This window comes from Pseudomonas sp. PS01300 (assembly GCF_029960155.1).
GTDB classification, from domain to species: domain Bacteria; phylum Pseudomonadota; class Gammaproteobacteria; order Pseudomonadales; family Pseudomonadaceae; genus Aquipseudomonas; species Aquipseudomonas palmensis.
The window spans coordinates 1-56,655 of the sequence record NZ_JASCPN010000022.1; the positions used below are offsets into that span (position 1 = coordinate 1).

Here is a 56,655-nt window from a genome sequence, read left to right on the forward strand (position 1 = left end):
GGCCTTGCCGGCGAAACAGGCGCTGCGCAATACCGGGTACCGCAGCGCTTTGTTCGCCGGCAAGGCCGGCTCCTACGGGAAAAATGCTCAGGCAATGGTGCCCAACAGCTTTTCCCATTCCTTGTTTTCTTTCTTCGACACACCACCCAGCAGGTCCAGCGCCTGGCGCAGGCGGTAGCGGGTCAGGTCCGGCCCGAGGATCTCCATCGCATCGAGCACCGACACCGAGCTGGCCTGGCCGGAAATCGCGGCGAACATCAGCGGCATCGCGTCACGCAGCTTGAGCTCAAGCGCCTCGACCACCGCCTGGATGCAGCCGGTGATGCGATCCTTCTCCCACTGGCGCAGCCCCTCGAGCTTCCACAGGATCAGCTGGATCACCTGGCGTACCTGGTCGGCCGACAGTTTCTTGTGCTCGAACAGCTTGGCGTCGAGCTTGAGCGCACCTTCGAAGAAGAACCCACCCAGCGGCGCAATCTGGCTGAAGGTCTCTACCCTGCCCTGCACGTGCGGCGCGATCTTCATCATGTAGTCGCTGTTGAACGCCCATTTCTGCACGCGCGCGGCAAACTCTGCGACAGGCAGCTCACGCAGCCACTGGCCGTTGAGCCACGACAGCTTCTCGATGTCGAAGATCGGGCCGCCCAGCGACACACGCGACAGGTCGAAGTGCTCGACCATTTCGGCCAGCGAGAACTTCTCGCGCTCGTCCGGCATCGACCAGCCCATGCGGCCCAGGTAGTTGAGCATGGCTTCAGGCATGAAGCCCATGCGCTCGTAGAAGGTCACCGAGGTCGGGTTCTTGCGCTTGGACAGCTTGCTCTTGTCGGGGTTGCGCAGCAGCGGCATGTAGCACAGGGTTGGCTGCTCCCAGCCGAAGTACTCGTACAGCTTGATCAGCTTGGGCGCTGAAGGCAGCCACTCTTCGCCACGCAATACGTGGGTGATGCCCATCAGGTGGTCATCGACCACGTTGGCCAGGAAGTAGGTCGGCAGGCCATCGGTCTTCATCAGTACCTGCATGTCCATGCGGTCCCACGGAATCTCGACGTCGCCGCGCAGCATGTCCGGTACCACGCACACGCCTTCGGTCGGCACTTTCATGCGGATCACATGGGGCTCGCCGGCGGCCAGGCGACGCTGCACTTCTTCAGGCGAGAGCAGCAAGGCGCGCCCGTCATAGCGCGGGGTTTCGCCGCGGGCCATCTGCTCGGCACGCATCTGGTCCAGTTCTTCGGCAGTGCAGAAGCACGGGAAGGCATGGCCCAGATCGACCAGTTGCTGGGCGTACTGCTTGTAGATCTCGCCGCGTTCGCTCTGGCGGTACGGGCCGTGCGGGCCGCCGACATCCGGGCCTTCGCTCCATTCGATACCCAGCCAGCGCAGGGCATCGAAGATCTGCTGCTCGGACTCGCGGGTGGAGCGCAGCTGATCGGTATCTTCGATACGCAGGATGAATTCGCCACCGTGCTGCTTGGCGAAGCAGTAGTTGAACAGGGCGATGTAGGCGGTGCCGACATGGGGATCGCCAGTCGGCGAAGGCGCGATACGCGTGCGAACGGTGGTCATGAGAGTCTCGAACAAGAGGTGAAACAAAGGCTGGATGTTAACAGCACGGGGCCACCCGGCTCCAGCAATGGGCACGATCGGCGCTTGTGTTTGCCAAGGCAAACCTTGTTAAATTTGCTTACATTTTTGGAACGATCGTACCCATGCCTGCCCAACTCAAGCGTCGCCTGCTGATTTTCCTGACCCTGGTTCTGCTCATCGGCCTGGGCTTTCTGGCCCACTGGTACTTCAAGGGGCGCTTCTACGAGAGCACCGACAATGCCTACGTGCAGGGCGAGATCACCCGGGTTTCCAGCCAGTTGGGCGCGCGCATCGAGCAGGTGCTGGTCGAGGACAACCAGCATGTGGCCAAGGGCGACCTGCTGGTACGCCTGGAAGGCAACGACTTCCAGTTTGCCGTGGAGCGCGCCCGCGCCACCCTGGCCACCCGCGAGGCCGAGCGCATGCAAGCCGACAGCCGCCTGACGCAGCAGGCGAGCCTGATCGCCGCCGGCCAGGCACAGGTGTCGGCCAACCAGGCCACACTTGGGCGTACCCAGCTGGACCTCAACCGTGCACAGGCGCTGCGCAAGCCAGGCTTTGTCTCGGAAGAACGGGTGACCACCCTGTCGGCCGAAAGCAACGTGGCACGCTCCCAGGTGAGCAAGGCCCAGGCCGACCTGCAGGGTCAACGCCAGCAGGTCAACGCACTGGCTGCCGAACTCAAGCGCCTGGACGCCCAGATCGCCACCGCCCGCACCGACCTGGCCCAGGCCGAGCTGAACCTGAGCCGCAGTGAAATTCGCGCGCCGATCAGCGGCATGATCGGCCAGCGCGCGGCACGCAACGGCCAGTACGTGCAGGCCGGCGCCTACCTGCTGTCGATCGTGCCCGATCAGGACATCTGGGTGCAGGCCAACTTCAAGGAAACCCAGATCGGCAAGATGCAGCCCGGCCAGCGTGCCGAGCTGGTGTTCGACAGCTACCCCGACACGCCGATCGAAGGCCGCGTCGACAGCCTGTTCGCCGCTTCCGGCGCGCAGTTCAGCCTGCTGCCACCCGACAACGCCACCGGCAACTTCACCAAGGTCGTGCAGCGCATCCCGGTCAAGCTGACCTTCGCCGCCGACAACCCGTTGCACGGCAAGATCCGCCCGGGCATGTCGGTGACCGCCACCGTCGATATCCGTACCGATGGCCGGTGATCAACTGATCCGTCCCGCCGGCGAACCCAGCCGGCGCGACTGGATCGCGGTGATGAGCGTGATGCTCGGCGCGTTCATGGCAGTGCTCGACATCCAGATCACCAACTCGTCGCTCAAGGACATCCAGGGCGCCCTGTCGGCGACCCTGGAAGAAGGCTCGTGGATCTCCACCTCCTACCTGGTGGCCGAGATCATCATGATCCCGCTGACCGCCTGGCTGGTGCAGCTGCTGTCGGCGCGGCGCCTGGCAGTGTGGGTGTCGGCGGGTTTTCTGGTGTCGTCGCTGCTGTGCTCGATGGCCTGGAACCTGGAAAGCATGATCGTGTTCCGCGCCCTGCAGGGTTTTACCGGCGGCGCGCTGATCCCGCTGGCCTTCACCCTGACCCTGATCAAGCTGCCCGAGCATCACCGCGCCAAGGGCATGGCGATGTTCGCCATGACCGCCACCTTCGCCCCGTCCATCGGCCCTACTCTGGGCGGCTGGCTGACCGAGAACTGGGGCTGGGAATACATCTTCTACATCAACATCCCGCCCGGCCTGATCATGATCGGCGGCTTGCTGTACGGCCTGGAGAAGAAGGAAGCACACTGGGAGCTGCTCAAAAGCACCGATTACACCGGCATCCTGACGCTGGGCGTCGGGCTTGGCTGCCTGCAGGTGTTTCTTGAGGAGGGGCATCGCAAGGACTGGCTCGAGTCGGGGCTGATCGTCACCCTGGGCAGCATTGCCCTGGTCAGCCTCATTACCTTCGTGATCGTGCAGTTCTCGAAACCCAACCCGCTGATCAACCTGCGCATCCTGCAGAACCGCAATTTCGGGTTGTCGAGCATTGCCAGCCTGGGCATGGGCGTGGGGTTGTACGGTTCGATCTACCTGCTGCCGCTGTACCTGGCGCAGATCCAGAACTACAACGCCCTGCAGATCGGCGAAGTGATCATGTGGATGGGGGTGCCGCAGCTGTTCCTGATCCCGCTGGTGCCGCAACTGATGAAGGTGATTTCGCCGAAGATCCTCTGCACCATCGGCTTCGGGCTGTTCGGGCTGGCGAGTTTCAGCTCGGGGGTATTGAACCCGGACTTTGCCGGCACCCAGTTCAACCATATCCAGATCATCCGTGCGCTGGGGCAGCCGATGATCATGGTGACCATCTCGCTGATTGCCACGGCCTATATCCAGCCGCAGGACGCAGGCTCGGCGTCGAGCCTGTTCAACATCCTGCGCAACCTGGGCGGGGCCATCGGCATTGCGCTGCTGGCCACGCTGCTGGATGCGCGCACCAAGGTGTATTTCGACTACCTGCGCGAGGCGGTGGTACCGACCAACGCCGCAGTGGCCGAGCGGTTGACCTTGCTGACCGAGAAGCTGGGCAGCGAAGGGGCAGCACTGGCCAGGCTGAGCGAGATCACCCATCAGCAGGCGATGATCATGGCGTACAACGATGCCTTCCATTTTGTCGGCATCGGGCTGGCAATCAGCATGGTGGCGGTGCTGTTGACGAAGAAGCTGCCGCAGGGGTTGAAGGCGGGCGAGGCGCACTAGACCGCGTTGAAGTCTTCGCTGGCAAGCCCGCTCCCGCAGGTACTCCATTGCCCTTGGCGTCAATGTGATCCTGTGGGGGCAGGCTTGACCCGCGAAAGGCCCGTCAGACCGTGAGCAATCGCTCACGCAACTGCGCGATCTCGTCGCGCATCTGCGCTGCAGCCTCGAACTCCAGGTCCCGCGCCAGCTGGTACATCTTTTCTTCCAGCGCCTTGATGCGCTTGGCGATCTCGCCAGGCGAACGCAACTCGGCCTCGTAACGCTCGCGCTCCTCGGCGGCCTTGGCCATGCCCTTGCGCTTCTTGCTGCGCGAGCCGGGCACGTTGGCGCCTTCCATGATGTCGGTGATGTCCTTGACCACGCCCTTGGGCACGATGCCGTTGGCCTCGTTGAAGGCCATCTGCTTGTCGCGGCGACGCTCGGTTTCGCCGATCGCCCGCTCCATCGAACCAGTCATGTTGTCGGCGTACAGGATCGCGCGGCCGTTGAGGTTGCGCGCCGCGCGCCCGATGGTCTGGATCAGCGAGCGCTCCGAACGCAGGAAGCCCTCCTTGTCCGCATCCAGAATCGCCACCAGCGAGACCTCGGGCATGTCCAGGCCCTCGCGCAGCAGGTTGATACCCACCAGCACATCGAAGGTGCCCAGGCGCAGGTCGCGGATGATCTCGACTCGCTCAACGGTATCGATGTCCGAGTGCAGGTAGCGCACCCGCACATCGTGATCGGCCAGGTAGTCGCTGAGGTCTTCGGCCATGCGCTTGGTCAGGGTAGTGACCAGCACCCGCTCCTCCACCGCCACACGCTTGCGAATCTCCGACAGCAGGTCATCCACCTGGGTCGTGGCAGGACGCACCTCCACCTGGGGGTCGACCAGACCGGTCGGGCGCACCACCTGCTCCACCACACGGCCAGCATGCTCGGCCTCGTAGTTGCCCGGCGTGGCCGAGACGAAGATGGTCTGCGGGCTGACCGACTCCCATTCGTCAAAGCGCATGGGCCGGTTGTCCAACGCCGAAGGCAGGCGAAAGCCGTACTCCACCAGGGTTTCCTTGCGCGAGCGGTCCCCCTTGTACATGGCCCCCACCTGCGGAACGCTGACGTGGGATTCGTCGATCACCAGCAACGCATCCGGCGGCAGGTAGTCGTACAGGGTCGGCGGCGGCGCGCCGGCCGGACGCCCGGACAGGTAGCGCGAGTAGTTTTCGATGCCGTTGCAGTAGCCCAGCTCCAGGATCATCTCCAGGTCGAACCGGGTGCGCTGCTCCAGTCGCTGGGCCTCGACCAGCTTGTTGTGCTTGTGCAGGTACTCCAGGCGTTCCTTGAGCTCCGCCTTGATCCCGTCCATGGCCTCGAGCAGGGTTTCGCGCGGGGTCACGTAGTGGCTCTTGGGGTAGAACGTGAAGCGCGGCAGCTTGCGGATCACCTCGCCGGTCAGCGGGTCGAAGGCCGCGATGTTCTCCACCTCGTCATCGAACAGCTCGATGCGGATGGCCTCCAGGTCCGATTCGGCCGGGAAGATGTCGATCACGTCGCCGCGCACACGGAAGGTGGCGCGGGCAAAGTCCATGTCGTTGCGGGTGTACTGCAGGTCGGCCAGACGGCGCAGCAAGGCCCGCTGGTCGAGCTTGTCGCCACGGTCCACGTGCAGCACCATCTTCAAATAGGTTTCCGGGCTGCCCAGACCATAGATGCACGACACCGTGGTGACGATGATCGCGTCACGCCGCTCCAGCAGAGCCTTGGTCGCCGACAGGCGCATCTGCTCGATATGGTCGTTGATCGAGGCGTCCTTCTCGATGAAGGTGTCGGAGGACGGCACGTAGGCTTCGGGCTGGTAGTAGTCGTAGTAGGAAACGAAATACTCCACCGCGTTGTTCGGGAAGAATGACTTGAACTCGCCATACAACTGGGCGGCCAGGGTCTTGTTCGGCGCCAGTACCAGGGTCGGGCGCTGCACCTGGGCAATCACGTTGGCGATGCTGAAGGTCTTGCCCGAACCCGTCACCCCGAGCAGGGTCTGGTGCGCCAGCCCGGCCTCGATCCCCTCGACCATCAGGCGAATGGCTTCGGGCTGATCACCCGCCGGCTGGAAACGGGTGACGAGTTGAAACTCGGACATGGTGAACCCCTGGAAATGAACGGATACAGGCAACTGTATTTATAGACAGTACTTATACCCAATTGGTGGTGCCCGGCGCCAGTTTCAAGGCAAACCACGGCCTGTTTCACAGTATTGACCGGCGCAAGCGACTGACGGTCGAAAAATATTCGCGAAAACAGCAGTAAAAGCTGCGACAGACTGTCGCCGTGACCGATGGGTATCACTATACTGACTCCCCGTTTGTGCACCGCTTCAGTGCATTCGGCTGGAGCGTGCGACCTCTATCACTCTCCATTCAGAGCCAAGGTAAAAATGAGCCTGTTTTCCGCTGTCGAGCTGGCACCCCGCGACCCTATCCTGGGCCTCAACGAAGCGTTCAATGCCGATACCCGCACCCACAAGGTGAACCTGGGCGTTGGTGTTTACTGCAACGAAGAAGGGCGTATCCCACTGCTGCGTGCAGTCATCGAAGCCGAAACCCAACGCGCCGCCCAGCACGCCTCCCGCGGCTACCTGCCGATCGACGGCATCGTGGCCTACGACCAGGCCGTGCAGAAGCTGCTGTTCGGTGCCGATTCGCCCCTGTTGGCCGCCGGCCGTGTGGTCACCACCCAGTCCGTCGGTGGTACCGGCGCCTTGAAGATCGGCGCTGACTTCCTCAAGCAGCTGTCGCCCAATGCCACTGTCGCAATCAGCGACCCGAGCTGGGAAAACCACCGCGCCCTGTTCGAAACCGCCGGTTTCCCGGTCAAGAACTACCGCTACTACGACGCCGCCACCCATGACGTCAACCGTGCCGGCATGCTCGAGGACCTCAACGCGCTGCCGGCCGGCTCGATCGTGGTACTGCACGCCTGCTGCCACAACCCGACCGGCGTCGACCTGACCCCGGCCGACTGGAACAACGTGCTCGAGGTGGTCAAGGCCAAGGGTCACATCCCGTTCCTGGACATGGCCTACCAGGGCTTTGGCCAGGGCATCGCCGAAGACGCCGCTGCCGTGCGCCTGTTCGCCGAATCGGGCCTGGACTTCTTCGTCTCCAGCTCGTTCTCCAAGTCGTTCTCGCTGTACGGCGAGCGCGTCGGCGCCCTGTCGATCGTCACCGAGTCCAAGGAAGAGGCCACTCGCGTGCTGTCGCAGGTCAAGCGCGTGATCCGCACCAACTACTCCAACCCGCCGACCCACGGCGCCACCATTGTCGCCACCGTGCTCAACAGCCCCGAGCTGCGCGCAATGTGGGAAGCGGAACTGGCCGAGATGCGCCAGCGCATCCACGGCATGCGCAAGCAGATGGTCGAGCTGCTGGCCCAGTACGGCGCACAGCAGGACTTCAGCTTCGTCGGGCGCCAGTGCGGCATGTTCTCCTACTCGGGCCTGACCGTCGAGCAGGTGGCACGCCTGAAGGACGAGCATGCGATCTATGCTCTGGATACCGGTCGTATCTGCGTCGCCTCGTTGAACCAGAACAACATTCACGTGGTGACCAAGGCGATCGTCGAGGTCCTGTAACACCTGATTGCTCAGGGGGAGCTTGACTTCCCCTTAGCAATCAGTAAGATACGCCCCAGATTCCGCGATAGCTCAGTCGGTAGAGCAAATGACTGTTAATCATTGGGTCCCAGGTTCGAGTCCTGGTCGCGGAGCCAAACATCGTTTCAGAGCGTGCTTGCACAGCCTCTGAAATACTCGAAAAACCCGCCTTTTGGCGGGTTTTTTCGTTTTGGTCTTCAGCCCGGGCCAGGACTGCCGGGGCGATACAGGCTGCGACAGGCTATTGCTGCCCGATTGGAAAGAACTGCCCCGCACTCCATACGCCCAGCCATGGCTGCCCATCGATGTCGCGCGTTACAGCCAGCTCTACCAGCTGGTAAAACACGCTGCGATGGATCAGCGCCTCGAGGTTGTTGCGCATGTGCACGTAAGGCGAAGGCTCCTGTGTCAGCGGGTCGATCACGAAACGCAGCGGGTGCTCGGGCCCGGCCTCGACCACATCCTCCACATTACTGGTGAAGCGCAGCACCTGCTGCTCACCACTGCCCTGCACGTCCATGAGCACCGCCACGAACGGCGCATCATCGACCTGGATTCCGACCTTTTCCACAGGCGTGACCAGAAAGTAGTCATCCCCGTCGCGACGGATGATGGTGGAGAACAGACGCACCATCGGCTTGCGACCAATCGGGGTGCCCAGGTAGTACCAGGTACCGTCGCGGGCGATTCGCATGTCGATGTCGCCGCAGAAGTCCGGATTCCACAGGTGGACCGGCGCCGGGCCTTTGCCGACCTTCGGGAGTTGCGCCAACAGGTCATTGGCCTTGCCGGTATCCACCATCATCTGCTCCTCAGCGGCTCATGCCCAACAAACTGCGAGCGTAATCCTCAAGCGGTGCCGCAATCAAATCCTGCGGCTGATTGTCGTGGAACGTCAGCAAACCGCCACGGCTGCGGATGCTCACGGTATCGATCAGATAGCGGGTACTGGTTTCGATCAGCATCAGCTGAATTCTTCCGGTGTCGACACCCAGGCGGTCCACCGCCTGCTCATCGTACCACTCGTCACCATTGCCGATACGGTTGTCGGCCTTGGCAAAACGCGCATACAGCAGGTAATGCGCGCCCACGTCGCGCGCCTGGGACAAGGCATCCTCCAGCCCCAGCGGACCCTCGGCACGTCGCACCAGCGGGAAGTACTCGACAAAGGCCTTGAAGGCTTCCTCGGCCACCACGTTGGGCCGCGGATAGGCATTGCCCGGCGGCACGAACACGCCCTGACCGATGAAGACGAACGAGTCGGGCTGCAGGCGCACCGACAACGAACGGCGGGTTTCGCTATGGTCGAGCAGGCCGGCGTCGCTCATGTGGTAGCGCACACCTTCGCCCATATCGCTCACATTCATGCAGCCACCCAGCGCCATCAGCGCCAGCAGCAGAACCAGGCTACGCATCTTTCCTCCAGAAGCCGGTGACGGAAAACCGGCGAACAGCCACCAGATGCAGGTTTTGCGCCAGCTGGAGGGTATGGCTCAACCGCCGATGATCTTCATCACCGTGGCACCGCCTGAAAATGCCACGGCCTGCTTGTCCCCCAGGGCCTTCATCAACATGCCCTGCAAGGCCGGCAACGCCTGGTGGCGCGGCTTGTCGAGCAGGTCACCGATGAAATGCCGGTTGCTCGACGACAGGCAGCCATGCAGCCACCCGGTAGAAGACAGACGCAGGCGCGAGCAGGTTCGGCAGAACGGCACGCTTTCGTTGGCGATCACGCCGAAGTGGCCTTGCCCCGGCACCCGGTAGCGCAATGCAGTGGCGTCCACTGGCGCATCGGCCTGGGCGTACTCGTGATGCTCGCCGATCAGTTGCAGCAACTGCTCCAGGCTCACGAACTGCTGCAGGAAAGCGTTGTGGTCGCTGGCCAGGTGCCCCATGCGCATCAGTTCGATAAAGCGCAGTTCATAGCCACGGGCCAGGCAGTAGTCGAGCAGCGGCAGCACCTGATCGAGGTTGCGCCCGCGCAGTGGCACCATGTTCACCTTGATCTTCATGCCGGCGTCGCTGGCCTTGTGCATGCCATCGAGCACGCTGGCCAGATCCCCGCCACGGGAGATCCCGCGGAAGGCATCGGCGTCGAGGGTATCAAGGGAGACGTTCAGGCGCCGGATGCCGGCATCCAGCAGCAATGGCAGCTTGCGCGCGAGCAACTGGCCATTGGTGGTCAGGGCGATGTCATCGAGGCCGAGCACCGACACGCCAGCCAGGAAGGCTTCGAGCTTGGGACTGACCAGGGGTTCGCCACCGGTGATACGCAGGCGCTCGATACCGGCAGCTTCGATCAGCCAGGCCACCCCACGCACCATGGCCTGGGCCGAGAGCTCATCCTGCGCTGCGACCAGACGCTTGCCGTCCGGCACGCAATAGGTGCAGGCATAGTTGCACGCCGCGGTGAGGCTGACGCGCAGGTTGCGAAAACGTCTGCCTTGACGGTCGACGATCATGGAGCACTCCGGCAAGTGTGAATCGGGCCTGCAAAACCTGACTCAGAAATCAGTTTTTTGCAAGCCTCTTACCTGAGTATATGCCTGCACGGCGCCAGCGAGCATTCAGCTGCCAGATGGCTCCGGGTCGCGCTTGCGCTTGTTGCCCATGCGCACGCCAATGTCCATGAGGAACTGGAAGAAGCCTTCCTGGTCCTCCAGCACATTGCTCCAGAACGGCGAGTGATACAGTGCCACCGCGCCATGCACCAGGGCCCAGGCTGCGCAGTAGTGGAAATACGGCGGCACGTCCTCGAGCTTGCCCTCGGTGATGCGACCCTTGATCAGCAGGGTCAGGCGCTCGAAGTTGGAGGCACGGATCTTGTGCAGCTCCTCGACCATTTCCGGCACCTGGTTGCCTTTGACCACCTTCTCTTCGAGGCGGTCGAACAGGCGGTAGCGCTGCGGGTCGCGCATGCGGAATTCGAAGTAGGCACGCGACAGGGCCTCCTTGTCGCGATCCACATCGGCAGAGTGCAGCAGTTCGTTCAAATCGCGCTCGTAGTCGAGCATCAGGCGCAGGTAGATCTCCGCCTTGGACTTGAAGTGCTTGTAGATCGTGCCTTTGCCGATACCCACGGCGTCAGCGATCATCTCGACGGTGACACTGTCTTCACCCTGTTCGAGAAACAGCTTGAGCGCGGTATCGAGAATCTCTTGCTCTCGGCGACGAAACTCACGGACCTTACGAGGTTCTTTCTGCATAAGAAGGACTGGATCAAAATCGAAGCCCGTTATTATGCCTAACTTGCGCAAAAATGCACGGATCATCCGCGCATGCCTATGTTTCTTGATGAGTTTGAACAGGCCGGCGACCCGGTTGCCCGAAGCGGACCTCCCCTTCCCCCTGCCCCAGACGTGCAATCCAGGCGGTCAGGCGCACGGCAGAGCAATGCGTGCTCAGCAGGGCCGCACGTATTCCAAATCTGTTTAAAAAACGATCAACCCTTGGTGGAATCGCGGCGAACCTGACCAATACTTGAGGTGTTGGCGCGACGCATCCCCCCAAGTGACGCGCCGATAAGGGTGAACACGGACCGCTCGCCTTTGTTTTACTCCTAATGGTCTTAACCCGGATTCCCCCCCAGAACCCGGGTTTTTTTTGCCCGCGCGACCGCCACGGCGCCCGCGCAGCGGGGTCAGGCCACCCGCACCCGTGCCAGGGGGAACAGACGCCTGAAGTTCTCGGTGGTCTGTTGCGCCAGCTGCTCGTAACGCTCCCCCCGCACCAACGCGATGAACTCCGCCACGTCACGCACATACTCCGGCAAGTTCGGCTTGCCGCGGTGCGGAATCGGCGCCAGGTACGGTGAGTCGGTCTCTACCAGCAAACGATCTGCCGGCACCTGCCGCGCCACATCACGCAACGCGTCGGCATTGCGGAACGTGACAATCCCCGACAACGAAATGTAATACCCCAGGTCCAGCGCTGCCTTGGCCATCTCCCAGTCTTCGGTGAAGCAGTGCAGCACGCCTGCCTGCGGCAATGCCGCCTCGCGCAGCAGGGTCAGGGTATCGGCGCGCGCCGCACGGGTATGGATGACCACCGGCTTGCCGGTGAGCCTGGCCGCCTCCAGGTGCAGGCGAAACGACGCCTGTTGCAACTGTGCAGCCTCGGGCTCGTAGTGATAGTCCAGCCCGGTCTCACCAATGGCCACCACCTCGGGGTGGTTCAGTTCGCCGAGCAGCCAGTCCAGCGCCGGCGCTTCGCCTGGCGCCAGGTCCAGCGGGTGAATGCCGACCGAGCAGTCCACATCAGGGTAGCGCGCTGCCAGCGCCCTGACCTGGGCCGCATTGTCGGCACTTACGCCGATGCACAGGAAATGCCCGACGCCCCGTGCCCGCGCGGCATCCAGCGCGGCATCCAGGGAGCCACCATGGGCGGCGAGGTCGAGACGGTCGAGGTGGCAATGGGAATCTACAAGCATGGGCGTAATGACAACACTGAAAATGGAGGATCGAAAGGCCAGCTCAACGCTGGCCCGGCAACAGGGCCCAGGAGGCCAGCAACGCTTCGAGCAACAGCACGCGGTTGAGGTTGGCCTTGTTGAGCACCTTCTGGCGCTGCACAAGAATCCAGTCCTGGATATCCAGCACCTTGCCCTGCGGGCTCTTCTGGGCAAGGTACTGCACGACCTTGCGCATGTCGGCCAGCCCCAGGCCCTCTTCGTCCTGGGTCAGCTGATAGCGCAGGATCAGGTTGGACCAGTCGCAGAACCAGTCGAACAGCAACAACAGCGGGATGCTGTTCCAGCCTTCAGCCAACTGGGTCGCGGACTGCTGCTGCTTGAGCAGCTTCTTGACCCCCTCGACCACCTGCGCGCGCTGCTCGCGCACACCCTGGGCCTGCAGGCTGACAGCCAGCAGTGGCGAACCTGCTGCAAGGCTCAGCAGTTCGTGGCGCTCGGCCTCGTCACTGTCGGGTAACGCGGCTGCCAGCCACGCCTCGCTCTGCGCCTGACTTGGCAACGGGCAGGCCTGTTGCTGGCAACGGCTCCTGATGGTCGGCAGCAACCGGCTGGGCTGGTGACTGACCAGCAACAGCACGGTATCGCCCGAAGGCTCTTCGAGGCTCTTGAGCAAGGCGTTGGCAGCGTTGATGTTCATTGCCTCGACCGGCTCGATGAGAATCACCTTGCGTCCGCCCATCTGCGCGGTCTGCACCACGAAGCTGACCAGGTCACGCACCTGGTCGACCTTGATCGGCTTGTCGGCCTCTTCAGGTTCCAGGATGTAGTTGTCCGGGTGACTGCCCGCCTTCAGCAACTGGCACGACTTGCAGTGCCCGCACGCCTCAAGCCCCTCGGGCTGGCGGCACAGCAGAAACGCCATCAGGCGCTCGGCCAGCGCCCGCTTGCCGATGCCTTGCGGGCCGTGCAACAGGTACGCATGGGCATGCTGTGTGCGCCCGGCCAGTTGCTGCCAGAGCGTCGCCTGCCACGGGTAGGCCTCAGCCACGGCAACGCTCCAGGATCTGCGGCAGCAACGCATCCAGGGCGAGTTGAACCCGGGCCAGCGGTTGCGCGGCATCGACCAGGTGATAGCGCGCCGGGTCGGCGGCTGCGCGGGCCAGGTAGGCCTGGCGAACAGCCTGGAAAAACGCCTGGCCTTCCTGCTCGAAGCGATCCAGCCGCCCGCGCGCCGCTGCGCGCGAAAGGCCGACCTCCACCGGCAGGTCGAACACCAGGGTCAGGTCGGGGCGCAGGTCGCCCTGGACGAAGGTTTCAAGGGTGGCAATGCGCTCGACCGACAGCCCGCGGCCACCGCCCTGGTAGGCATAGGTGGCATCGGTGAAACGGTCGCACAGGACGATGGCGCCCCGCGCAAGCGCCGGGCGGATCACCTGGGCCAGGTGCTGGGCGCGCGCGGCGAACACCAGCAACAGCTCGGTGTCGGCATCCATCGTCTCATCGCTGGGGGCCAGCAACAGTTCGCGGATGCGCTCGGCCAGCGGGGTGCCGCCCGGCTCGCGGGTCAGCACCACATCCAGCCCGTGGGCGCGCAGGTGCTCGGCCAGGTACTCGCGATTGGTGCTCTTGCCCGCGCCTTCGGGACCTTCCAGGGTGATAAACAAGCCGCTCACAGGCAGTCCTTAATCAGGGTCATTGCGGGGTAGGTTCGCTGGCCGGGGGAACATCCGGCTGCACCGAGGGCTCGGCAGGCTGCGGTGCAGCCTGGGGCGCCTCGGGCGCAGGAACCTCGTTCGGGGTGTCGCCGGCGCTTGGCGCCGGGCTTGAACGGTAGTCGGCACGCCGCTTGATCTGGTACTCGCGCACGGCAGAATTGTGCGCCCCCAGGTCGTCGGAGAACACATGGCTGCCATCGCCCCGGGCGACGAAGTACAGGCTGCTGCCCGGCTCCGGGTTCAAGGCCGCGTGAATGGCTTCACGCCCGACCATGGCAATCGGCGTCGGCGGCAGGCCGGCGATCACGTAGGTGTTGTAGGGCGTGGGCTCACGCAGGTCGGCGCGGGTGATCTTGCCGTTGTAGCGTTCGCCCATGCCATAGATCACGGTAGGGTCGGTCTGCAGCAGCATGCCGATCTGCAGGCGACGCACGAAGACGCCGGCGATCTGACCACGCTCCTGTGGCACGCCGGTTTCCTTCTCGACCAGCGAGGCCATGATCAGCGCCTGGTAAGGGTCGCGATAGGGCGCAGCCGGGGAGCGCTCGTTCCACTCCTTGGCCAGCACCTCCTCCAGGCGCGCGTACGCCTGCTGCAGGAACTCGACATCGCTCATGCCGCGCACGAACCGATAGGTGTCAGGGAAGAAGCGCCCCTCGGGGAACACGCCCGGGTGCCCGAGCTTGTCCATGACCTCGCTGTCGCTCAGGCCATCCAGGGTCTGGCGGATCTTTTCATGTCTGGCCAGTGCCGAGCGCACCTGGCGGAAATTCCAGCCCTCGACCAGGGTCAGGCTGTACTGCACCACGTCACCACGCCGCCACGCCTCGAACAGGTCGCGCACGTTCATGCCGGGGGTCATGCGGTACTCGCCGGTATGCAAAGCCACGCTCGGCATGTTGAAGCGCCAGTAAAGGCGCAGCCAGAAGGCGTCGCGGATCACGCCGTCCTGCTGCATGCGGTAGAACATGCGGTTGGGCGTGGTGCCGGTAGGAACATCGAGCAACCGCTCGCCGGTCAGGTGCAGCGGCTGCTCCAGCGCCGAGTGCACCTTCCAGGCCGAGAAGCCCAATAGCAGGCCGGCCAGGATCAACCCGGTCTCCAGCAGCACCAACAATTTACGTCTCACGAATCAGGCATCCAGTAGCGTACGGGCAATGGCCTGCAGTTTACGGGTGAGCGGCCCCGGCGACCAGTTCAGCGATGCAAATGCACGCACCGGCCATACGCCATACACGCTGTTGCACAGCAACACCTCGTCGGCCTGCTCGAGATCGGCCAGCGCCAGGTCGACCACACGGGCCGTGATACCGTGGCGCGGCGCCTCGTCCAGCAAGGCAGCGCGCATTACCCCGGCCACGCCGCAACGCGCCAGGTCGGCGGTGTACAGCACGCCATCGCGCACCACGAACAGGTTGCTGTAGACACCTTCGATCACGCGCCCGGATACATCACGCATCAAACCTTCAGCGTACTCGGCGCCCTGCCACTCGGCCCGTGCCAGTACCTGCTCCAGGCGATTGAGGTGCTTGAGCCCGGCAAGCAAGGGTTGCTCGGCCAGGCGGGTCTGGCAGGCAAACAGCCTTACCCCCTGCTCGGCGTTCTGCGGCGGGTAGCTGGCGGCGGGGCTGGCCTGAAGAATGCGACGCGGCGGTGCACCGGCAGCCGGGGCATAGCCGCGCTGACTGTCGCCACGGGTGAGAATGAGCTTGAGCACGCCATCACCCAGCAAGCCGGCATAACGGCATACCTCGTCGCGGATGAGCGGATGATCGGCGTCGATCGCCAGGCGCTGGCAACCCAGCGCCAGGCGGTCGAGGTGATACGTCAGCAGTGAGGGCTGCCCGGCCCGCACGGCGATGGTCTCGAACAGACCATCGCCATAGGCCAGCCCGCGGCTGCCCAACGTCAGGGCGTCAGCCGGCAGGCCATCGACCCAGCTGTGCATCACTCGGCGAACCGGCGGAACACCAGCGAGCCATTGGTACCGCCAAAACCGAAGGAGTTCGACAGCACGACCTCGATCGGCATGTTGCGCGGCTGGTGCGGCACGAAGTCCAGGTCGCAGCCTTCATCCGGCTCATCGAGGTTGATGGTCGGCGGCGCCACTTGCCCATTGATGGACAGCACGCTGAAAATCGCCTCTACCGCGCCGGCAGCCCCCAGCAGGTGACCGGTCATCGACTTGGTCGAGCTCACGGCCAGCTTGTAGGCGTGCTCGCCGAACACCGACTTGATCGCTGCCACTTCGGCCAGGTCGCCGGCAGGCGTCGAGGTACCGTGGGCGTTGATGTAGCCGACTTCGCTGGGGTTCACGCCCGCATCGCGCAAGGCGTTGGCCATGCAGCGGGCTGCACCGGCGCCGTTGTCGGGTGGCGAAGTCATGTGGTAGGCGTCGCCGCTCATGCCAAAACCAACCAGTTCGGCATAGATGGTCGCGCCCCGCGCCTTGGCGTGCTCGAGCTCTTCGAGCACCAGCGCACCGGCACCGTCGGACAGCACGAAACCGTCACGGCCCTTGTCCCACGGCCGGCTGGCACGGGTTGGCTCGTCGTTGCGCGTCGACAGCGCACGCGAAGCGCCAAAACCGCCCATACCCAGGCCACAGGCCGCCATCTCTGCGCCACCGGCGATCATCACGTCGGCTTCGCCGTAGGCGATATTGCGCGCCGCCATGCCGATGCAGTGCGTGCCCGTGGTGCAGGCAGTGGCAATGGCGTAGTTGGGCCCCTGTACACCCAGGTGGATCGACAGGAAACCGGAAATCATGTTGATGATCGAGCCTGGCACGAAGAACGGCGAAATGCGCCGCGGGCCTTGCTCGTGCAAGGTCCGGCTGGTTTCTTCGATATTGGTCAGGCCGCCGATGCCCGAACCCATGGCCACGCCGATACGCTCACGGTTGGCATCGGTGACTTCCAGCCCGGCATTGCGCACCGCCTGGAACCCGGCCGCCAGGCCGTATTGAATGAACAGATCGAGCTTGCGGGCTTCCTTGACCGACAGGTACTGCTCGACTTCAAAGCCCTTTACCGAGCCGCCAAAACGGGTGGAGTAGGCAGACAGGTCAGTATGCTCGATCAGACCTATGCCACTGCGGCCAGCCAGAATGCCTTGCCAACTGCTTGGCACATCCGTGCCCAGTGGCGACAGCATACCCATACCGGTGACCACGACGCGTCTACGCGACACAGCACTCTCCTTATTCTATGGTCTACATCTCATGCAAAGAAAAAACCGCACGCCAGTAACGGCAGTGCGGTTTTTCCATGACAAGAAGCGACGACTACAAAGTCTTAAGCCTGGTGGCTGGTGACGTAGTCGATGGCTGCTTGAACAGTAGTGATCTTCTCGGCTTCTTCGTCAGGGATTTCGGTCTCGAATTCCTCTTCCAGAGCCATCACCAGCTCAACGGTGTCAAGGGAATCGGCACCCAGATCTTCTACGAAGGAAGCGGTGTTGACCACTTCTTCTTCTTTAACGCCCAGTTGCTCGGCGACGATTTTCTTGACGCGTTCTTCGATGGTGCTCATACCTAGTTTTCACTCCTAATGGATATATGTCAGGCAGCTGGCCGGTGTGTAAGTTTATAGAAAGACGCCCGCTTTTCAAGCGTAATGCATCCCTCGAACTTCACACCCACCTGCCGCCTAGAATTTGGTTGCAGCTTTATAACGGATTTTAGACAGCTCGTATGACATTTTTTTGAAGCAATCCGTCACATTTAACTACATGTACATCCCGCCGTTGACCGGGACAGTAGCACCGGTCACGTAAGCTGCGCCGTCAGAGGCCAGGAACGCAACCACTTTCGCGATTTCGTCGACCTGGCCCAGACGACCCAGCGGAATCTGGTTTTGCAGCGCTTCACGCTGTGCCTCTGGCAGTTCGCGGGTCATGTCGGTATCGATGAAACCCGGCGCTACCGAGTTCACGGTGATCGCACGGGAGCCGACTTCACGCGCCAGGGCGCGGCTGAAGCCTTCCAGGCCGGCCTTGGCGGCGGCGTAGTTGACCTGGCCGACGTTACCCATGGCCCCAACGACCGAACCGATGCTGATGATACGACCCCAGCGCGCCTTGGTCATGCCGCGCAGCACGCCCTTGGACAGACGGTAGAGGCTGTTGAGGTTGGTATCGATGACGTCGAACCACTCGTCGTCTTTCATGCGCAGCATCAGGTTGTCGCGGGTGATGCCGGCGTTGTTGACCAGGATGGTCGGCGCACCGAACTGCACCTGGATAGAAGCGAGGGTGGCGGTGACCGACTCGTCGCTGGTCACGTTCAGCTCCAGCCCGGTACCGGCGATGCCGTGCTCCTTGAGGGTCGCGGCAATACGCTCGGCGCCGGAGGCGGACGTGGCGGTACCGATGACGGTGGCGCCCAGACGCCCCAGTTCCAGGGCGATCGCCTGGCCAATGCCACGGCTGGCGCCGGTGACCAGTGCAACTTTACCTTGCAGGCTCATGCAAGTTTCTCCTAAATCAGGCCAGCGCCGCACGGGTGGCGGCGAAAGCATCCGGGGTATTGAGGTTGAAGGTGTTCACGCCGTCGGCGCAGCGCTTGTTCAAGCCGGCCAGCACCTTGCCGGGGCCGCACTCGACCAGTTGCACCGCGCCATTGGCGGCCAGGGTCTGCACGCATTCGACCCAGCGTACCGGCTTGTACAGCTGCTCCAGCAGGTCGCGTTTGAGGGTATCGAGATCGCCAGCCACGCCCGCACTGACGTTCTGCACCAGCGGGATCTGCGGGGCCTGCCAGTCGATGGCGTTCACCGATTCGGCAAACCGCTCGGCGGCCGGGCGCATCAGCTCGCAGTGCGACGGCACGCTGACCGGCAGCGGCAGCGCACGTTTGGCGCCGGCGGCCTTGCAGGCTTCCATGGCGCGCTCTACAGCAGCCTTGGCACCGGCAATGACAACCTGGCCCGGGGAGTTGAAGTTGACCGCACTGACCACCTCACCCTGCGCAGCCTGAGCACACAGGTCCACGACCACGGCGTCATCCAGGCCCAGAATCGCAGCCATGGCGCCCTGCCCGGCCGGCACGGCCTCCTGCATGAGCTCGCCGCGACGCTTGACCAGCTTGACCGCGTCACCCAGGCTCAGGCTGCCGGCAGCCACCAGCGCACTGTATTCACCCAGGCTGTGCCCGGAAACGAATGCAGGGCGCGCGCCACCTTCGGCCAGCCACAGGCGCCACAGGGCGATCGAGGCGGTCAGGATGGCCGGCTGGGTTTTGTCCGTCTGGTTGAGTTGTTCTTCCGGGCCCTGCTGGGTCAGTGCCCACAGGTCGTAACCGAGAGCCTCGGAGGCCTCACGGAAGGTATCGATGACCAGCGGGTACTGGGCGCCCAGCTCGGCAAGCATGCCGAGCGACTGCGAACCTTGGCCAGGAAAGACGAATGCGAGGGATGCAGACATTGAACAAGCCCCTAATGATCTTGTCGTCGAAAATAGCGCCCAGCCGGGGCTGAGCGCGAGAAAACTGACAATTGGATGGTAACGAGAACCAAGCGGTCACATTTATGCACGTCGTTGTGCCGATGCCTAAGGCAGCAGATCCTCCAGACGGCCGTGCAAGCGCTGCGGCAGGTTCTCCTGGATCTCGATCAGCGCCCGCTGTATCGCGCTCTGGAAACCCTGCACACCCGCCGAGCCATGACTCTTGATAACGATGCCCTGCAGGCCGAGAAAACTCGCGCCATTGTGGCGTGCCGGCGCAAGGTCGGCCTTCAGGCGACTGAGCAGCGGCATCGCAAGGGCACCTACCGCCCGCGCCATCAGGCCACGCTTGAACAGCGCCTCGATGCGCCCACCGATCATGGTGGCCAAGCCTTCGCTGGACTTGAGCAGGATATTGCCGACAAAGCCGTCGCACACCACCACATCCGCTTCGCCACGGTACAGGCCATCGCCTTCGACAAAGCCGATGTAGTTGAGGCCGCGGGCATTTTGCAGCAGCGTCGCAGCCAGCTTGACCTGCTGGTTGCCCTTGATGTCTTCGGTACCGATGTTGAGCAGCGCCACACGCGGCCGGGAAATGCCCAGCGCTTGCGCCGCCACCGAGCCCATCACGGCGAACTGGAACAGGTGCTCGGCGCTGCAGTCGACGTTGGCCCCCAGGTCAAGCAGCTGGCAATAGCCAGTCTGGGTCGGTATGGCCGCCACCATCGCAGGCCGATCGATGCCGGGCAGGGTCTTGAGCACATAGCGCGACAACGCCATCAGCGCGCCGGTGTTGCCGGCGCTCACACAGGCCTGCACCTTGCCATCACGCAATAGTTCGAGGGCCACGCGCATCGACGAGTCGGGCTTGCCACGCAGCGCCTGGGACGGCCGCTCGTCCATGCCGATCACTTCGCTGGCCGGCACAATATGCAGGCGCGCGCGATCCGCTGCCGACTGGCCAGCGATCAGATCTTCAAGGAGGGAGGGTTGACCGACGAGGGTCAGGTGCAGCGAGGGAGTAGCCGACAGGCAAGCAATGCTGGCCTGAACAATGCTGCGGGGACCGAAGTCCCCGCCCATTGCGTCAATCGCGATCTGAGCGGACAAGGATTACTCGTCAGCGCCCTTGTCGATCACTTTGCGACCACGGTATACGCCTTCTGGCGATACGTGGTGACGCAGGTGCACTTCACCAGTGGTTTTCTCTACGGACAGAGCGTTTTCCGAGAGAGCGTCGTGCGAACGGCGCATGTCACGGGCAGAGCGGGATTTTTTGTTCTGCTGAACAGCCATAATTGATTAACTCCTAAACGTTTGGGTCACGCTTTAACTGCGCCAATACACTGAACGGGTTGGACCGCGTTACCTCGTCCTTGCTCGGTTCGGGCTCATCGGCGCCCGCCGGCTGCTGGCATTCTTCCGGATGATGAGCAGGCACGATGGGCAAGGCGAGCAGAAGCTCTTCCTCGACCAATGCTTGCAGATCCAAAGGATCTTCGCCCAGTTCCAGCACGTCATAACCTTTCGGTAACGACTGGGTATTCGCACCCTCTTTCACCACAGCATATGTAGATTCGCTGTGGATCGGCAGGGTGACCAGCTCAAGACAACGCTGGCAAACCATCTTGACCTCGACGGTCAGAGCACTGTGGATAACCACCGTTTTCTGTTCGTCTCGCTCAAAATCGAATTTAGCCTGCACCGTACCGACATCGTCGGAAAGCGGGTCGCAGAGTCTCTCCAAATCGGCGAGTAGCAGCGTTCCTTCGAGAGAAACACCACGATCGGCCAATTTGCGCGGGTCAACGTGAGGTGGAATCGGGTCATTCAACATAGGCGCAGCATTCTAGGGATGCCCCCCGCCCCTGTCAAAGGAAATTCGGCCCCGTTCAACATGTTAGAATCGGCGCACCTGCTCAGGAGTTCATCATGCTGCCCTTGTTACTGGCTTCCAGCTCACCCTACCGGCGCGAATTGCTGGCGCGACTGCAACTGCCCTTTGCCTGGGCAGCGCCCGATATCGACGAACAGCGCATCGGCGAAGAGCCCGCCCCAGAGCTGGTCAAGCGCCTGGCCAGGCACAAGGCCGAGGCATTGGCTGCCAGCCATCCGGGGCATCTTATCATCGGCTCCGACCAGGTTGCCGTACTGGGCGAACAGATTCTGGGCAAGCCACACACCTTCGAAAAGGCCTGCGAGCAATTGCTGGCTGCGAGCGGCAATCACGTCACCTTCCTGACCGGCGTGGCGCTGCTCAATACCCAGAGCGGCCATTGCGAGGTCGATTGCGTGCCATTTACCGTGCACATGCGCGAACTGGACCTGCCACGCATCGAACGCTACCTGCACGCCGAGCAACCCTATGACTGCGCCGGCAGCTTCAAGTGCGAAGGGCTGGGGGTGAGCCTGTTCCAAAGCACCCACGGCTGCGATGCCACCAGCCTGGTGGGACTTCCGCTGATCCGACTGGTCGACATGCTGCTCAAGGAAGGGGTGAGCATACCGTGAAGGCAAGGCAATACCGGCAATAAAAAAACCGGCCATCTGGCCGGTTTTTCATTAATCAGCACTCTCAGCGCAGTGCCGGCCCCTGAAAGCCCATCCACATAGCCAGGTGCTCGGCGACGCTGGCACCCAGGCGCTTGGAGAAGCGATCAAACGGCGACTCTTCGACGGTGAAATCAACCAGGGTCTTCTCCCCCACCACCTCACGCGCCACATAATCGGCATTGCCCAGGGCGTCCACCAGCCCCAGCTGCACGGCCTGCTCACCCGACCAGATCAGCCCGCTGAACAGCTCGGGATGCTCCTTGTCCTTGAGCCGCTCGCCGCGCCCCTGCTTCACACTGGCAATGAACTGCTTGTGGGTGGTGTCCAGCACACCCTGCCAGAAGGCCGTTTCGTCCGGTTTCTGCGGCTGGAATGGATCAAGGAAGGCCTTGTGCTCACCCGCCGTATAGGTACGACGCTCGACACCCAGCTTCTCCATGGTGCCGACAAAGCCGTAGCCAGCTGCCGTCACACCAATCGAGCCCACCAGGCTGGCCTTGTCGGCATAGATCTGGTCAGCCGCACTGGCGATATAGTAGGCACCCGACGCACCCAGGTCGCTGATGACCGCGTACACCTTGACCGACGGCTTGGCGGCCTGCAGACGACGAATCTCGTCATAGATGTAGCCAGACTGCACGGGGCTGCCGCCCGGGCTGTTGATACGCAGCACCACCGCCTTGGTCTTGGCGTCGTCGAAGGCCGCACGCAGGCTGGCTATCACGTTGTCGGCGCTGGCCGGCTCCTTGTCCGCAATGATCCCGCGCACCTCGATCAGCGCCGTATGGCTCGCGCCACGGGCGGCGGTCTTGTCGATATCCATCAGCGGCGAAAACAGGGCCAGGATGCCGAACAGGTACACGAACGTCAGCAGCTTGAAAAAAATACCCCAGCGCCGGGCCCGACGCTGCTCCTGCACGCCCGCCAGCAAGGTCTTCTCGAGCAGCTTCCAGCTGGTGCGCTCTTCGTTCTTTTCGGCGTCAGGCGCCTTCCACTCGTCAGTCATGCTCACCTACCCTGGAAATTCGATTGCAGCGGTTCGGCCTAGCCACGCCTGCAATTGTGAAAAGTGCTGTATGGACAACTGCGGCTCGTAAACGCTCAACGCCTCGAGCGAGAGCGCCCCATGCCCCACCGCCACCGAATGCATGCCGGCATTGCGCGCCATCAGCAGGTCGAACGACGAATCGCCCACCATCAACGCACGGCTCGCCGGCACCTGGCAATGGGCCAGGATCTCCTCGAGCATGCGCGGGTGCGGCTTGCCCATGGTTTCGTCGGCAGCCCGGGTAATGTCGAAGAACGTTTCCCAGCCATTGGCCACCAGCACCCGGTCCAGGCCGCGACGCGCCTTGCCGGTAGCGACTGCCAGGCGATAGCCATCGGCCCTGAACGACTCGAGGGCCTCGACCACGCCGGGATACAACGGCGACGGCTGGGTATCCAGGGCCATATAGATGTCGGCGTAATGCTGACGAAACGCCATGACTTCAGGCTGATCCAGATGCGGGTACAGCGTGCTGATCGCCTCGGGCAGCGCCAGGCCGATGATGCCCTTGACCGCCTCGTCCGAGCACAGCGCATAGCCGGCACGCTCGGCCGAGCGATGCATCGCTTCGACGATGCGCCCGATCGAATCGGCCAGCGTGCCGTCCCAATCGAAGATCAGCAGGTCGTAATCACGGCGCACTCAAACGCTCCACGGTCTTGGCCCACATGTCGTCCACCGGCGCCTCCAGCTTCAGCTCGCCGCCATCGGGCAACGGCACGGTCAGCGCATAGGCATGCAGGAACAGGCGCTTGCCGCCCAGCTCGCGGATCTCGCGAGTGAAATCCTCGTCGCCATACTTGCTGTCGCCGGCGATGCAATGCCCGGCATGCAGGGCATGCACGCGAATCTGGTGGGTACGGCCAGTAATCGGGCGTGCCTCGACCATGGTCGCGAAATCGCCGAAACGGCGCAGCACGCGAAACAGGGTGAGCGCCTCCTTGCCTTCGTCGTTGATTTCCACCATCCGCTCGCCGGAACGCAGGTTGCTCTTGAGCAGCGGCGCATTGACCTGCTTCTTGGCCGTGGCCCAGTGACCACGCACCAGCGCCATGTAGCGCTTGTCGACGCCGTCACCGCGCAACGCGGCATGCAGATGGCGCAACATGCTGCGCTTCTTGGCGATCATCAGCAGACCGGAGGTATCGCGATCGAGCCGATGCACCAGCTCCAGCTCCTTGGTATCCGGGCGCAACTGACGAAAGGCTTCGATCACACCGTAGTTCAGCCCGCTGCCGCCGTGCACGGCGATGCCAGCAGGCTTGTTGAGCACGATAAGGGCCTTGTCTTCGTACACGATGGCCGCTTCGAGTCGCTGAAGCAGGCCCTGTGCCAGCGGCACCGGCTCGTCACGCTCAGGCAGACGAACGGGCGGCACGCGCACGATATCGCCGGCCTGCAATTTGTACTCTGGCTTGATCCGTCCCTTGTTTACCCGCACTTCGCCTTTGCGCAAAATGCGATAAATCAAGGTCTTGGGAACGCCCTTGAGTGCAGTGATCAGGAAGTTGTCGATCCGTTGGCCGGCAAGTTCCGGCGCGACCTCGATCAGCTGGACGCCGGAGGTCGGAGGGGTAGTAGTCGTCATTTGCGAATCATAACAATTTTTTATGGATTTGAAGCACTTAATGATTGCTGCTATAGTCGCGAACGCCGCCAAAAGCGGCTGGCCAGCGGACCAATGGCTTTGAGCCGGCCCTGACCTACGCAATTCTCGAGGACGCGAGGCCGTCCGACGGGGCTTTCGCCAGTTTACAGAAGTGCCTGGAATCGCTACCAGCGCCGATGAGAGAAGACCGATAAAAAACAACAAGAGCGGTGTTTGACCCTCCTGCACGTTTTTTTCGATGCCCACTCCTTCAGTGCAGTCGCTTTCACGCAGTCACGGCGAATGCTTCGGAAATACCAGCCTTAGCCATAGAAAGCGCGGGCTCCCGTATGGAGCTGGCGATAACTGCAACCCGTTGCGGATTCAGCGCGCGGCAGCACCCGAATTATCAGGGATACGTGTAGGGTGGAGATGCACAACCGTCGGACCGTGTAGCACTGCGTCCAGTCCACAGGCCCTCTGGCCCGCGACCGGACCCGGTCTTGATCAAGATGCCCCAGGGTGTCCACGGCCGAAGGCTGATTCCTCCTCCTGACTGAGTGCATTTGACACCACAGCTAGCAGGACGCGTCGTCGCGACTTCGGCAGCACTGGGCGACCAGTCCGACCGCAAGCCGCTGGACACGGGATGGTCCGCCACCCCTGACGCACCCTGACACCGACCGTGAGAAGTCGTGTGTGCCGAACGCCGTTTCCGGCAGCCCGGAAACCGACGGTACTACATGAAAAGAATGCTGATTAACGCGACTCAACCCGAAGAGTTGCGTGTTGCTCTGGTAGACGGCCAGCGCCTCTACGATCTGGACATCGAGTCCGGTGCACGCGAGCAGAAAAAAGCCAACATCTACAAGGGCAAGATCACCCGCATCGAGCCCAGCCTTGAAGCCGCCTTCGTCGATTTCGGCTCCGAGCGCCACGGCTTTCTGCCCCTCAAGGAAATCTCCCGCGAATACTTCAAGAAGTCGCCCGAAGGCCGGGTGAACATCAAGGAAGTGCTGAGCGAAGGCCAGGAAGTCATCGTCCAGGTCGAGAAGGAAGAGCGCGGCAACAAGGGCGCCGCCCTGACCACCTTCATCAGCCTGGCCGGTCGTTACCTGGTCCTGATGCCTAACAACCCGCGTGCCGGCGGCATCTCCCGTCGCATCGAAGGCGAAGAGCGCAACGAACTGCGCGAAGCGCTCAACGGCCTGGTTGCCCCTGCCGACATGGGCCTGATCGTTCGCACTGCCGGCCTGGGCCGCAGCAGCGAAGAGATGCAGTGGGACCTGGACTACCTGCTGCAACTGTGGACCGCCATCAAGGAAGCGTCCCTCGACCGCGCAGCGCCGTTCCTGATCTACCAGGAAAGCAACGTCATCATCCGCGCCATCCGCGACTACCTGCGCCAGGACATCGGCGAAGTGCTGATCGACAGCGTCGACGCCCAGGAAGAAGCCCTGACCTTCATCCGCCAGGTGATGCCGCAGTACGCCAGCAAGATCAAGCTGTACGAAGACAGCGTGCCGCTGTTCAACCGCTTCCAGATCGAAAGCCAGATCGAGACCGCCTTCCAGCGCGTCGTCGACCTGCCATCGGGCGGCTCGATCGTGATCGACCCGACTGAAGCCCTGGTGTCCATCGACATCAACTCGGCGCGCGCCACCAAAGGCAGCGACATCGAGGAAACCGCCCTGCAGACCAACCTGGAAGCGGCCGAGGAAATCGCCCGCCAACTGCGTCTGCGTGACATCGGTGGCCTGATCGTCATCGACTTCATCGACATGACCCCGGCCAAGAACCAGCGCGCCGTCGAAGAAAAGGTGCGCGAGTGCCTGGAAGCCGACCGTGCCCGCGTACAGGTCGGCCGCATTTCGCGCTTCGGCCTGCTGGAGATGTCCCGCCAGCGCCTGCGCCCTTCCCTGGGCGAAAGCAGCGGCATCGTCTGCCCGCGCTGCAGCGGCACCGGCATCATCCGTGACGTCGAGTCGCTGTCGCTGGCAATCCTGCGCCTGATCGAGGAAGAAGCTCTGAAGGATCGCACTGCCGAGGTGCGTGCCCAGGTGCCGATCCCGGTCGCCGCGTTCCTGCTCAACGAAAAACGCAACTCGATCACCAAGATCGAACTGCGCACCCGGGCGCGTATCGTCATTCTGCCGAACGACCACCTGGAAACCCCGCATTTCGAAGTGCAGCGCCTGCGCGACGACAGCCCGGAAGCCCTGAACAACCAGTCCAGCTACGAAATCGCTGCGACCGAAACCGAAGAAGTGCAACCGGCTGCCGCCACCCGCACCCTGGTTCGCCAGGAAGCCGCGGTCAAGACTGCACCGGCCCGCGCCAATGCTCCGGTACCCGCTCCGGAAGCCCCTGCTGCCCCAGCCGCCCCGGTACACGCCCTGCCAGAGCCAAGCCTGTTCAAGGGCCTGGTCAAGTCGCTGGTCAGCCTGTTCGCCGGCAAGGAAGAACCTGTGGCCGCCGCACCGGTGGTAACCGAAAAGCCCGCCACCGAGCGTCCTCAGCGCAACGAGGAGCGTCGCAACGGTCGCCAGCAGAGCCGCAACCGCAACGGTCGTCGCGATGAAGAGCGCAAGCCACGCGAAGAGCGTGCCGAGCGCGCGCCACGTGAGCCGCGTGAAGAACGCCAGCCTCGCGAAGCCCGTGAAGAGACCTCGACCCGCGAAGAACGCGCACCACGCGCCCCGCGTGAAGAACGTCAGCCTCGTGCCCCACGCGAAGACCGTCGCCCACGCGAAGATCGCCCGGTACGCGAACTGCGTGAGCCTCTGGATGCCACCCCGGCCCCGGCCGTTCGCGAAGAACGTCCTGAGCGCGCCCCGCGCGAAGAGCGTCAGCCACGTGAAGAGCGTGCACCGCGTGAAGAGCGCGCACCACGTGAAGAACGTGCACCTCGCGAGGAGCGCGCACCGCGTCCGCCACGCGAAGAGCGTCAGCCACGCCCGGCCGAGCCGGTCGAGGATGCGGCCGAAGAGCAACTGCCAAACGAAGAGCTGCTGCAGGATGACAACCAGGAAGGCGCCGAAGGCGATCGTCCACGTCGTCGCTCGCGCGGTCAGCGTCGCCGCAGCAACCGTCGTGAGCGTCAGCGTGATGCCAACGGCAATGTGGTCGAAGGCAGCGAAGACGGCACCGAAGAAGGCGCCGAACAAGCTGGCGAACAACCTGCTGCTGCGGAAAAACGCAGCGAAGGCAATGCGCAGCCTTCGGGCGTTGAACTGGCTGCCGGCCTGGCCGTGACTGCCGCCGTTGCCACCAGCAACATCAGTGCCGACGCCGAGGCCCAGGCCAACGTTCAGGCCGAGCGTGCAACTGCCGCTGTCGATGACACCCCAGCCGTCGTGGCCGAAACGCCTTTCGAGGCCGGCACCGTCGAGCCAGTGGTTGTCGAAACCAGCACCGAGTCGAACGAAACCGTTCAACAGCCCGCTGCCGAAGAACCTGTTGCTGAACAAGCGGCCATCGCCCCTGTGATCGAACAACCGTTCGAAGCACCGGTGCAGGCAGTCGAGTCGAGCATCGAGCCTGTCGTCGAAGTTGCTCCGCAACCAGTCGAGGCCCAGATCGAGGCCGAGGCCAAGGTAGAGGCTCTGGTGGAAGCACCGGCTCAAGCCCCTGAGCAGGCGCCAGCTGTCGAAGCGCCCGTCGAGGCACCTGTAGCTGCCGAGCCGGTCATCGCCCTGCCGAGCGAGCCTGAAGTGCCGGCTGCAGTCGAAGCCGAGCCGGTTATTGCCGCTGAGCCAGCACCGGTCGCCGAGGCACAGGCACCGATCGCCGAGCCTGCCGAGGTTGAGGCACCGGTCGTCACGCTGGCCAACGGCCGTGCACCGAACGACCCGCGTGAAGTGCGTCGCCGCAAGCGCGAAGCTGAAGCCGCAGCGGCCGCCGCTGCTGCCGAGCAGTCGCAGGAAGCTGCAGAAGAGCATAAACCGCTCGTCTGACGGCCATTAAAAAGCCCCGCTAGTGCAAACTGGCGGGGCTTTTTATTGCCTGCTGCCTGGTGGTGGATGTGTCACCGACAACGCCGAACCCGCAGGAATCGGCCTTGCCAGCGAACAAGTCGCCCAGTCAATACAAGTTGGGTTCCATCTCCAGCGCGACGCCGAAGCGCGCCAGCACATCAGCCTGAATCCGCTGCGCCAGCGCATGCAACTGCTTGCCACTGGCCTGCCCGTAGTTCACCAGCACCAGCGACTGCAAACGGTGCACCCCGGCATCGCCCTCGCGAAACCCCTTCCAGCCCGCCTGCTCGATCAACCACCCCGCCGCCAGCTTTACCTGACCATCGGCCTGTGGATAACCTACCGCATCCGGATACGCCTCGCGCACGCGCTGCGCCAGCTCGGCGCTCACCACCGGGTTCTTGAAGAAGCTTCCGGCATTGCCCAGCTCGGCCGGGTCTGGCAGTTTCTCGCGACGAATGCTGCAGATGGCATCGCTGACATTCTGTGCGGTCGGCTGACCGATGCCCTGCTCACTCAGCCGCTGGCGTACCGGGCCATAGTCCAGGTGCAGGTGCTCGGCGCGATTGAGCACGAAGCGAACCCGCAGGATCAGCCAGCGCCCGGGATTACGCTTGAACACACTGTCACGGTAGGCAAAATCACACTGTTCCAGCGCGAACTCGTGCAACTGGCCGGTTTCCCGATCCAGCGCCGTAAGCCCGGCAAACACGTCCTTGATCTCCACGCCATAGGCGCCGATGTTCTGCATCGGCGCCGCCCCGACGGTACCGGGGATCAGGCTGAGGTTTTCCAACCCCGACAGTCCCTGGGCCAGGGTCCACTGCACGAAGGGATGCCAGGGCTCACCCGCCTCTGCCTCGACCACCACGCGCTGGCCATCATCCGACAGTATCCGCACACCGACACTGGCCATGCGCAGCACCAGCGCCTGGATATCGGCAGTCAACAGCAGGTTGCTGCCGCCACCGATCACCAGCACCGGCAGGTGCTGTTCGGCTGCGTGCGCCAGCAGCTGGCGCACTTCGTCATCGTTGTGTGCCTGGGCGAAATACTGCGCCTTCACCTCGATTCCGAAGGTGTTGTAAGGCTTGAGTGAAACCTGCGATTGCACCTGCACGCTCATAGCCGGCCCTTCAGCTCGACCACCAGCTTGCTACAAGCCAGCTCAATGAGATCAAGCACCTGTTCGAAGCCCTCTTCGCCGCCGTAGTACGGGTCGGGCACTTCATCCAGCTCACCCTCGTAGCGGCGCAGGAACAGGTCCAGTTCGGCGGTACCGGCAGACGGTTGCAGCGCCTTGAGGTGGCCGAGATTGCTGGTGTCCATTGCCAGGATCAGGTCGTACCGGCTGAAGTCCTGCGCGCTCACCTGCTGTGCACGCTGTGCGGACAGGTCGTAGCCGCGCGCCAGCGCAGCGCGGCGGGTTCGGCTGTCGGGCGGCTTGCCCACATGCCAGTCTCCCGTACCCGCCGAGGCCACTTCGACCTGATCTTCGAGGCCTGCCAGCTTCAACTGATGGCGCAACACGCCCTCGGCCGTCGGCGAGCGGCAGATGTTGCCCAGGCATACGAACAGGACGCGCATCAGGCCTCCAGCAAGCGCCGAACGCGCTCCAGGTCTTCAGGTGTGTCGACGCCCACAGGCGGCGCCTGCAAGGCATCGGCCACGTGGATGCGCACGCCGTTCCACAGCGCACGCAACTGCTCCAGCGACTCGGTCTGCTCCAGGCCGCACGGGCCCCAGGCGACGAAGTCCTGCAACAGGCCTGCGCGATAGGCGTACATGCCGATATGCCGGCGATAAGGCACACCCGCCGGCAATTGCTCGCGGCTCTGGGCAAACGCATCACGCGCCCACGGCAAGGGCGCACGGCTGAAGGTCAGGGCCAGGCCGTTGCGGTCGGTGCTCACCTTGACCGCATTGGGGTTGAACAGCACTTCGACGTCTTCGATCGGCTCGGCCAGCGTGGCAATGCCCGCTTCAGGATGCGCCGCCAGGTTGGCCGCCACCTGGTCGATGATCGCCGGGGGAATCAACGGCTCGTCACCCTGCACATTGACCACGATCGCATCTGCCGACAGGCCCAGCTGGGTGGCGACTTCGGCCAGGCGGTCGGTGCCCGACTGGTGGTCCTCACGGGTCAGCAGCACCTCGGCGCCAAACCCCTGGCATGCAGCGACGATGCTCGGGTCATCGGTGGCAATCACCACGCGGGTGGCGCTGCTTCTGCGCGCCTGCTCCCAGACGTGCTGCACCATCGGCTTGCCGGCAATCGACAGCAATGGCTTGCCCGGCAGACGGGTGGAGCGCAGGCGTGCTGGAATCACAACGGTGAAATCCAGGCTCATTTGTCCAGGCGCTCGTCATCGGTCAGGGTTCGGGCTTCGCTCTCGAGCATCACCGGGATACCGTCACGAATCGGGTACGCCAGGCCGGCCCCCTTGCTGATCAGCTCGGTCTTGTCGGCGCTGAGCTTGAGCGGGCCTTTGGTGATCGGGCAAGCAAGGATGTCGAGCAATTTGGTGTCCATGGATATTCCTCAGGCCTGTGGCCGGAAAAAGAAAATGTCAGGGCTGGCGAGGCCCGGGCAGCAGACGCGACAGCTGCGCGTCGAGCCAGGCCACGAAGGCCGGCGAAGGCAGTGCGTCGACCGCAAGATACCACCAGTCATCGGCGGCGAAAGCACGGCATTTCACCGCATCCTTCTCAGTCATGACCAGCGGCAATGACGGGGTGAAGCTCAGGGCCTGGGCGTTGTACGCCGCATGGTCGGCAAACGCATGCGGCACAGGCTGCCAGCCCAGCCCCTGCAGGGTGTTGAAAAATCGCTGAGGGTTGCCGATGCCGGCCACCGCGTGCAATGCCTGTCCCGGCGCAAAATGCTCCAGGCCTCGTCGCTCGCCGCTGCGCAGGTTGACCAGTGCCGTAGGGGCCAGGGTGAAGGCAAAACCATCGTCACGGTCGCTGAGGGCGCCGTTGTAGAGCACGGCGTCCACTTCATCCAGGCGCTCCACCGGCTCACGCAACGGCCCGGCAGGCAGGCAGCGGCGATTGCCGAGGCCTCGGGCCGCGTCGATCAGCACCAGCTCGAGATCACGCGCCAGGCGGTAGTGCTGCATGCCGTCGTCGCACAGGATCAGGTCCAGCGGCTCGGCGTCGAGCAAGGCGCGCACGGCCTGGCTGCGATCGGGGTCGATCATCAGCGGCACGCCGGTGCGCTGCACGATCAGCAAGGGTTCGTCACCGGCCTGTTCGGCCGGTTGATCGGCACGCACGCGCCACGGCAGTTGCGGCGCAGTGGCCCCATAGCCTCGGCTGACCACCCCCACGCGCAGGCCGCGCTGGCGACAGTGCTCGATCAGAAACAGGATAAGCGGGGTCTTGCCGGTGCCACCCACGGTGATGTTGCCCACCACCAGTACCGGCACCGGTGCGCGATAGATGTCGCCCTGCCCGGCCAGAAAACGCTCGCGCTTGCCCCGCACCACCCGGCGGTACAGGGCCTCGAGCGGGCGCAACAATACCAATGCCGGGTGGCCGGCATACCAGGCATGCAACAGGCGATCGGCAAGCGCCATCAAGGTGTCCCCTGGGCGGCCTCGACCGTGGTCATGCGCAACTGGCTGAAGCCGAGCTTGCCAGCGGCATCCATGGCGGTGACCACGGCCTGGTGCGGAGTCTTGCCGTCAGCGCTGATCGACAGCGGCATCTTGGTGTCGCCCTGTGATTCCTTCTGCAGGGCCTCGGTCAGGGTGCCCAGGTCGCTCTTGGGCAACAGGTGGTTGTTGACCGAGTACACGCCTTCGGCGCTGATGGTGATCTCCAGCTGCTTGGCCTCGGTGTCGGGCGCCGGAGCGCCGCTGACCGCCTCGGGCAGTTCGACACGCAACTGGGTTTCACGGGTGAAGGTGGTGGTCACCACGAAAAACAGCAGCAGGATGAACACCACGTCGATCAGCGAAGCGAGGTTGATGTCCACGGTCTCCCGTGGCTTGCGCCGGAATTTCACGCCTTGCCCTCGCTCAGGTCGACATCACGGTCCCCCTGGACCACTTCCACCAGCTTGATGGCCTCCTGCTCCATGCCCACCACCAGCTCATCGATGCGCCGTTGCAGGAAACGATGGAAGAATACCGCCGGGATACCCACCATCAGGCCGGCTGCCGTGGTGATCAATGCCTTGGAGATCCCCCCCGCCAATACCGAGGCATTGGTGGTCATGCCGGACCCGGTAAAGGCACTGAAGATATCGATCATGCCCAGCACGGTGCCCAGCAGGCCCAGCAGCGGCGCCATGGCGGCGATGGTGCCCAGTGCGTTGATGTAGCGCTCCAGCTCGTGGATGACACGGGCGGCGGCTTCCTCGATGCACTCCTTCATGATTTCGCGACCATGGCGGGAGTTGGCCAGGCCCGCGGCCAGGATCTCGCCCAGCGGCGAGTCGGCGCGCAGGGTCTTGAGCTTCTCGCTGGTGAGCTGTTTGTCCTTGATCCAGCGCCACACCTGGCCGAGCAGGTGCGGCGGGGTGACACGACTGGCGCGCAGGGTCCACAGGCGTTCGGCGACGATAGCCATGGCAGCGATGGAACTCAGAATGATCGGCAGCATCATCCAGCCACCGGACTTGACCAATTCCCACACAGTAGCGACCCCCTCGAAAAAGTCCGCCACTTTACCATAGGGGGCCACGGGGCCGAACAGCGTCATGTCGGCTCCCGCCAGAAGCGCCGCTGGCTGCGTTGCCCGACCGCCTGGCCAAAGCTGCCCAGCACCAGGCGCACCGCCCCGTGCAGGGCGCTGTCGTGCACGGTGATACCCAGCGCCTGGTAACGCGCCATCACCTGTGCGTGCGGATGCCCGAATGCATTGTGGCGCCCTCGCGAAATCAGCACGCCCCGTGGCCGGGTTCGCTCGAGAAAGGCCTGGCTCGACGAGGTGCGGCTGCCATGATGGGGCGCCTGCAACCAGTCGACCGGGCCGGCTGTCGACTCGCGCAGCCAGGCGCGCTCGGCCTGGGCATCGATGTCACCGGTAAGCAGCAGGGTTTCGCCGCCGGCATCCACGTGCAACACACAGGAGCGCTGATTGCTGTCGCCGGCCTGCTGCCAGCGCCACAGGCTGAAGAGCACGCCATCCCACTGCCATTGCTCGCCACTGGCGCAGGCCTGGGCCTGCAGTTGCCCGGGCAGCTCATCCGGGTCGCCGCCCACCACACGCACCAGCGGCACGCTGCGCTGCACCGCCAGGGCGCCGCCGGCATGGTCGGCATGGGCATGGCTGATCAGCGCCAGGTCCAGCTCGCGCACCCCCAGCTTGCGCAGAGTCGGCACGACCACCCGCTCACCCAGGTCGCTGCCACGGGTGGCCGGGCCTGCGTCATACAGCATCGCATGGTGACGGGTACGCAGCACAAACGCCTGGCCCTGGCCGACATCCAGCTGCCACACCTCCAGTTGCCCATGGGCGATCTCGTTGCGAGGCGCACAGCCGGCCAGCAGCAGCAAGGGCCAGCCCAGCACCCGCATCGGCAGCCCGCCCGGCAACAGCAGCAGTACCGCGCCACCGCCCACCATCAACCATGCCCATATCGACAAGGCGACCGGTGTCCAGGCCGGTTGCCAATGTGCCACCTGTGCCAGTGTCCAGAACAAGGCTGCCAGCGATCCTCCAGCCAGCCACAACAGGGCCTCCCCCAGCAACGGGAGCCCCTGCAGCAGTGTGCCGGCCAGCGCCAGGGGCAACACCGCGATACTGACCCAGGGCACCGCAACCAGATTGGCCAGCGGTGCCGAGAGACTGATCGGCAGCCCCAGCGCCAGCAGCACCGGCAACAGGCCGATCGCGATCAGCCATTGGGCCCGGCACCATGCCAGCCAGGGGTTCCAGGCCCCCAGCCGGCCGCCGAACACATACACCAGCACCGCCACCGCTGCGAACGACAGCCAGAACCCCGGCTGCAGGCTGGCCAATGGCTCCACCAGCAATACACCGTTGAGGGCAAGCAGCAAGGGAATCCAGGCCCCAAGGTGGCGAAAACGCAGGCGCCACAACAGCACCACCGCCAGCATGATGCAGGCGCGTCGTACCGGTACCTGAAAGCCCGCCATCAAGCCGTACGCCAGGGCCGCCGCAAACGCCAGGCCGCACGCCCAGGGTAGCCAGGGCAGCGCCCTGGGCCATGCCCCCACACGTGCCAACCCGGCCACCAGGCCGTACACCAGACCGGCCAGCAAGCCGATGTGCTGACCGGAAATCACCAGCAGGTGCACCGTGCCGGTTGCCTGGAGCACCTGCCAGTCCTCCTGTGCCAGCGCCCCGCCGTCACCCAGCACCAGCGCCGCCAGCGCACCTTCGCGCCCATGGGCCTGAGCCCCGAGCAGGCGTTGGCGCACCGAATCACGCCACGCATGGCTGGCCGGGGCCAGTCGTTCACCTGCCCTTACACGGCCGGTGGCACCGATTCGCCGGGCCAGCATGGCGGCTTCCTGGTCAGGCCCATGGGGGTTGAGCAGGCCGGAGGGGCGCTGCAGCTGTACCGCCAGGCGCCAACGCTCGCCACTGTTGACCGGCGGCCCGCCAAACCAGCTCAGGCTCAGCCGCTGCGGCAACTGGGCGCGGCGTGAGGAGGCTTCGGCCAGCTCGAAACGCACCGAATGTGGGCCCTGCTGCGCCAGGCCCACTACCCGACCTTCCAGCCACAGGGTGCGCCCCTCCAGCTCGGGCCGGAGTCGATCGTCCAGCGCCCATTGCGCCGAGCAACAGGCCCAGGCAAAACCAAGCAGGAACAGACCGGGCACTGCCCATCGACACACCAGGCATAACATTCCCGTCATGCCGATGCCCCAGAGCCAGCCGACCGACGGCAAGGCAGGTAGCACGTTGAGCGCCAACAGCCCCAAGGCCAGCGCCAACATCCTTGTGCGCATGGGTAAAGCTCCTGAGCAGATCTCACCCCAGAGGCTTAGATCACCCAGGCCCGCACCTTGCTTATTAATTGTCACAAAGTCTGAATTGGCGCTGTTTACAATCCGTGCATACTGGCCACTTCAGAACGCCGAGAGCCCACATGCCGCGTCGACTTTTCAAACGCTACATGCCAGATCCGACGAGCATTCGGGAACATAAATCCTTACGCTTTCTCGGCCGGCTGCTGCACGACCCCAACCTCTGGCACCTGAATCGCCATTCGGTGGCACGGGCCATGGCCGTAGGCCTTTTCGCAGCCTTCATCCCTATCCCGATGCAGATGCTGCTGGCCGCCAGCCTGGCGGTTCTGGTGCGCGGCAACATGCCCATCGCCGTCAGCCTGGTGTGGCTGACCAACCCCATCACCATGCCGCCGGTGTTCTACTGCACCTACCAGGTGGGGGCATGGCTGATGCAGATACCGCCACGCACGCTGCCCGAGGAACTCACCTTCGAATGGATCACCGACCAGTTGTCGACGCTGTGGCAGCCCTTTCTGCTGGGCTCGGTGGTGTGCGGCGTGCTGCTGGGGGCGCTGGCCTACTGCCTGACCATGCTCTACTGGCGCTGGTGGGTGGGCAGGCAGTGGCGCAGGCGCAAGCAGAAATCAGCTGCGCATTCCTCGCCCGCTGACCAGTAGGCGCACGCAGCCGATGTACAGCACCGCGGTGGCCACCAGCATGAAGGTGATGGCCACGCCGATGCGGATGTCCGAGACGCCCAGGATGCCGTAGCGGAACGAGTTGACCATGTGCAGCACCGGGTTGGCCAGCGACACGGTCTGCCAGAATGGCGGCAGCAGGGTGATGGAGTAGAACACCCCACCCAGGTACGTCAGCGGCGTGAGCACGAAGGTCGGGATGATCGAGATGTCATCGAAGTTGCGCGCAAACACTGCGTTGATGAAGCCCAGCAGCGAGAAGATCGTCGCGGTCAGCACCACCACCAGCACCGTCACGCCCAGGTGATGCACCTGCAGATGGGTGAAGAACAGCGACAGCAGGGTCACGATCACTCCCACCGCCAACCCGCGCAGCACGCCGCCCAGGGTGTAGCCGATGAGAATGGTGTGCGGCGACACCGGCGACACCATCAGCTCCTCGATCGAACGCTGAAACTTGCTGCCGAAGAAACTCGACACCACGTTGCCGTAGGAGTTGGTGATCACCGACATCATGATCAGGCCCGGCACGATGTACTCCATATAGGTGAAGCCACCCATGTCGCCGATCTGCCGGCCGATGAGGTTCCCGAAGATCACGAAGTACAGCACCATGGTGATCGCCGGGGGCAGCAGGGTCTGCGGCCAGATCCGCGTGAACCGCCGCACTTCTCGATAGACGATGGTATTGAGGGCAACCAGGTTGGCGCGCAGTTCCGAACTCATACCGCCACCTTCGCCAGGTTTTTTTCCACCAGGGACACGAACAGCTCCTCGAGACGATTGGTCTTGTTGCGCAGGCTCAGCACCTCGATGTTCTGCAGGGCCAACTGGCCGAACAGCGCGGTGATGCCCACGTCCTTGTCCACCTGCACTTCCAGGGTGTGCGGGGTGATCAGCCGGCACGGGTAGCCGGCCAGTTGCGGCGCCTGGGCCAGGTCATGCTTGAGGTCGAGCAGGAAGGTCTCCACATGCAACGTGCCCAGCAACTGACGCATGCTGGTGTTCTGCACGATGGTGCCGTGGTCGATGATGCCGATGTTGCGGCACAGCTGCTCGGCCTCTTCCAGGTAGTGGGTGGTCAGGATGATGGTGATGCCCTTCTGGTTGAGCTCGGTCAGAAAGCTCCACATCGAACGGCGCAGCTCGATGTCGACGCCAGCGGTAGGCTCGTCGAGGATCAGCAGGCGCGGTTCGTGGATCAGCGCGCGGGCAATCATCAGGCGGCGCTTCATGCCGCCGGACAGCGAGCGCGATGGCACGTCACGCTTGTCCCACAGGCCCAGCTGGGTCAGGTACTGCTCGGCGCGCTCCCTGGCCACCTTCATCGGGATGCCGTAGTAACCCGCCTGGGTCACGACGATATCGAAGGTCTTTTCGAACTGATTGAAGTTGAACTCCTGGGGCACCACGCCGATGCAGCGCTTGAGCGCGGCTGGCTCTCGGTCCAGGTCATGGCCGAACACATTCACCGTGCCGCTGGTCTTGTTGACCAGGGTCGAGAGAATGCCGATGGTGGTGGATTTGCCGGCGCCATTGGGGCCGAGCAAGGCGAAGAAATCACCTTCGGCGACATCCAGGTCGATGCCCTTGAGGGCCTGGAAGCCATTGCCGTAGGTCTTGGTTAGCTGCCGAATGGACAGAGCAGAACTCATAGCAGGTCTACACACCAGGTTGAAGGGTTCACAAGGCAGGCGGTCAGACAGGGCCGACCGCGACGAATGTGGCCATGGTGCTTGCCCAGGCCACGCAAGTACAGTGAAGTGTATCGATATTGACTATCAGGGTAATCGACAGGTTCAGGTCAGCGCGGTCATTACCGCCGCCTGGTAGGCCGGCCGTTGCCTGAGGCGCTCGTACCACGCACGCAGGTGCTTCATTTCCGGACGCTCGATGGGCATCTCGAACCAGGCATACACGAAGCAGCCCAGCGGGATGTCGCCCATGCCGATCGCTTCCCCCGACAGGTAGGGTTGCGTGGCCAGGGCCTGATCGGCGATCGACAGCAGTTCGGCGCATTGCTTGTGCGCGGCGTTGATCTGCACCCAGTCCTGCTGGTCAGACGGGGTACGCAGGATGCCCCAGAACAACGGGCGAAATGGCGTAGCCAGCGATGACGTGGTCCAGTCCATCCACTTGTCTGCGCTGGCCCGGGCCGCCGGGTCGGCGGGGTACCAGTCAGTGTTTGGGGCATACCGGCCACACAGGTAGCGCACGATGGTATTGGATTCCCACAGCACCAGCTCGCCATCCTCGATCATCGGCACCCGGCCGTTGGGGTTGAGGGCACGGTAGTGCGGCTCGTCGACCACGCCGAACTCGCCACCGGCATCGATCGACTGGTAGTCCAGGCCCAGCTCCTGGGCGCACCACAGCGCCTTCCTGACGTTTGACGAGTTCTTGCGTCCCCAGATCTTCAGCATGACGACTCCTGACATAGGCGGTGGGCACTCAGTCTACCCGAGCTGGCGAGGCTGACAATCGCTGGCCCGCGGCCCGAAAACGCGAACTTCCACAGGTCACGTCCTGTCACTGTTCTGACGGGTTGTTTGGCACAGGCGGTCTAAGCTCTGTCGGATAGCTATTTCTGGAGCTCACGGAGGAAAGCATATGTTGCTGTTGTGGTTAGTGGTGCTGGTGGTCGGTATTGCCTACCTGGCGCACCGGCGGGTTGCCCCCCTGCCCGCACTGGGCGTGGTTGCCGTCTACCTGGTGGCGATGGGCGCATTCAGCCATGCCCCCGGCTGGCTGTTGACGATCTTCTGGCTGCTGCTGGTGGCCACTGCCGTGCCCCTGGTGCTGCCCGATCTGCGCCGCAAATGGCTGACTGCCCCGCTGTTCGGCTGGTTTCGCAAAACCTTGCCGCCGATGTCGCAGACCGAGCGCGAGGCCATCGATGCCGGCACGGTCTGGTGGGACGGCGAGCTCTTCAGTGGCCGCCCCGACTGGAACACCCTGCTGGCCTATCCCAAGGTGCAACTGAGCGCAGAAGAGCAAGCCTTCATCGACGGGCCCACCGAGGAGCTCTGCGCCATGGTCAGCGACTGGCAGATCGGCCAGGACATGGACCTTCCCGCCGAAGCCTGGGCGCACATCAAGACCCATGGCTTCTTTGTCCTGATCATTCCCAAGGAATACGGTGGCAAGGGCTTTTCCGCCTTCGCTCATTCACAGGTCGCGATGAAACTGGCCACCCGCAGCGGCGACCTGGCCTCCACCGTGATGGTGCCCAACTCGCTCGGCCCGGCCGAACTGCTGCTGCACTACGGCACCGACGAGCAACGCAACCATTACCTGCCCCGCCTGGCCCGCGGTGACGACATCCCGTGCTTCGCCCTCACCGGTCCGCTGGCCGGCTCCGACGCCGGCGCCATGCCCGACACCGGGGTCATCTGCAAGGGCCAGTGGCAGGGCGAGGAAGTACTGGGCCTGCGCCTGAACTGGGAGAAGCGCTATATCACCCTGGGCCCGGTGGCGACGCTGCTGGGTCTAGCGTTCAAGGCCTACGACCCCGATCACCTGCTGGGTGACAAGGAGGAGCTGGGTATCAGCCTGGCTCTCATCCCGACCGACACCCCAGGTGTCGAGATCGGTCAGCGCCATCTGCCGCTGGGCGCCGCGTTCATGAACGGCCCCAACAGCGGCAAGGACGTGTTCGTCCCGCTGAGTTTTCTGATTGGCGGGCAGGAGATGCTCGGCAAGGGCTGGATGATGCTGATGAACTGCCTGTCGGTGGGACGCTCGATCTCCTTGCCGGCAGTCGGTACCGGTGCCGCCAAGTACACCAGCCTGGTAACGGGCCAGTACGCACAGGTGCGCGAGCAGTTCAACGTACCGCTGGCCGCGTTCGAGGGCATTCAGGAGGCTCTGGCCCGCATCGGCGGCAATGCCTGGCTGATGGACAGCGCACGCATGCTCACCGCCAACGCGGTGGACCTGGGTGAAAAACCCTCGGTGCTGTCGGCGATCCTCAAGTACCACCTCACCGAACGGGGGCGCGAATGCATCCAGCACGCCATGGACGTGCACGGGGGCAAGGGCATCATCATGGGCCCGAACAACTACCTGGGTCGCAGCTGGCAGGGGGCACCGATCTTCATCACCGTCGAGGGCGCCAACATCCTCTCGCGCAACCTGATGATCTTTGGCCAGGGGGCGATTCGCTGCCACCCGTTCGTGCTCAAGGAGATGGCCCTGGCAGCACGTGAAGACCACGACCAGGCGCTCAAGGAGTTCGACGCCCTGCTGCTCAGGCATGTGGGCTTCGCGGTGGGTAACGCGGCCAGCACGCTGGTCCTTGGGTTGGGCCTGGGGCGCTTTGAAAAGGCACCCGGCGATGCATTGAGCCAGGGATACTTTCGCGCACTCGATCGCCAGGCGGCGGCCTTCGCCCTGCTGGCCGACCTGTGCATGATACTGCTCGGTGGCGAGCTGAAACGCCGTGAGCGCCTGTCGGCGCGCCTTGGCGACGTATTGAGCAACCTGTACCTGGGTTCGGCAGCCCTCAAGCGCTACCACGATCTCGATTCGCCCGAGTACCTGCGGCCGCTGTTGCGCTGGGCCATGGAAGAAAGCCTGGGCCAGGCCGAAAAAGCCCTGGACCGCCTGCTCGACAACTTCCCCAATCGGTTCCTCGGTGGCGCGCTGCGCCTGGTGGTGTTCCCGTTCGGGCGCCGTCATACCGGCCCGTCGGACGAACTGGATGCCGAGGTTGCTGCGCTGCTGGGTCGCGCCAAGGGTGATCCGGCACTCGAACAACTGCTGGCTGGCTGCTATCGCCCCACCGATGCAAGCGACCCGGTGGGCGCGTTGCAACAGGCCAGCGACCTGCTAAGGGCCAGCGCCCCGCTGCACAAGAAGCTGCACCAGGCCCACAAGGGCGGCCAATTGGCGCCGGCTCCCGGCGAATCGCTGATCGACGCAGCCTTGCACGCCAACACCTTGCAGGCCGGCGAAGCTCAAAGCCTGCACGAGGCCGAAGCCGCACGGCGCCGTGTGATCGACGTGGATGCGTTCAGCAAGGACGAGCTGCTGCCCACCGAGGGCAAGGTGCGCTGAGCATCACTCCAACGGGACATCGGGCGCGGGGAGCCTTATACTCCCGCGCCCGATTTTGCTCTAGAGGATCGCCCGCATGGCCAACGCCACTGCTCAACTGGAATACCACCTCGCCCTGCTCACCCACCTGCGCACCATCCTTGCAGCCCTGGGTGAGGCCGAACAGGTACCGGAAGAAAGCCACGCGCTGTTTCTGGAGCGTTTCGACGACCTGATGCAACAGTTGCCGGTCGACCCGGAGAGCACCTACCTGGGTCAGGACCTCATCTGCCAGGTCATCCAGCGCTACCCGCAGATCGCGCACCTTATCCCCCGCGACCTGCTGTGGTTCTTTGGCGGCGATTGCCTGCACTACATGCCGGAAGAAGAACTGGCCATGTACCAGGAGCTGGAAGAACGCCGCTACGAAGCCGAGCAGAACGACGAACCGTTCGACTGGAACCAGGAGAAGCAGTTGTTGAGCATGTCGGGCGACGACAGTAAGCACTGATGCGCAAGCTACCTGTCAGCGCGACCAGCAGAACTGGCAGGTAGCCCTCATGACCACGTCCCGCACAAAGCGCATTCACATGACTGCGTGTGCTTGAACGGGCTCAGAAGAAAAAGTACACGCCGGTATCGAGCTCGAGTGCCGTTCGCACCTGCGCCTCCACCTTCAGCAGTGCACCTACCTCGGGGCAGGCTTCGATACAGGCCGACACCAACGCACTGAATGCCGCCAACTGCACAGTGCCTAGAATCCTTTCATCTTCATACTCGTCAATGTTCAGCGCCAGCGCTCGATTGGCCTGCGTGAAAAGCCCCGATCGCCACACGGCTTCGAACTCCTCTGCATCCAGCTGAACATCTAGCAGGTCTGCGTCCGTACAGGTATCGGTATCCAGCCGCGACATGGCGCCTCGGCTCAACGGCACACAGATGATTTTCATGCTGCTCCCTGCCATCGCGCGGCGTCTTTTACGCAAAAAAAAACGCCGTTCATACGAACGGCGTTTTCTTTGAATTTGGAGCGGGAAACGAGACTCGAACTCGCGACCCCGACCTTGGCAAGGTCGTGCTCTACCAACTGAGCTATTCCCGCAAATGGCGTCCCCTAGGGGACTCGAACCCCTGTTACCGCCGTGAAAGGGCGGTGTCCTAGGCCACTAGACGAAGGGGACACTGCCTGAAACACCATGGTGTAGTGTTTCAGCTCCAGAAATACACCCGAAGATGCTTTCTGGTTTCACTCAGCCCTGCCCTGAAGCAAAGCTGCTTAAAATTGGAGCGGGAAACGAGACTCGAACTCGCGACCCCGACCTTGGCAAGGTCGTGCTCTACCAACTGAGCTATTCCCGCAATGGCGTCCCCTAGGGGACTCGAACCCCTGTTACCGCCGTGAAAGGGCGGTGTCCTAGGCCACTAGACGAAGGGGACACGCTACAACATTCACTCCCTGCCGCGTTTCGCTGTGTGCTTTACGCTGCAAGTGGCGCGCATTCTAGGGGTGCTTTGAGAAGTCGTCAACCCCTAGATATAAATTTATTTAAATCAATGACTTCGCCCTGCTTTACGCTGCCACGGAGGCCGCAGCGCGCCTGAGCCTTGACGATTATTTTCTGACGCACATACGCGACGCGGCCCAGTGCTGGCGGCACCTCAAGGCAAAATGCCAGCAATCCGCCCTGCTCAACTGCCAAACAGCTCTATCCGGGCAAAAGCGAAGCCACTACACTCAAACGGCAAACCTTCCTGTATGAGGCGTTAACGGTGACACCACTTCTGATCACCCTGCTTATAGTAGCGGGTATCGCACTCTTGATCGTGATTGGCTACCTGAACAATGTAGTCGAGAGCAACAAGCTGGAACGAGCCCGCCTCAAGATCGAGCTGGCCGACCGCTTGCGTCGTTGTGGCGAAATCACCGAAACCTTTCCCGGCCAGTTGATGACCCCGGCACTCAAGCTGCTGCTGACCCGCCTCGAACTGAACCTGAACCAGCGCCGCCTGGCCCTGGACAAGCACAACCGTGAAATCCAGGCACGCATCAGCGAGCTCCAGGGCCTGATTGCACTGGGCGATGGCATACCGGTGAACAACCCTCCCGGCCCGATCCAGACCGAAGCCCGTGCCAAGGATGTACGCTTTCTGCTCGAAGCCCTGCACAGCCAGGTGGTGCGCGCCTCCCAGGAAGGCTTCCTGCCGACCAACGAAGCCAAGTACTGGGTAAAGGAAATTCGCCATATCCTGGTGCTGCTGCACATCGAGTTCTTCAACAACCTGGGGCAGCATGCGCTGCAGCAGAACCAGCCGGGGCAGGCCCGCCTGGCGTTCGAACGGGGCGTGCAGTACCTGCGCAAGCAACCTGATCCGGTGCTCTACCGCGAGCAGCTCGACTATATGGACAAACTGCTGGCACGCGCCAACGCCATGGTACTGAGCCAGAACCAGCCAACCGAAGACGAGGTCAACCCACTGACCGAAGGGCTGAAGTCCGACACCGAAGAAGACTGGAAGAAGAAAGTCATCTACGACTGATTGCAACACAACCCATTCGCCAGCAGCCCCCGACAGGAGCCTTGCTGGCGAATGGGCGCAACGCCTCTACCCGCCTCAGCAGTCCGTCGAATCCAGGAAAATCCGCGCCAGACGCTCCAGCCCGGCCTGATCCTGCTCACCAAAGCGTGCAAGTACAGGGCTGTCCAGGTCCAGCACGCCGATCAGCGCACCGTCCTTGACCAGAGGGATCACCAACTCGCTGTTGGAGGCGCTGTCACAGGCAATATGCCCCGGGAAGGCATGCACATCCTCCACACGCTGGGTCTGGCGTGTAGCCGCCGCAGCCCCGCACACCCCGCGCCCGAACGGGATGCGTACACACGCAACCTGCCCCTGAAACGGCCCCAGCACCAGCTCTTCACCGCGCGCCAGGTAGAAACCTGCCCAGTTCAGGTCTTCGACCTGGCTGTACAGAAAGGCGGAAAGCTGCGCAGCGTTGGCAATGAAATCCCGCTCCCCGTCCAGTAGTGCCTCCAGCTGCGCCGCCAGCAGGTCATAGCCGCACTGGCCGCCCCCCACTGCATTCAAATCGATCATTACTGTTGCTCCAGCAGTTTCAGGCCCACCCAATAGCGGGCAAATTGATAGGCGCAGCGGCCATTGCGATTGCCGCGGCCGGTTGCCCAGCGGATCGCGGCCTTGTCCAGCTCTTCATCCCGCGCCCAGACCAGACCTGGCGCCAGCGCCAACTGGGTGATCCAGTGCTCGACCACATCAAGGAAGTGCTCTTGGGTGAACGGGTAGAACGACAGCCACAGACCGAAGCGGTCCGACAGGGCAATCTTGTCCTCGACGGCCTCGCTGGGGTGCAGCTCGCCGTCGACCATCTTCCAGTTCTCGTTGTCGCTCTGCTTTTCCGGCACCAGGTGCCGACGGTTGGAGGTGGCATACAGCAGAACGTTGTCCGGCGCCTGCTCGAGAGAGCCGTCCAGCACGCTCTTGAGCACGCGGTAGTCGCCCTCCCCGGCCTCGAACGACAGGTCATCGCAGAACAGCACGAAACGCTGTGGCAGTTTGTGCAATTGTTCCACCACCCGCGGCAGGTCCGCCAGGTGGTCACGCTCGATCTCGATCAGGCGCAGCCCCTGTGGGGCGTACTCTGCCAGCAAGGCACGCACCAGCGACGACTTGCCGGTGCCGCGCGAGCCCCACAGCAGCGCGTGGTTGGCCGGCATGCCGTCGATGAACTGGCGGGTATTGCGGCCCAGTTGTTCACGCTGCCTGTCGACACCTATCAGGTCGGTCAGGCGCATGTCCAGGCTGACCTCGAGCGGCAGCAGAAAACCGCTGCGCCCTTCGCGCTGCCAACGGGCAGCCAGGCACTGGGTCCAATCGATGCTGGGGCGCAATGCCGGCAGCAGCGGTTCCAGACGCGCCAATACCGATTCGGCGCGCTCCAGGAAAGCATTCAAGCGAGAGTCCACGTTATGTCCTCGACACAGATTCTTGGGAAAGCCTGAATGTGCGACAGTACCTGCCAGCTACCGGGGGTGATCGGCTATGCTTGCGCAGCGCACGGAAAGTGGAACTGGCTCGGGATACATGGATATCAAGTTCACCAATCGCCTGTCTTACAAGCAAGCCCGGCTGACGGTCCTGGTCGGTTTCATCCTGGGAACATTGCTCAGTCTCATCCAGATCGGCATCGATTATGCCAGCGAAGACGCCTCTATCAATCGCGAGATGCAGGCACTGCTGCAAATCAGCCACAACCCTGCCTCGCGCATTGCCTACAACCTCGATGCGGAACTGGCCAACGAACTGACCCTGGGCCTGCTCAAATCCCCCGCCATCACCCGTGCGCGCCTGATCGACAACACCGACAGCGTGTTGTCCGATGTGCAGCGCCCGCGCGAACAAAGCAGCTATCGGATGTTGAGTGATTTTCTCTTCGGCCAGAGCCGGCAGTTCCAGGATCGCCTGATGCTCGACCAGATGCCCAGCGAATACCTCGGCACCCTGTATCTTGAAGTCGACACCTTCGCCTTCGGCAGCCGCTTTCTGAAGCGGGCCGAAGTAACGCTGCTCAACGGGTTCGTGCGCAGCCTGGTGCTGACCGGCATCCTGCTGGCACTGTTCTATTTCATGCTGACCAAGCCGCTGGTGCGGGTGATCAGCGCCCTGAGCAACAGCAATGCACGCGCGCCCAACCAGAACAAGCTGGCCTTCCCGCCCGGTCACGAACAGGACGAGATCGGCGTGCTGGTCAAGGTCGCCAACCAGCAGTTCGTGAGCATGGCCACCGAGATCCAGCAGCGGCGCAACGCCGAAAACCGCCTGACCGACTACCTCAACGAGCTGGAAAACATCGTTTCGGCCCGTACCAACGAACTCAAGTCCAGCAACACCCGCCTGAGCCAGTCCAACGAGGAACTGGAGCAGGCGCGACGCCGAGCGCTGGACATGGCCCAGGCCCGTGCCGCATTCCTGGCCAACATGAGCCACGAGATCCGCACCCCGCTCAATGGTCTGCTGGGCATGATCGCGCTGTCGCTGGACAGCCCGCTCAACGCCGAACAACGCCAGCAGCTGTCCATCGCCCACGACTCGGGCAAGGTACTGGTGGAACTGCTCAACGATATTCTCGACCTGTCCAAGTTCGACGCCGGCCAGCTGGAGCTGGAGCGCATCCCCTTCGACCTCGGCGCCCTGGTGGAAGACACCGCCAACCTGCTGTCGCAGAACGCGGCGCCCAGCGTGGAGCTGACCTGCCTGATCGATCCGCAGTTTCCCAGCAGCGTGCTGGGTGACCCCACGCGGGTGCGCCAGATCGTCAGCAACCTGCTGTCCAACGCGCTCAAGTTCACCCGTTTCGGGCGTGTCGACGTTCGCCTGGGCACCTACTCCGGCGGCGTGCGCCTGGAGGTCTGCGACACGGGCATCGGCATCCCGCTGGAAGCCCAGGTCAGGATCTTTCAGCCTTTCACCCAGGCCGGTGCCGGCATTACCCGCCAGTATGGCGGCACCGGCCTGGGCCTGGCGCTGACCCGCAATCTTTGCGAAGCCATGCAGGGGCGCCTGAGCATCAGTTCGGAAGCTGGCTTCGGCAGCCAGTTCAGTGTCGAGCTGCCGCTGGCCTCCCACACCCCGGCGATTGCACCCGCCCCCCTGCGCGGCAAGGTGGTGGCGATCAGCAGCGCCAGCAGCGGCCTTGCCGAACTGCTGCAGAGCCTGCTGCCACGCTGGGGGCTGACGTACTCGCGCCATGACAGCATCGACAGCCTGGTCGACCTGGAGCCCGACCTGCTGGTCACCGACAACCTGGATGGCCTGTTCGGCCTGCGTCCGTCACTCAAGGCGCCAATCCTGCTGGTGACCGCCTATGGCAACTTCCTGCCGGGGGAAGAAGCCGCCCAGTTGGCACCGCTGCAGCAGCAGGCCCGCCCGCTGGCCCGCAACGCCCTGTACCAGACCTTGCAGCGCATTCTGCAGGGCAGTGACGATGCAGGCCCGGTCGCCCAGGCAGGCACCCATACCAGCGAGCGTCGTGCCCGCATCCTGCTGGTGGAAGACAACCCGGTGAACCAGCTGGTCGCCAAGGGCATGCTGGGCAAGCTGGGCTGCGAGGTGATCGTGGCCGCCCACGGCGGGGAGGCCCTGGAGCAGTTGGAGCAAGCCGCCTTCGACCTGGTGCTGATGGACTGCAACATGCCGGTGATGGACGGCTACGAGGCCAGCCGACGCATACGCCAGAGCGGACGCTGGCCCGACCTGCCCATCGTGGCACTTACCGCCAACGCCATGCCCGAGGAACGCGAACGCTGCCGGGCGGCAGGCATGAACGACTACCTGGCCAAACCCTTTCGCCGCGAAGAGTTGCTGGCGCTGATCGATCACTGGGTGCCGCCAACAGCCCCTGAAACCTAGCGCAGCAGCTTTTCGATATCGCCCGCCAGCGCCTCGGGCTTGGTGCTGGGCGCATAACGGCTCACGGCACCCGACTGCGGATCGACCAGGAACTTGGTGAAATTCCACTTGATCGCCTGCGAACCGAACAGGCCGGGAGCCCTCTGCTTGAGCGCGGCGAACAGGGGATGCGCGCCCGCCCCATTGACCTCGACCTTTCTGAACAGGGGAAAGCTCACGCCAAAGTTGGCTTCACAGAACTGCGATATCGCCAGCTCATCGCCCGGCTCCTGCTTGCCGAACTGGTTGCAGGGAAAGCCCAACACCACCAGGCCGCGCTCGCGATAGCGCTGCCATAGCGACTCCAGGCCCTTGTACTGTGGCGTGAACCCGCACTGGCTGGCGGTATTGACCACCAGCACCGCCCTTGCCGGGTAATCCGCCAGGGTTTTCTGCTCGCCCCGCAGGGTGGTGCAGGGAATATTGAGCAAACTGTTGTCGGCCATGACCGCGTCTCCTGCGTTCGGGTGGGTTACTGTCGCGGCACCAGGTCAAGGCACACCGAGTTGATGCAGTAGCGCAGACCGGTGGGCGGCGGGCCGTCGGGAAACACATGGCCCAGATGGGCATCGCAAGTGGCGCAGGTGACTTCGGTGCGAATCATGCCATGTGAGGTATCGCGGATCTCGACCATCGCGTTGTCGGCGATAGGCTCGTAGAAGCTGGGCCAGCCGCAGCCGGAGTCGAACTTGGCTCTGGAATCGAACAGCGGCTTGTTGCAGCAGATGCAATGGTAGACGCCATCGGTGCGGGTGCTGTTGTACTTGCCGCTGAACGGGCGCTCGGTGCCCTTCAGGCGGCACACGTTGTACTGCTCGGGGTCGAGCATCGCACGCCATTCTTCCAGGGTTTTCTCGATCTTTTCCATCACCAGGCCTCGCTGAATTAAAAACCCCGCACTGCGTCTTTTCGACAACGCGGGTGGCACGTATTATTGCGCCTCATCAGACGTCAGTCTGGCACCCGCGTTACACGCATTTCAAACGTTTTCACAGCGCAATGCGCGGCGATCTTTTCTAATCGGGATCACATCATGCAGGTCAGCAAATCGAACAAGCTCGCCAATGTCTGCTACGACATTCGCGGCCCGGTGCTCAAGCACGCCAAACGCCTGGAGGAGGAAGGCCACCGCATCCTCAAGCTGAACATCGGCAACCCGGCGCCCTTTGGTTTCGAGGCGCCCGACGAGATCCTCCAGGATGTGATCCGCAACCTGCCCACCGCCCAGGGCTACAGCGACTCCAAGGGCCTGTTCAGCGCGCGCAAGGCGGTGATGCAGTACTACCAGCAGAAGCAGGTCGAAGGTGTCGGCATCGAGGACATCTACCTGGGCAACGGCGTGTCCGAGCTGATCGTGATGTCGATGCAGGCCCTGCTCAACAACGGCGACGAGGTGCTGATCCCGGCCCCGGACTACCCGCTGTGGACCGCTGCGGTGAGCCTGGCCGGCGGCAACCCGGTGCACTACCTGTGCGACGAGCAGGCCGACTGGTTCCCCGACCTTGCCGACATCAAGGCCAAGATCACCCCCAACACCAAGGCCATGGTGATCATCAACCCGAACAACCCCACTGGCGCGGTGTACTCGCGCGAGCTGCTGCTGGGCATGCTGGAAATCGCCCGCCAACACAACCTGGTGGTGTTCTCCGACGAGATCTACGACAAGATCCTGTACGACAATGCCGTGCACATCTGCACCGCCTCGCTGGCCCCCGACCTGCTCTGCCTGACCTTCAACGGCCTGTCCAAGTCGTACCGGGTGGCGGGCTTCCGCTCCGGCTGGCTGGCGTTGTCCGGGCCCAAGCAGCACGCCCAGAGCTATATCGAAGGCATCGACATGCTGGCCAACATGCGCCTGTGCGCCAACGTGCCGAGCCAGCACGCCATCCAGACCGCACTGGGCGGCTACCAGAGCATCAATGACCTGGTGCTGCCGCCAGGTCGCCTGCTGGAGCAGCGCAACCGCACCTGGGAGCTGCTCAACGACATTCCAGGGGTCAGCTGCGTCAAGCCGATGGGCGCCCTGTATGCCTTCCCGCGCATCGACCCGAAGGTCTGCCCGATCTTCAACGACGAAAAGTTCGCCCTTGACCTGCTGCTGTCGGAAAAACTGCTGATCGTGCAAGGCACCGCCTTCAACTGGCCGTGGCCCGACCACTTCCGCGTCGTGACCCTGCCACGTGTCGATGACCTGGAGCAGGCGATCGGTCGCATCGGCAATTTCCTCAAGACCTACCAGCAGTAAGCCCGAATGCCTGCCTGCGCCAGCCCTGGCGCAGGCCACGGGCCAACCTCAAGCCTGCCGCTCTGGCTCGCGCACCTGGCATTCTCCGCGCCTGCCCGCACAAGTACACAGTTTGAAATAGTCGCCCGGTTGAATACACGGAGCGCGCACCTTATATACCCCGCATACGCAAGCTTTCTATCCGTCAGGAGAACGTAACAACCATGATGCGCATTTTGCTGTTTGTGGCCACCAACCTTGCGGTCGTGCTGATTGCCAGCATCACCCTGAGCCTGTTCGGCTTCAACGGGTTCATGGCGGCAAACGGGGTTGACCTCAAGCTCGACCAGTTGCTGATTTTCTGCGCTGTGTTCGGCTTTGCCGGCTCGCTGATCTCGCTGTTCATCTCCAAGTGGATGGCGAAGATGAGCACCGGTACCCAGATCATCACCCAGCCGCGCACCCACCATGAGCAATGGCTGCTGCAGACCGTCGAAGAGCTTTCCCGCCAGGCAGGCATCAAGATGCCCGAGGTGGGCGTCTTCCCGGCCTACGAGGCCAACGCCTTCGCTACCGGCTGGAATCGCAACGATGCGTTGGTCGCGGTCAGCCAGGGCCTGCTAGAGCGTTTCTCGCGTGATGAAGTCCGCGCCGTGCTGGCCCACGAGATCGGCCACGTCGCCAACGGCGACATGGTGACCCTCGCGCTGGTACAGGGTGTGGTCAACACCTTCGTGATGTTCTTCGCACGCATCATCGGCAATTTCGTCGACAAGGTGATCTTCAAGAACGAAGAAGGCCAGGGCATTGCCTACTACATCGCGACCATCGTTGCCGAACTGGTCCTGGGTATCCTGGCCAGCATCATCGTCATGTGGTTCTCGCGCAAGCGCGAGTTCCGCGCCGACGAAGCCGGCGCCCGCCTGGCCGGCACCAACGCGATGATTGGCGCGCTGCAGCGCCTGCGTTCTGAACAGGGCGTGCCTGTGCACATGCCTGACACCCTGAATGCCTTCGGCATCAATGGTGGCCTCAAGCAGGGCCTGGCAGGCCTGCTGATGAGTCACCCGCCGCTGGAAGATCGTATCGAAGCCCTGCGTCGTCGCGGCTAAGCGAGCAGCAGGCAAACAGGAAGGGCGACCCACGGGTTGCCCTTTTTCATTTCAGCGTTGCAGACGGTACACCCGCTCCACCAGCCGATCAGCACCCGCCTTGATGAACCTGGGGCTCTGCGCCAACACGTCGTCCTGCGCGGCGATCGCCAACTGCCACTGCTCGCCAAACAGGCGCTCGACCTCTTCATCGGGCACGGCAAAGGGCGGACCGTCAGTGACCGCCTGATCGTAGTCAAGAGTGATCAACAGGCCCTTGCAAGGCGACGGCAGGAGCTGCTGCAGATGCGCCACATACCGCTCGCGCATGGCAGGCGGCAAGGCGATGATCGCGGCACGGTCGTAAAGGCCCGCACAGCCCCGCACGTCACCCGCAGTCAGTGCGAAGAAATCGCCACACCACAACTCGATGCCCTCGCTGCGGTAGACCGTGAAGGCCCCCTGCTGCGAAACCTGCGGCTCCCGCTCATGCTCGGAAAAAAAGTCCTTCACCGCCCGCTCGGACAACTCCACCCCAAGCACGTCGTGGCCTTGCGCGGCCAGCCACGCCATGTCCAGACTCTTGCCGCACAGCGGCACCAGTACACGGGCACCAGGCGCAATGCCCAGTGCGGGCCAATGCTGCTGCAGATACGGGTTGACCTGCTGCTGGTGAAAGCCGATCAGATCGTTCTCCCAGCGGTTGTGCCAGAACGCGGGCTGCATAACCTTACCTCGATAAATTCGATTAAATACCGCAAAAACTTATATTAGATTTAGATCAATGATCTGCCTGAAGATGGCTGCATATTAACCTTCAGGACCACCCCGATGCTGCCCAGCCTGTTTATCTCCCACGGCTCTCCCATGCTGGCACTGGAACCGGGTGCCAGCGGCCCGGCACTTGCGCGCCTGGCGGCGCAACTGCCGCGCCCCAGAGCGATCGTCGTGATGTCTGCGCACTGGGAAACCACCGAACTGCGCGTGACAAGCAACCCGCACCCACCCACCTGGCACGACTTCGGCGGCTTTCCGGCCGCCTTGTATGCCGTGCAGTACCCTGCCCCCGGCGACCCACAGCTCGCCGAACAGGTAAGGCAACGGCTCAATGAAGCCGGGCTGCCCACAACACTCGACGCCAAGCGGCCTTTCGACCATGGCGCGTGGGTGCCCCTGTCGCTGATGTACCCGGCGGCGGACATACCGGTGGTGCAGGTATCACTGCCCAGCCAGCACGGCCCGGCGTACCAGCAACAGGTAGGCCAGGCACTGGCGGCCCTGCGCGAGGAAGGCGTGCTGCTGATCGGCTCCGGCAGCATTACCCACAACCTGCGCGAACTCGACTGGCATGCCGGCCCCGAGAGCGTAGAGCCCTGGGCACTGGCGTTTCGCGACTGGATGATCGACAAGCTGGCTGCGGGCGACACGCCGGCCCTGCATGACTATCGCCGGCAGGCGCCGTTTGCGGTGCGCAACCACCCGAGCGACGAGCACCTGCTGCCGCTGTACTTTGCCCGCGGCGCGGGCGAGCGGTTCGCGATCGAGCACCAGGGCTTCACCCTGGGAGCACTGGGAATGGATATCTATCGGTTCGACTGAGGCGGCAGCCCTTTCCCCGGCAAGGCCGGCCCCTATAAGCCAAACAGGCCGCCCAGGCAAAAAAAATCCCCGAACCAGTCGGGGATTTTTCATTTCACTCGAAGATCAATCTTCGCGATAACGACGCAGCTTCAGCTGCTTGCCGGCAACGCGAGTGTCCTTGAGCTTGGTCAGCAGCTTCTCGAGGCCATCTTCCGGCAGCTCGACCAGGCTGAAGCTGTCGCGCACCTGGATGCGACCGATCGCTTCGCGGGCCAGGCCGCCTTCGTTGAGGATCGCACCCAGCAGGTTCTTGGCCGCGATACCGTCACGCGCACCCAGCGCGGTACGGCAACGTGCACGACCTTCACCCAGTGGCATCGGCGCGCGACGCTCACGCTCGCCACGCTCGGAGCGCTCACCGGCAGGACGATCACCACGTGGGGCCGAAGTCGGCACCAGCGGCTGCTCTTTCTCGACGGCTTCCAGGGTCAGCGCCTGGCCATTGGTGGCCTTGCGCAGCAGGGCCGCGGCCAGGGCACGCGGGCTGCAACCGATGTCGGCAGTCAGGCGGTCGAGCAGATCACCGTGGGTAGCTTCTGCATCGGCAACCAGCGGCGCGAGGCTGTTGGTGAGCTTCTTGATGCGCGCGTCCAGTACGGCCTGGGCGTTGGGCAGACGAACTTCGGCAACCTTCTGGCCGGTCACACGCTCGATCACCTGCAGCATGCGGCGCTCACGCGGGGTGACCAGCAGCAGTGCACGACCTTCGCGACCGGCACGGCCGGTACGGCCGATACGGTGAACGTAGGACTCCGGATCGTACGGCATGTCGACGTTGAACACGTGGGTGATGCGCGGTACGTCCAGACCACGGGCAGCGACGTCGGTAGCGACGACGATGTCCAGGCGACCGTCCTTGAGCGAGTCGATGACGCGCTCACGCTGGTTCTGGGCGATGTCACCGTTGAGCGCGGCAGCCTTGTAGCCTTTGGCTTCCAGGGCGCTGGCCAGGTCCAGGGTGGCTTGCTTGGTACGTACGAAGGCGATCAGTGCATCGAACTCTTCGACTTCCAGCAGGCGCAGTACCGCCGAGACCTTCTGGTCGGCGTGGACCATCAGGTGTGCCTGCTCGATGGCAGTCACGGTCTGGGTCTTGGTCTGGATCTTGACGTGTTTCGGGTCACGCAGGTGACGCTCGGCGATCGCACGGATCGACTGCGGCAGGGTGGCCGAGAACAGTACGGTCTGGCGGGTTTCCGGCATGGCCTTGAAGATGACTTCCAGGTCGTCCATGAAGCCCAGCTTGAGCATTTCGTCAGCTTCGTCGAGCACCAGGTGATTGACGGTAGCCAGCACCTTCTCGTCGCGACGCAGGTGGTCGCACAGACGGCCAGGGGTAGCGACGACGATCTGCGCGCCGTTACGGATTGCTTTGAGTTGTGGGCCCATCGGGGCACCACCGTATACCGCTACCACGGTAACGCCCGGCATCTGCTTGGCGTAGGTTTCGAATGCGGTAGCTACTTGCAGCGCCAACTCACGGGTTGGCGCCAGGATCAGGGCTTGCGGCTCGCGCTTGCTCGGGTCGATGCGGTGCAGGATTGGCAGAGCGAAGGCAGCGGTTTTACCGGTACCTGTCTGCGCCTGACCGATCATGTCATGACCGGCAAGAATAATCGGGATCGATTGCTGCTGAATGGCCGATGGCTCTTCGTAGCCAGTGGCGATAACGGCGGCAACAATACTTGGATGAAGATCGAGAGCGGCGAAGCCGCCGGTTTCCTGGGTCATGGGTCTGCCTCTAAGTGCATCCGCAAAGACCCATGCTCCAAAGCTGCACATGCCTTGTAAGACCCGAAGGTCACCCTGGCAGCTTTGTCGGCGGGGATTTGCGAAAACGATTGAAGAAAAAAAGGAACGTCAAGGCAGAGTCCGCGGTGCGGACGCGCAGCCGAAGCTGGCTTCGGGGAATTGCACTACCTGAACGAGGTCCGGTAAAAGACCGGCGCGTACTATACCCGATTTCCTGCATCGCGTGAGACTTTTTTACAGGGAAGAGAAGCCCGGAGGCCTCGAATCGACAGCCCTTGCCGATGATCGAGGCCCACGCGTCTGTTGGCGGCGCGGCCGGAGCTGAAACGATTTATTCAAGATGCCGGTCGGATCACCTCGATCAGGCGCTGCAGGGAGTAGCCCAGGCGCGGCTCAAGGGCCCGGGCGCGCGCGGTGAGCGCCTCCCGGTCGAGGGTCTGGTCGAGGTCGGCGGGCACCAGCAGGATGACGTTGCCCTCCTTCACCGGCAGCTCCCAGTAATGGCGGTGATACAGCCCGCGCAACAGCGCAGCGCCCAGCGGCTTACCGTCATCGGTGGCCCACTGGTTGATGACCAGCCAGCCGCCGGGGTTCAGGCGCTTCTGGCAGTCTTCGAGAAACTTCCAGGCCAGGTGGCCGACGCCGGGCCCGTGGTCGGTGTAGAGGTCGACGAAGATCAGGTCGGCAGGCTCGGCCGTCTCCAGCAGCTCGACCGCATCACCCACGCGGATGTACAGGCGCGGATCATCGTCCAGCCCCAGGTACTCGATGGCCAGGCGCGGCACCTCGGGACGCAGCTCGATGGCCTCCACGTCCTCCAGGGGCAGGAACTTCAGGCAGGCCTGGGTCAGGGTACCGGCACCCAGGCCGAGAAACAGCGCGCTCTCAGGCTCGCAGTGGCACAGCGCGCCCACCAGCATGGCGCGGGTATAGTCGTACTCCAGCCAGCTCGGGTCGGCAGTGAATACGCAGCTCTGCTCGATGGCCTCGCCAAACTCGAGAAAGCGGTAGTCCTCGACTTCCAGCACGCTGATGGTGCCGAACTCGTCGTGCACCTGCGCCAGCAGCCGCTCTACCCGTTCCTCTGTCATGCTCTCTCCCGACACCTGCATGTGCCCAAGCAAAAACGACCATTGTCCGTCAATACAGGCGATGCAACAAGGCAGGGTCCAGGTGTTAGCATGTTCACAGCCCTTTTCCGATAGAAACCGAGCCTGTGATGAGCCAACCCTGGAGTCCCGATAGCTGGCGTGCCCTGCCGATCCAGCAGCAACCGCACTACCCCGATGCAGCGCACCTGCTCAAGGTCGAGCAGACCCTGGCCAGCTACCCGCCGCTGGTGTTCGCCGGCGAGGCGCGCGAGCTGCGCCGCCAGTTCGCCGAAGTGACCGAAGGCCGTGCCTTCCTGCTGCAGGGCGGCGATTGCGCCGAAAGCTTTGCCGAGTTCTCGGCAGCGAAAATCCGCGACACCTTCAAGGTGCTGCTGCAGATGGCCATCGTCATGACCTTTGCCGCCGGCTGCCCGGTGGTCAAGGTGGGGCGCATGGCCGGGCAGTTCGCCAAGCCGCGCTCGTCCAATGACGAAACCATCGGCGAGGTGACCCTGCCGGCCTACCGGGGCGACATCGTCAACGGCATCGGCTTCGACCCTGCCAGCCGCGTGCCCGACCCGGAGCGCCTGCTGCAGGCCTATCACCAGTCCACCGCCAGCCTCAACCTGCTGCGCGCCTTCGCCCAGGGTGGTTTCGCCGACCTGCACCAGGTGCACAAGTGGAACCTGGACTTCATCGCCAACTCGGCGCTGGCCGAAAAGTACAGCCAGCTGGCCGACCGCATCGACGAGACCCTGGCCTTCATGCGCGCCTGCGGCATGGACAGCTCGCCGCAACTGCGCGAAACCAGCTTTTTCACCGCGCACGAGGCGCTGCTGCTCAACTACGAGGAAGCCTTCGTGCGGCGCGACAGCCTGACCGGCGACTACTTCGACTGCTCGGCGCACATGCTCTGGATCGGTGATCGCACCCGTCAGCTGGACGGCGCCCACGTGGAGTTCCTGCGCGGGGTGAACAACCCGATCGGGGTCAAGGTGGGCCCGAGCATGAACACCGAGGAGCTGATCCGCCTGATCGACATCCTCAACCCGGCCAACGA

General features: G+C 63.4%; 53 protein-coding genes, 5 tRNA genes and 1 pseudogene (1 of these 59 only partly in view). 15 read left to right on the forward strand and 44 right to left on the reverse strand.

Annotated features, from left to right (window positions below; all coding sequences use genetic code 11):
- Positions 1–87: 87 nt before the first annotated feature.
- Complete coding sequence (gltX, locus tag QMX96_RS13045) at positions 88–1,569, reverse strand: glutamate--tRNA ligase (RefSeq protein ID WP_043862862.1); 1,482 nt, start codon at positions 1,567–1,569, stop codon at positions 88–90.
- A 143-nt stretch (positions 1,570–1,712) separates the two neighbouring features.
- Here gltX and QMX96_RS13050 point away from each other — a divergent pair, with 143 nt between their 5' ends.
- Positions 1,713–2,753, forward strand: coding sequence for an HlyD family secretion protein (locus tag QMX96_RS13050; protein WP_282361883.1), 1,041 nt, complete (start codon positions 1,713–1,715; stop codon positions 2,751–2,753).
- A gap of 49 nt (positions 2,754–2,802) precedes the next feature.
- Complete coding sequence (locus tag QMX96_RS13055; RefSeq protein WP_173925078.1) at positions 2,803–4,293, forward strand: MDR family MFS transporter; 1,491 nt, start codon at positions 2,803–2,805, stop codon at positions 4,291–4,293.
- 103 nt (positions 4,294–4,396) lie between these two features.
- On the opposite strand, the gene uvrB is transcribed toward QMX96_RS13055, so the two are convergent.
- Positions 4,397–6,412, reverse strand: coding sequence for an excinuclease ABC subunit UvrB (gene uvrB, locus QMX96_RS13060; protein ID WP_043862865.1), 2,016 nt, complete (start codon positions 6,410–6,412; stop codon positions 4,397–4,399).
- A 294-nt stretch (positions 6,413–6,706) separates the two neighbouring features.
- On the opposite strand from uvrB, the gene QMX96_RS13065 reads away from it, so the two are divergent.
- Together QMX96_RS13065 and QMX96_RS13070 are read left to right on the forward strand one after the other, a co-directional pair.
- Positions 6,707–7,903: an amino acid aminotransferase gene (locus QMX96_RS13065; protein WP_078479732.1), complete on the forward strand. Its 1,197-nt coding sequence runs from the start codon at positions 6,707–6,709 to the stop codon at positions 7,901–7,903.
- 61 nt (positions 7,904–7,964) lie between these two features.
- Positions 7,965–8,040: transfer RNA gene (locus QMX96_RS13070), tRNA-Asn, on the forward strand.
- A 125-nt stretch (positions 8,041–8,165) separates the two neighbouring features.
- On the opposite strand, the gene QMX96_RS13075 is transcribed toward QMX96_RS13070, so the two are convergent.
- The 16 genes from QMX96_RS13075 to QMX96_RS13150 form a co-directional block, all read right to left on the reverse strand.
- Entirely contained in the window at positions 8,166–8,726 is a 561-nt protein-coding gene (locus QMX96_RS13075; RefSeq protein ID WP_043862867.1) for a DUF1285 domain-containing protein, read from the reverse strand.
- Positions 8,727–8,736: 10 nt separating this feature from the next.
- Positions 8,737–9,339 carry a DUF4823 domain-containing protein gene (locus tag QMX96_RS13080; protein ID WP_043862868.1) on the reverse strand — a complete coding sequence of 201 codons (603 nt, stop codon included), beginning with the start codon at positions 9,337–9,339 and terminating at the stop codon, positions 8,737–8,739.
- 78 nt (positions 9,340–9,417) lie between these two features.
- On the reverse strand, positions 9,418–10,386 hold the full coding sequence (locus QMX96_RS13085) for a radical SAM protein (protein ID WP_043862869.1): 969 nt from the start codon (positions 10,384–10,386) through the stop codon (positions 9,418–9,420).
- Between the two features lie 105 nt (positions 10,387–10,491).
- Positions 10,492–11,130 carry a TetR/AcrR family transcriptional regulator gene (locus QMX96_RS13090; RefSeq protein WP_054915804.1) on the reverse strand — a complete coding sequence of 213 codons (639 nt, stop codon included), beginning with the start codon at positions 11,128–11,130 and terminating at the stop codon, positions 10,492–10,494.
- Positions 11,131–11,564: 434 nt separating this feature from the next.
- Positions 11,565–12,353, reverse strand: coding sequence for a TatD family hydrolase (locus tag QMX96_RS13095; protein ID WP_054915805.1), 789 nt, complete (start codon positions 12,351–12,353; stop codon positions 11,565–11,567).
- 43 nt (positions 12,354–12,396) lie between these two features.
- The gene (locus QMX96_RS13100; protein WP_058541076.1) at positions 12,397–13,383 is read right to left on the reverse strand and encodes a DNA polymerase III subunit delta'; all 987 of its coding nucleotides are present in this window, start codon (positions 13,381–13,383) and stop codon (positions 12,397–12,399) included.
- Positions 13,376–14,008 (reverse strand): dTMP kinase, encoded by a 633-nt coding sequence (gene tmk / locus QMX96_RS13105; RefSeq protein ID WP_054915807.1) that lies wholly within the window; start codon positions 14,006–14,008, stop codon positions 13,376–13,378. The genes QMX96_RS13100 and tmk overlap by 8 nt, the downstream gene beginning before the upstream one ends.
- 19 nt (positions 14,009–14,027) lie before the next feature.
- A complete protein-coding gene (gene mltG / locus QMX96_RS13110; RefSeq protein WP_078479734.1) occupies positions 14,028–15,179 on the reverse strand; it encodes an endolytic transglycosylase MltG in 1,152 nt (383 codons plus the stop codon).
- A 3-nt stretch (positions 15,180–15,182) separates the two neighbouring features.
- Complete coding sequence (gene pabC / locus QMX96_RS13115) at positions 15,183–15,998, reverse strand: aminodeoxychorismate lyase (RefSeq protein WP_058541074.1); 816 nt, start codon at positions 15,996–15,998, stop codon at positions 15,183–15,185.
- Positions 15,998–17,242 carry a beta-ketoacyl-ACP synthase II gene (gene fabF, locus QMX96_RS13120; protein ID WP_043862876.1) on the reverse strand — a complete coding sequence of 415 codons (1,245 nt, stop codon included), beginning with the start codon at positions 17,240–17,242 and terminating at the stop codon, positions 15,998–16,000. Before fabF ends, pabC begins: the two co-directional genes overlap by 1 nt.
- Positions 17,243–17,346: 104 nt before the next feature.
- Positions 17,347–17,583, reverse strand: coding sequence for an acyl carrier protein (gene acpP / locus QMX96_RS13125; protein WP_003175607.1), 237 nt, complete (start codon positions 17,581–17,583; stop codon positions 17,347–17,349).
- Between the two features lie 195 nt (positions 17,584–17,778).
- Positions 17,779–18,519, reverse strand: coding sequence for a 3-oxoacyl-ACP reductase FabG (fabG, locus tag QMX96_RS13130; protein ID WP_043862877.1), 741 nt, complete (start codon positions 18,517–18,519; stop codon positions 17,779–17,781).
- 16 nt (positions 18,520–18,535) lie between these two features.
- On the reverse strand, positions 18,536–19,474 hold the full coding sequence (gene fabD, locus QMX96_RS13135) for an ACP S-malonyltransferase (RefSeq protein ID WP_100634427.1): 939 nt from the start codon (positions 19,472–19,474) through the stop codon (positions 18,536–18,538).
- Positions 19,475–19,600: 126 nt separating this feature from the next.
- Positions 19,601–20,581 carry a phosphate acyltransferase PlsX gene (gene plsX / locus QMX96_RS13140; RefSeq protein WP_043862879.1) on the reverse strand — a complete coding sequence of 327 codons (981 nt, stop codon included), beginning with the start codon at positions 20,579–20,581 and terminating at the stop codon, positions 19,601–19,603.
- A 30-nt stretch (positions 20,582–20,611) separates the two neighbouring features.
- Positions 20,612–20,794: a 50S ribosomal protein L32 gene (rpmF, locus tag QMX96_RS13145; RefSeq protein WP_010223221.1), complete on the reverse strand. Its 183-nt coding sequence runs from the start codon at positions 20,792–20,794 to the stop codon at positions 20,612–20,614.
- Positions 20,795–20,807: 13 nt separating this feature from the next.
- A complete protein-coding gene (locus QMX96_RS13150) occupies positions 20,808–21,335 on the reverse strand; it encodes a YceD family protein (protein ID WP_054915811.1) in 528 nt (175 codons plus the stop codon).
- 95 nt (positions 21,336–21,430) lie between these two features.
- On the opposite strand from QMX96_RS13150, the gene QMX96_RS13155 reads away from it, so the two are divergent.
- Positions 21,431–22,009: a nucleoside triphosphate pyrophosphatase gene (locus tag QMX96_RS13155; RefSeq protein ID WP_043862881.1), complete on the forward strand. Its 579-nt coding sequence runs from the start codon at positions 21,431–21,433 to the stop codon at positions 22,007–22,009.
- A gap of 64 nt (positions 22,010–22,073) precedes the next feature.
- Here the strand turns inward: QMX96_RS13155 and sppA are convergent, their stop codons facing one another.
- From sppA to rluC, 3 genes are read right to left on the reverse strand one after another with little or no spacing between them, the layout of a single operon-like run.
- Positions 22,074–23,057 (reverse strand): signal peptide peptidase SppA, encoded by a 984-nt coding sequence (gene sppA / locus QMX96_RS13160; protein WP_058541100.1) that lies wholly within the window; start codon positions 23,055–23,057, stop codon positions 22,074–22,076.
- 6 nt (positions 23,058–23,063) lie between these two features.
- The gene (locus QMX96_RS13165; RefSeq protein ID WP_054915813.1) at positions 23,064–23,741 is read right to left on the reverse strand and encodes an HAD-IA family hydrolase; all 678 of its coding nucleotides are present in this window, start codon (positions 23,739–23,741) and stop codon (positions 23,064–23,066) included.
- Entirely contained in the window at positions 23,731–24,687 is a 957-nt protein-coding gene (gene rluC, locus QMX96_RS13170) for a 23S rRNA pseudouridine(955/2504/2580) synthase RluC (RefSeq protein WP_088514322.1), read from the reverse strand. The genes QMX96_RS13165 and rluC overlap by 11 nt, the downstream gene beginning before the upstream one ends.
- A 743-nt stretch (positions 24,688–25,430) precedes the next feature.
- On the opposite strand from rluC, the gene rne reads away from it, so the two are divergent.
- A complete protein-coding gene (gene rne, locus QMX96_RS13175; protein ID WP_196932776.1) occupies positions 25,431–28,643 on the forward strand; it encodes a ribonuclease E in 3,213 nt (1,070 codons plus the stop codon).
- 127 nt (positions 28,644–28,770) lie between these two features.
- On the opposite strand, the gene murB is transcribed toward rne, so the two are convergent.
- The 8 genes from murB to QMX96_RS13215 form a co-directional block, all read right to left on the reverse strand.
- On the reverse strand, positions 28,771–29,790 hold the full coding sequence (gene murB, locus QMX96_RS13180; protein ID WP_043862886.1) for a UDP-N-acetylmuramate dehydrogenase: 1,020 nt from the start codon (positions 29,788–29,790) through the stop codon (positions 28,771–28,773).
- Complete coding sequence (locus QMX96_RS13185; protein ID WP_054915815.1) at positions 29,787–30,251, reverse strand: low molecular weight protein-tyrosine-phosphatase; 465 nt, start codon at positions 30,249–30,251, stop codon at positions 29,787–29,789. Before QMX96_RS13185 ends, murB begins: the two co-directional genes overlap by 4 nt.
- Positions 30,251–31,015 carry a 3-deoxy-manno-octulosonate cytidylyltransferase gene (gene kdsB / locus QMX96_RS13190; RefSeq protein ID WP_043862888.1) on the reverse strand — a complete coding sequence of 255 codons (765 nt, stop codon included), beginning with the start codon at positions 31,013–31,015 and terminating at the stop codon, positions 30,251–30,253. The genes QMX96_RS13185 and kdsB overlap by 1 nt, the downstream gene beginning before the upstream one ends.
- Positions 31,012–31,197, reverse strand: a complete 186-nt coding sequence (locus tag QMX96_RS13195; protein WP_003247142.1) for a Trm112 family protein — start codon at positions 31,195–31,197, stop codon at positions 31,012–31,014. Before QMX96_RS13195 ends, kdsB begins: the two co-directional genes overlap by 4 nt.
- A 37-nt stretch (positions 31,198–31,234) precedes the next feature.
- The gene (gene lpxK / locus QMX96_RS13200; protein ID WP_258659475.1) at positions 31,235–32,245 is read right to left on the reverse strand and encodes a tetraacyldisaccharide 4'-kinase; all 1,011 of its coding nucleotides are present in this window, start codon (positions 32,243–32,245) and stop codon (positions 31,235–31,237) included.
- On the reverse strand, positions 32,245–32,676 hold the full coding sequence (locus QMX96_RS13205) for a biopolymer transporter ExbD (protein ID WP_078479738.1): 432 nt from the start codon (positions 32,674–32,676) through the stop codon (positions 32,245–32,247). The genes lpxK and QMX96_RS13205 overlap by 1 nt, the downstream gene beginning before the upstream one ends.
- Complete coding sequence (locus tag QMX96_RS13210; RefSeq protein ID WP_162484877.1) at positions 32,673–33,308, reverse strand: MotA/TolQ/ExbB proton channel family protein; 636 nt, start codon at positions 33,306–33,308, stop codon at positions 32,673–32,675. Before QMX96_RS13210 ends, QMX96_RS13205 begins: the two co-directional genes overlap by 4 nt.
- Positions 33,309–33,370: 62 nt before the next feature.
- Positions 33,371–35,593, reverse strand: coding sequence for a DNA internalization-related competence protein ComEC/Rec2 (locus tag QMX96_RS13215; protein ID WP_282361887.1), 2,223 nt, complete (start codon positions 35,591–35,593; stop codon positions 33,371–33,373).
- Between the two features lie 140 nt (positions 35,594–35,733).
- Here QMX96_RS13215 and QMX96_RS13220 point away from each other — a divergent pair, with 140 nt between their 5' ends.
- On the forward strand, positions 35,734–36,273 hold the full coding sequence (locus QMX96_RS13220) for a DUF2062 domain-containing protein (protein ID WP_043862892.1): 540 nt from the start codon (positions 35,734–35,736) through the stop codon (positions 36,271–36,273).
- Here QMX96_RS13220 and QMX96_RS13225 read toward each other — a convergent pair.
- The 3 genes from QMX96_RS13225 to QMX96_RS13235 form a co-directional block, all read right to left on the reverse strand.
- A complete protein-coding gene (locus QMX96_RS13225) occupies positions 36,241–37,020 on the reverse strand; it encodes an ABC transporter permease (RefSeq protein WP_058541067.1) in 780 nt (259 codons plus the stop codon). The two genes, QMX96_RS13220 and QMX96_RS13225, sit on opposite strands and share 33 nt — an antisense overlap.
- Positions 37,017–37,949: an ABC transporter ATP-binding protein gene (locus QMX96_RS13230; protein ID WP_043862894.1), complete on the reverse strand. Its 933-nt coding sequence runs from the start codon at positions 37,947–37,949 to the stop codon at positions 37,017–37,019. The genes QMX96_RS13225 and QMX96_RS13230 overlap by 4 nt, the downstream gene beginning before the upstream one ends.
- A 144-nt stretch (positions 37,950–38,093) precedes the next feature.
- Positions 38,094–38,717 (reverse strand): glutathione S-transferase, encoded by a 624-nt coding sequence (locus tag QMX96_RS13235; protein WP_100634415.1) that lies wholly within the window; start codon positions 38,715–38,717, stop codon positions 38,094–38,096.
- A 187-nt stretch (positions 38,718–38,904) separates the two neighbouring features.
- On the opposite strand from QMX96_RS13235, the gene QMX96_RS13240 reads away from it, so the two are divergent.
- Both QMX96_RS13240 and QMX96_RS13245 read left to right on the forward strand, forming a co-directional pair.
- Entirely contained in the window at positions 38,905–41,352 is a 2,448-nt protein-coding gene (locus tag QMX96_RS13240; protein ID WP_282361888.1) for an acyl-CoA dehydrogenase, read from the forward strand.
- Positions 41,353–41,428: 76 nt separating this feature from the next.
- Positions 41,429–41,842: a PA2817 family protein gene (locus tag QMX96_RS13245; RefSeq protein ID WP_043862897.1), complete on the forward strand. Its 414-nt coding sequence runs from the start codon at positions 41,429–41,431 to the stop codon at positions 41,840–41,842.
- Between the two features lie 103 nt (positions 41,843–41,945).
- Here the strand turns inward: QMX96_RS13245 and QMX96_RS13250 are convergent, their stop codons facing one another.
- From QMX96_RS13250 to QMX96_RS13270, 5 genes are all read right to left on the reverse strand, one after another.
- Positions 41,946–42,281 (reverse strand): hypothetical protein, encoded by a 336-nt coding sequence (locus QMX96_RS13250; protein WP_063612007.1) that lies wholly within the window; start codon positions 42,279–42,281, stop codon positions 41,946–41,948.
- A gap of 76 nt (positions 42,282–42,357) precedes the next feature.
- Positions 42,358–42,433: transfer RNA gene (locus QMX96_RS13255), tRNA-Gly, on the reverse strand.
- A 3-nt stretch (positions 42,434–42,436) separates the two neighbouring features.
- A tRNA-Glu gene (locus QMX96_RS13260) sits at positions 42,437–42,512 on the reverse strand.
- Positions 42,513–42,614: 102 nt separating this feature from the next.
- Positions 42,615–42,690, reverse strand: a tRNA-Gly gene (locus tag QMX96_RS13265).
- Positions 42,691–42,692: 2 nt separating this feature from the next.
- Positions 42,693–42,768: transfer RNA gene (locus tag QMX96_RS13270), tRNA-Glu, on the reverse strand.
- Positions 42,769–43,101: 333 nt separating this feature from the next.
- On the opposite strand from QMX96_RS13270, the gene QMX96_RS13275 reads away from it, so the two are divergent.
- Complete coding sequence (locus tag QMX96_RS13275; protein ID WP_043862749.1) at positions 43,102–43,869, forward strand: hypothetical protein; 768 nt, start codon at positions 43,102–43,104, stop codon at positions 43,867–43,869.
- Positions 43,870–43,944: 75 nt separating this feature from the next.
- Here QMX96_RS13275 and QMX96_RS13280 read toward each other — a convergent pair whose 3' ends face one another.
- Entirely contained in the window at positions 43,945–44,427 is a 483-nt protein-coding gene (locus QMX96_RS13280) for a GAF domain-containing protein (protein ID WP_054915824.1), read from the reverse strand.
- Entirely contained in the window at positions 44,427–45,314 is an 888-nt protein-coding gene (locus tag QMX96_RS13285) for an ATP-binding protein (protein ID WP_058541064.1), read from the reverse strand. Before QMX96_RS13285 ends, QMX96_RS13280 begins: the two co-directional genes overlap by 1 nt.
- 76 nt (positions 45,315–45,390) lie before the next feature.
- Between QMX96_RS13285 and QMX96_RS13290 the strand changes: the two genes are divergently transcribed.
- Positions 45,391–47,757, forward strand: coding sequence for a response regulator (locus QMX96_RS13290; RefSeq protein ID WP_282361889.1), 2,367 nt, complete (start codon positions 45,391–45,393; stop codon positions 47,755–47,757).
- Here the strand turns inward: QMX96_RS13290 and QMX96_RS13295 are convergent.
- A complete protein-coding gene (locus tag QMX96_RS13295) occupies positions 47,754–48,242 on the reverse strand; it encodes a glutathione peroxidase (RefSeq protein ID WP_043862745.1) in 489 nt (162 codons plus the stop codon). The genes QMX96_RS13290 and QMX96_RS13295 overlap by 4 nt on opposite strands.
- 26 nt (positions 48,243–48,268) lie before the next feature.
- Positions 48,269–48,664 carry a peptide-methionine (R)-S-oxide reductase MsrB gene (gene msrB / locus QMX96_RS13300; RefSeq protein ID WP_043862744.1) on the reverse strand — a complete coding sequence of 132 codons (396 nt, stop codon included), beginning with the start codon at positions 48,662–48,664 and terminating at the stop codon, positions 48,269–48,271.
- Positions 48,665–48,829: 165 nt separating this feature from the next.
- On the opposite strand from msrB, the gene QMX96_RS13305 reads away from it, so the two are divergent.
- A complete protein-coding gene (locus tag QMX96_RS13305; protein WP_282361890.1) occupies positions 48,830–50,041 on the forward strand; it encodes a pyridoxal phosphate-dependent aminotransferase in 1,212 nt (403 codons plus the stop codon).
- A gap of 203 nt (positions 50,042–50,244) precedes the next feature.
- The gene (gene htpX, locus QMX96_RS13310) at positions 50,245–51,132 is read left to right on the forward strand and encodes a protease HtpX (RefSeq protein ID WP_043862742.1); all 888 of its coding nucleotides are present in this window, start codon (positions 50,245–50,247) and stop codon (positions 51,130–51,132) included.
- Between the two features lie 51 nt (positions 51,133–51,183).
- Here the strand turns inward: htpX and QMX96_RS13315 are convergent, their stop codons facing one another.
- Positions 51,184–51,837 carry a thiopurine S-methyltransferase gene (locus QMX96_RS13315; protein WP_078479742.1) on the reverse strand — a complete coding sequence of 218 codons (654 nt, stop codon included), beginning with the start codon at positions 51,835–51,837 and terminating at the stop codon, positions 51,184–51,186.
- Positions 51,838–51,942: 105 nt separating this feature from the next.
- Between QMX96_RS13315 and QMX96_RS13320 the strand changes: the two genes are divergently transcribed.
- Positions 51,943–52,710, forward strand: coding sequence for a class III extradiol ring-cleavage dioxygenase (locus QMX96_RS13320; protein WP_054915826.1), 768 nt, complete (start codon positions 51,943–51,945; stop codon positions 52,708–52,710).
- Between the two features lie 105 nt (positions 52,711–52,815).
- On the opposite strand, the pseudogene QMX96_RS13325 reads toward QMX96_RS13320, so the two are convergent.
- A pseudogene (locus QMX96_RS13325) lies at positions 52,816–54,517 on the reverse strand (DEAD/DEAH box helicase).
- Between the two features lie 322 nt (positions 54,518–54,839).
- Positions 54,840–55,595: a spermidine synthase gene (locus QMX96_RS13330; RefSeq protein WP_043862738.1), complete on the reverse strand. Its 756-nt coding sequence runs from the start codon at positions 55,593–55,595 to the stop codon at positions 54,840–54,842.
- 128 nt (positions 55,596–55,723) lie between these two features.
- Between QMX96_RS13330 and QMX96_RS13335 the strand changes: the two genes are divergently transcribed.
- Positions 55,724–56,655, forward strand: partial view of a 3-deoxy-7-phosphoheptulonate synthase class II gene (locus QMX96_RS13335; RefSeq protein WP_054915827.1) — the 5' portion only. 415 nt of this gene lie beyond the right edge of the window; 932 of the gene's 1,347 nt are visible here — the first part of the coding sequence; it begins with the start codon at positions 55,724–55,726; its stop codon lies beyond the right edge, outside the window.

Coding starts and splice junctions, on each gene's coding strand:
- QMX96_RS13080 (WP_043862868.1), bottom strand. CDS start 9,339: ATGCGTAGCCTGGTTCTGCTGCTGGCGCTGATGGCGCTGGGTGGCTGC.
- kdsB (WP_043862888.1), bottom strand. CDS start 31,015: ATGAGCCTGGATTTCACCGTTGTGATTCCAGCACGCCTGCGCTCCACC.
- QMX96_RS13240 (WP_282361888.1), top strand. CDS start 38,905: ATGTTGCTGTTGTGGTTAGTGGTGCTGGTGGTCGGTATTGCCTACCTG.
- msrB (WP_043862744.1), bottom strand. CDS start 48,664: ATGGAAAAGATCGAGAAAACCCTGGAAGAATGGCGTGCGATGCTCGAC.
- uvrB (WP_043862865.1), bottom strand. CDS start 6,412: ATGTCCGAGTTTCAACTCGTCACCCGTTTCCAGCCGGCGGGTGATCAG.
- QMX96_RS13280 (WP_054915824.1), bottom strand. CDS start 44,427: ATGATCGATTTGAATGCAGTGGGGGGCGGCCAGTGCGGCTATGACCTG.
- QMX96_RS13185 (WP_054915815.1), bottom strand. CDS start 30,251: ATGCGCGTCCTGTTCGTATGCCTGGGCAACATCTGCCGCTCGCCGACG.
- QMX96_RS13315 (WP_078479742.1), bottom strand. CDS start 51,837: ATGCAGCCCGCGTTCTGGCACAACCGCTGGGAGAACGATCTGATCGGC.
- QMX96_RS13305 (WP_282361890.1), top strand. CDS start 48,830: ATGCAGGTCAGCAAATCGAACAAGCTCGCCAATGTCTGCTACGACATT.
- QMX96_RS13085 (WP_043862869.1), bottom strand. CDS start 10,386: ATGATCGTCGACCGTCAAGGCAGACGTTTTCGCAACCTGCGCGTCAGC.
- QMX96_RS13290 (WP_282361889.1), top strand. CDS start 45,391: ATGCTTGCGCAGCGCACGGAAAGTGGAACTGGCTCGGGATACATGGAT.
- QMX96_RS13075 (WP_043862867.1), bottom strand. CDS start 8,726: ATGGTGGATACCGGCAAGGCCAATGACCTGTTGGCGCAACTCCCGAAG.
- QMX96_RS13225 (WP_058541067.1), bottom strand. CDS start 37,020: ATGAGTTCGGAACTGCGCGCCAACCTGGTTGCCCTCAATACCATCGTC.
- gltX (WP_043862862.1), bottom strand. CDS start 1,569: ATGACCACCGTTCGCACGCGTATCGCGCCTTCGCCGACTGGCGATCCC.
- sppA (WP_058541100.1), bottom strand. CDS start 23,057: ATGACTGACGAGTGGAAGGCGCCTGACGCCGAAAAGAACGAAGAGCGC.
- QMX96_RS13245 (WP_043862897.1), top strand. CDS start 41,429: ATGGCCAACGCCACTGCTCAACTGGAATACCACCTCGCCCTGCTCACC.
- QMX96_RS13215 (WP_282361887.1), bottom strand. CDS start 35,593: ATGCGCACAAGGATGTTGGCGCTGGCCTTGGGGCTGTTGGCGCTCAAC.
- QMX96_RS13330 (WP_043862738.1), bottom strand. CDS start 55,595: ATGACAGAGGAACGGGTAGAGCGGCTGCTGGCGCAGGTGCACGACGAG.
- QMX96_RS13235 (WP_100634415.1), bottom strand. CDS start 38,717: ATGCTGAAGATCTGGGGACGCAAGAACTCGTCAAACGTCAGGAAGGCG.
- QMX96_RS13095 (WP_054915805.1), bottom strand. CDS start 12,353: ATGCTTGTAGATTCCCATTGCCACCTCGACCGTCTCGACCTCGCCGCC.
- pabC (WP_058541074.1), bottom strand. CDS start 15,998: ATGCACAGCTGGGTCGATGGCCTGCCGGCTGACGCCCTGACGTTGGGC.
- rpmF (WP_010223221.1), bottom strand. CDS start 20,794: ATGGCTGTTCAGCAGAACAAAAAATCCCGCTCTGCCCGTGACATGCGC.
- murB (WP_043862886.1), bottom strand. CDS start 29,790: ATGAGCGTGCAGGTGCAATCGCAGGTTTCACTCAAGCCTTACAACACC.
- fabD (WP_100634427.1), bottom strand. CDS start 19,474: ATGTCTGCATCCCTCGCATTCGTCTTTCCTGGCCAAGGTTCGCAGTCG.
- QMX96_RS13250 (WP_063612007.1), bottom strand. CDS start 42,281: ATGAAAATCATCTGTGTGCCGTTGAGCCGAGGCGCCATGTCGCGGCTG.
- QMX96_RS13150 (WP_054915811.1), bottom strand. CDS start 21,335: ATGTTGAATGACCCGATTCCACCTCACGTTGACCCGCGCAAATTGGCC.
- htpX (WP_043862742.1), top strand. CDS start 50,245: ATGATGCGCATTTTGCTGTTTGTGGCCACCAACCTTGCGGTCGTGCTG.
- QMX96_RS13195 (WP_003247142.1), bottom strand. CDS start 31,197: ATGGACACCAAATTGCTCGACATCCTTGCTTGCCCGATCACCAAAGGC.
- rluC (WP_088514322.1), bottom strand. CDS start 24,687: ATGACGACTACTACCCCTCCGACCTCCGGCGTCCAGCTGATCGAGGTC.
- lpxK (WP_258659475.1), bottom strand. CDS start 32,245: ATGGCGCTTGCCGATCGCCTGTTGCATGCCTGGTATGCCGGCCACCCG.
- QMX96_RS13320 (WP_054915826.1), top strand. CDS start 51,943: ATGCTGCCCAGCCTGTTTATCTCCCACGGCTCTCCCATGCTGGCACTG.
- QMX96_RS13295 (WP_043862745.1), bottom strand. CDS start 48,242: ATGGCCGACAACAGTTTGCTCAATATTCCCTGCACCACCCTGCGGGGC.
- plsX (WP_043862879.1), bottom strand. CDS start 20,581: ATGGGCGGGGACTTCGGTCCCCGCAGCATTGTTCAGGCCAGCATTGCT.
- QMX96_RS13230 (WP_043862894.1), bottom strand. CDS start 37,949: ATGAGTTCTGCTCTGTCCATTCGGCAGCTAACCAAGACCTACGGCAAT.
- QMX96_RS13065 (WP_078479732.1), top strand. CDS start 6,707: ATGAGCCTGTTTTCCGCTGTCGAGCTGGCACCCCGCGACCCTATCCTG.
- fabG (WP_043862877.1), bottom strand. CDS start 18,519: ATGAGCCTGCAAGGTAAAGTTGCACTGGTCACCGGCGCCAGCCGTGGC.
- QMX96_RS13090 (WP_054915804.1), bottom strand. CDS start 11,130: ATGCAGAAAGAACCTCGTAAGGTCCGTGAGTTTCGTCGCCGAGAGCAA.
- QMX96_RS13155 (WP_043862881.1), top strand. CDS start 21,431: ATGCTGCCCTTGTTACTGGCTTCCAGCTCACCCTACCGGCGCGAATTG.
- rne (WP_196932776.1), top strand. CDS start 25,431: ATGAAAAGAATGCTGATTAACGCGACTCAACCCGAAGAGTTGCGTGTT.
- QMX96_RS13220 (WP_043862892.1), top strand. CDS start 35,734: ATGCCGCGTCGACTTTTCAAACGCTACATGCCAGATCCGACGAGCATT.
- QMX96_RS13050 (WP_282361883.1), top strand. CDS start 1,713: ATGCCTGCCCAACTCAAGCGTCGCCTGCTGATTTTCCTGACCCTGGTT.
- acpP (WP_003175607.1), bottom strand. CDS start 17,583: ATGAGCACCATCGAAGAACGCGTCAAGAAAATCGTCGCCGAGCAACTG.